At 42.2% G+C, this 57,671-nt stretch carries 42 protein-coding genes and 1 pseudogene (1 of these 43 cut by a window edge); 39 read left to right on the top strand and 4 right to left on the bottom strand.

The genetic code is table 11. The features are described from left to right. The first annotated feature begins 76 nt into the window (after positions 1-76). The 14 genes from fabZ (at position 77) to metK (ending at position 24,027) form a co-directional block, all read left to right on the top strand. Positions 77-523 (top strand): 3-hydroxyacyl-ACP dehydratase FabZ, encoded by a 447-nt coding sequence (fabZ, locus tag MKY16_RS22675; RefSeq protein WP_013312312.1) that lies wholly within the window; start codon positions 77-79, stop codon positions 521-523. Between the two features lie 98 nt (positions 524-621). After that, positions 622-2,340 (top strand): phospho-sugar mutase, encoded by a 1,719-nt coding sequence (locus MKY16_RS22670; RefSeq protein WP_318627936.1) that lies wholly within the window; start codon positions 622-624, stop codon positions 2,338-2,340. Positions 2,341-2,600: 260 nt separating this feature from the next. Next, complete coding sequence (locus MKY16_RS22665) at positions 2,601-4,616, top strand: DUF5693 family protein (protein ID WP_069010004.1); 2,016 nt, start codon at positions 2,601-2,603, stop codon at positions 4,614-4,616. Then, positions 4,592-5,728 (top strand): polysaccharide pyruvyl transferase CsaB, encoded by a 1,137-nt coding sequence (gene csaB / locus MKY16_RS22660; RefSeq protein ID WP_340957117.1) that lies wholly within the window; start codon positions 4,592-4,594, stop codon positions 5,726-5,728. The genes MKY16_RS22665 and csaB overlap by 25 nt, the downstream gene beginning before the upstream one ends. Before the next feature lie 8 nt (positions 5,729-5,736). After that, the gene (locus tag MKY16_RS22655) at positions 5,737-6,498 is read left to right on the top strand and encodes a WecB/TagA/CpsF family glycosyltransferase (RefSeq protein WP_029514607.1); all 762 of its coding nucleotides are present in this window, start codon (positions 5,737-5,739) and stop codon (positions 6,496-6,498) included. Positions 6,499-6,634: 136 nt separating this feature from the next. Then, a complete protein-coding gene (locus MKY16_RS22650) occupies positions 6,635-7,765 on the top strand; it encodes a glycosyltransferase family 4 protein (RefSeq protein ID WP_029514606.1) in 1,131 nt (376 codons plus the stop codon). A gap of 189 nt (positions 7,766-7,954) precedes the next feature. Then, a complete protein-coding gene (locus tag MKY16_RS22645) occupies positions 7,955-11,974 on the top strand; it encodes an S-layer homology domain-containing protein (protein WP_340957114.1) in 4,020 nt (1,339 codons plus the stop codon). 352 nt (positions 11,975-12,326) lie between these two features. Continuing rightward, complete coding sequence (locus MKY16_RS22640) at positions 12,327-15,464, top strand: efflux RND transporter permease subunit (protein ID WP_340957621.1); 3,138 nt, start codon at positions 12,327-12,329, stop codon at positions 15,462-15,464. Positions 15,465-15,483: 19 nt separating this feature from the next. After that, on the top strand, positions 15,484-16,830 hold the full coding sequence (locus MKY16_RS22635) for an efflux RND transporter periplasmic adaptor subunit (RefSeq protein WP_340957112.1): 1,347 nt from the start codon (positions 15,484-15,486) through the stop codon (positions 16,828-16,830). 541 nt (positions 16,831-17,371) lie between these two features. Continuing rightward, on the top strand, positions 17,372-19,795 hold the full coding sequence (locus MKY16_RS22630; RefSeq protein WP_340957109.1) for a copper amine oxidase N-terminal domain-containing protein: 2,424 nt from the start codon (positions 17,372-17,374) through the stop codon (positions 19,793-19,795). 99 nt (positions 19,796-19,894) lie between these two features. Then, entirely contained in the window at positions 19,895-21,433 is a 1,539-nt protein-coding gene (locus MKY16_RS22625) for a stalk domain-containing protein (RefSeq protein ID WP_340957106.1), read from the top strand. A gap of 45 nt (positions 21,434-21,478) precedes the next feature. Continuing rightward, a complete protein-coding gene (locus MKY16_RS22620) occupies positions 21,479-22,057 on the top strand; it encodes a hypothetical protein (RefSeq protein WP_165146201.1) in 579 nt (192 codons plus the stop codon). A 143-nt stretch (positions 22,058-22,200) separates the two neighbouring features. Further along, complete coding sequence (locus MKY16_RS22615; protein WP_340957103.1) at positions 22,201-22,491, top strand: alpha/beta-type small acid-soluble spore protein; 291 nt, start codon at positions 22,201-22,203, stop codon at positions 22,489-22,491. 333 nt (positions 22,492-22,824) lie between these two features. Beyond that, entirely contained in the window at positions 22,825-24,027 is a 1,203-nt protein-coding gene (gene metK, locus MKY16_RS22610) for a methionine adenosyltransferase (RefSeq protein WP_013312298.1), read from the top strand. A 129-nt stretch (positions 24,028-24,156) separates the two neighbouring features. Here the strand turns inward: metK and MKY16_RS22605 are convergent, their stop codons facing one another. From MKY16_RS22605 to MKY16_RS22595, 3 genes are read right to left on the bottom strand one after another with little or no spacing between them, the layout of a single operon-like run. After that, a complete protein-coding gene (locus MKY16_RS22605) occupies positions 24,157-25,059 on the bottom strand; it encodes a TetR/AcrR family transcriptional regulator (protein WP_340957100.1) in 903 nt (300 codons plus the stop codon). 56 nt (positions 25,060-25,115) lie between these two features. Continuing rightward, positions 25,116-28,232 carry an efflux RND transporter permease subunit gene (locus tag MKY16_RS22600; RefSeq protein WP_340957096.1) on the bottom strand — a complete coding sequence of 1,039 codons (3,117 nt, stop codon included), beginning with the start codon at positions 28,230-28,232 and terminating at the stop codon, positions 25,116-25,118. Further along, positions 28,229-29,638, bottom strand: a complete 1,410-nt coding sequence (locus tag MKY16_RS22595) for an efflux RND transporter periplasmic adaptor subunit (protein ID WP_340933427.1) — start codon at positions 29,636-29,638, stop codon at positions 28,229-28,231. Before MKY16_RS22595 ends, MKY16_RS22600 begins: the two co-directional genes overlap by 4 nt. 266 nt (positions 29,639-29,904) lie before the next feature. On the opposite strand from MKY16_RS22595, the gene MKY16_RS22590 reads away from it, so the two are divergent. From MKY16_RS22590 to hag, 16 genes are all read left to right on the top strand, one after another. Beyond that, the gene (locus tag MKY16_RS22590; RefSeq protein WP_340957095.1) at positions 29,905-32,622 is read left to right on the top strand and encodes a stalk domain-containing protein; all 2,718 of its coding nucleotides are present in this window, start codon (positions 29,905-29,907) and stop codon (positions 32,620-32,622) included. 47 nt (positions 32,623-32,669) lie between these two features. Beyond that, a complete protein-coding gene (locus tag MKY16_RS22585; protein WP_013312293.1) occupies positions 32,670-33,830 on the top strand; it encodes a sensor histidine kinase in 1,161 nt (386 codons plus the stop codon). Positions 33,831-33,834: 4 nt separating this feature from the next. Beyond that, complete coding sequence (locus MKY16_RS22580) at positions 33,835-34,557, top strand: response regulator (RefSeq protein WP_007432713.1); 723 nt, start codon at positions 33,835-33,837, stop codon at positions 34,555-34,557. 167 nt (positions 34,558-34,724) lie between these two features. Next, positions 34,725-35,165: a hypothetical protein gene (locus MKY16_RS22575; protein ID WP_340957094.1), complete on the top strand. Its 441-nt coding sequence runs from the start codon at positions 34,725-34,727 to the stop codon at positions 35,163-35,165. 200 nt (positions 35,166-35,365) lie between these two features. Next, positions 35,366-37,483, top strand: a complete 2,118-nt coding sequence (locus MKY16_RS22570; RefSeq protein WP_340957092.1) for a DEAD/DEAH box helicase — start codon at positions 35,366-35,368, stop codon at positions 37,481-37,483. Positions 37,484-37,570: 87 nt separating this feature from the next. Beyond that, the gene (locus tag MKY16_RS22565) at positions 37,571-38,398 is read left to right on the top strand and encodes a ComF family protein (RefSeq protein ID WP_241113434.1); all 828 of its coding nucleotides are present in this window, start codon (positions 37,571-37,573) and stop codon (positions 38,396-38,398) included. 383 nt (positions 38,399-38,781) lie between these two features. Beyond that, positions 38,782-39,231: a LysM peptidoglycan-binding domain-containing protein gene (locus tag MKY16_RS22560; protein WP_340957088.1), complete on the top strand. Its 450-nt coding sequence runs from the start codon at positions 38,782-38,784 to the stop codon at positions 39,229-39,231. A 747-nt stretch (positions 39,232-39,978) separates the two neighbouring features. Next, positions 39,979-40,389: a TIGR03826 family flagellar region protein gene (locus tag MKY16_RS22555; RefSeq protein WP_069009992.1), complete on the top strand. Its 411-nt coding sequence runs from the start codon at positions 39,979-39,981 to the stop codon at positions 40,387-40,389. 196 nt (positions 40,390-40,585) lie between these two features. Further along, positions 40,586-40,861 carry a flagellar biosynthesis anti-sigma factor FlgM gene (flgM, locus tag MKY16_RS22550; RefSeq protein ID WP_029514589.1) on the top strand — a complete coding sequence of 92 codons (276 nt, stop codon included), beginning with the start codon at positions 40,586-40,588 and terminating at the stop codon, positions 40,859-40,861. 10 nt (positions 40,862-40,871) lie between these two features. After that, entirely contained in the window at positions 40,872-41,372 is a 501-nt protein-coding gene (locus tag MKY16_RS22545) for a flagellar protein FlgN (RefSeq protein WP_029514588.1), read from the top strand. 18 nt (positions 41,373-41,390) lie between these two features. After that, positions 41,391-42,959: a flagellar hook-associated protein FlgK gene (gene flgK, locus MKY16_RS22540; protein ID WP_340957086.1), complete on the top strand. Its 1,569-nt coding sequence runs from the start codon at positions 41,391-41,393 to the stop codon at positions 42,957-42,959. 62 nt (positions 42,960-43,021) lie between these two features. Continuing rightward, entirely contained in the window at positions 43,022-43,942 is a 921-nt protein-coding gene (gene flgL, locus MKY16_RS22535) for a flagellar hook-associated protein FlgL (protein WP_340957085.1), read from the top strand. A 17-nt stretch (positions 43,943-43,959) separates the two neighbouring features. Then, the gene (locus MKY16_RS22530; protein WP_340957084.1) at positions 43,960-44,529 is read left to right on the top strand and encodes a DUF6470 family protein; all 570 of its coding nucleotides are present in this window, start codon (positions 43,960-43,962) and stop codon (positions 44,527-44,529) included. 93 nt (positions 44,530-44,622) lie between these two features. Next, on the top strand, positions 44,623-45,075 hold the full coding sequence (gene fliW, locus MKY16_RS22525; RefSeq protein WP_340957082.1) for a flagellar assembly protein FliW: 453 nt from the start codon (positions 44,623-44,625) through the stop codon (positions 45,073-45,075). Between the two features lie 2 nt (positions 45,076-45,077). Next, positions 45,078-45,317 carry a carbon storage regulator CsrA gene (gene csrA, locus MKY16_RS22520; protein WP_340957080.1) on the top strand — a complete coding sequence of 80 codons (240 nt, stop codon included), beginning with the start codon at positions 45,078-45,080 and terminating at the stop codon, positions 45,315-45,317. A 151-nt stretch (positions 45,318-45,468) separates the two neighbouring features. Continuing rightward, positions 45,469-46,296 (top strand): flagellin Hag, encoded by an 828-nt coding sequence (gene hag / locus MKY16_RS22515; RefSeq protein WP_340957078.1) that lies wholly within the window; start codon positions 45,469-45,471, stop codon positions 46,294-46,296. Between the two features lie 211 nt (positions 46,297-46,507). On the opposite strand, the pseudogene MKY16_RS22510 reads toward hag, so the two are convergent. Further along, a pseudogene (locus MKY16_RS22510) lies at positions 46,508-46,929 on the bottom strand (transposase); the annotation flags it as partial. A 270-nt stretch (positions 46,930-47,199) separates the two neighbouring features. Between MKY16_RS22510 and MKY16_RS22505 the strand changes: the two are divergent. The 9 genes in view from MKY16_RS22505 to MKY16_RS22465 are tightly spaced (at most 54 nt apart) and all read left to right on the top strand, a layout consistent with a single transcriptional unit that may run on beyond the window. Further along, on the top strand, positions 47,200-49,089 hold the full coding sequence (locus tag MKY16_RS22505) for a glycosyltransferase (protein WP_340957075.1): 1,890 nt from the start codon (positions 47,200-47,202) through the stop codon (positions 49,087-49,089). 32 nt (positions 49,090-49,121) lie between these two features. Further along, on the top strand, positions 49,122-51,950 hold the full coding sequence (locus MKY16_RS22500; protein WP_340957074.1) for a glycosyltransferase: 2,829 nt from the start codon (positions 49,122-49,124) through the stop codon (positions 51,948-51,950). Between the two features lie 54 nt (positions 51,951-52,004). After that, positions 52,005-52,778, top strand: coding sequence for a glucose-1-phosphate cytidylyltransferase (gene rfbF / locus MKY16_RS22495; RefSeq protein ID WP_340957072.1), 774 nt, complete (start codon positions 52,005-52,007; stop codon positions 52,776-52,778). Continuing rightward, positions 52,778-53,848, top strand: a complete 1,071-nt coding sequence (gene rfbG / locus MKY16_RS22490; protein ID WP_340957619.1) for a CDP-glucose 4,6-dehydratase — start codon at positions 52,778-52,780, stop codon at positions 53,846-53,848. The genes rfbF and rfbG overlap by 1 nt, the downstream gene beginning before the upstream one ends. After that, positions 53,841-55,064 carry a class I SAM-dependent methyltransferase gene (locus MKY16_RS22485; RefSeq protein ID WP_340957070.1) on the top strand — a complete coding sequence of 408 codons (1,224 nt, stop codon included), beginning with the start codon at positions 53,841-53,843 and terminating at the stop codon, positions 55,062-55,064. Before rfbG ends, MKY16_RS22485 begins: the two co-directional genes overlap by 8 nt. Positions 55,065-55,083: 19 nt before the next feature. After that, positions 55,084-55,818, top strand: a complete 735-nt coding sequence (locus MKY16_RS22480) for a cephalosporin hydroxylase family protein (protein WP_340957068.1) — start codon at positions 55,084-55,086, stop codon at positions 55,816-55,818. A 20-nt stretch (positions 55,819-55,838) separates the two neighbouring features. After that, positions 55,839-56,372: a dTDP-4-dehydrorhamnose 3,5-epimerase gene (rfbC, locus tag MKY16_RS22475; RefSeq protein WP_340957065.1), complete on the top strand. Its 534-nt coding sequence runs from the start codon at positions 55,839-55,841 to the stop codon at positions 56,370-56,372. After that, positions 56,369-57,289: an NAD-dependent epimerase/dehydratase family protein gene (locus tag MKY16_RS22470; protein ID WP_340957062.1), complete on the top strand. Its 921-nt coding sequence runs from the start codon at positions 56,369-56,371 to the stop codon at positions 57,287-57,289. The genes rfbC and MKY16_RS22470 overlap by 4 nt, the downstream gene beginning before the upstream one ends. After that, on the top strand, positions 57,243-57,671 hold the 5' end (the start) of the coding sequence (locus MKY16_RS22465; RefSeq protein WP_340957061.1) for a class I SAM-dependent methyltransferase. The gene runs 810 nt beyond the window's last position; 429 of the gene's 1,239 nt are visible here — the first part of the coding sequence; the start codon lies at positions 57,243-57,245; its stop codon lies beyond the right edge, outside the window. The genes MKY16_RS22470 and MKY16_RS22465 overlap by 47 nt, the downstream gene beginning before the upstream one ends.

Below are 57,671 nucleotides of genomic sequence, written 5' to 3'. Positions count from 1 at the left end.
GGGGTAATATTATGCTTGCAGTAACTCATGATTGATACAGAGTCAGACCTGCAAGCGGGAGGAGTTATTAAGGTAAATGGACAAATTGCAATTGGATGTTAATCAAATTCAGGAGATTATCCCACATCGAGCGCCATTTTTATTGGTGGATCGTATTATTGAGCTGGAGGAAGGGAAAAGAGCAGTAGGTATTAAAAATGTAACGATGAATGAGCCTCATTTCATTGGACATTTTCCGGGGTATCCCGTTATGCCTGGTGTGTTGATTACCGAAGCACTGGCTCAAGTTGGGGCAGTCGCATTACTGCACCTAGAGAGCAATCGTGGCAAAATCGGATTCTTGGCAGGATTGGATGGTTTCCGTTTCCGAGGACAGGTGGTTCCTGGGGATACGTTGACGCTTGAAGTGGAAATCACTCGTTCCAAAGGCGCATTTGGCAAAGGGAAAGCTACGGCTAAAGTAGGCGATACGGTAGTAGCTGAGGGCGAAATTATGTTTGCTTTATCTGACCCTCCCCAATAAATAAAGCTCTTCCGACATAAGCACGAGGTCTGAACCGAGTGCAAGTGTACATAGAAATCCTGTTTTGATAAACCAAAAATGGAGAGGGGAAATTCCGTATGACGCAGTTGAGTAAAAAAGCATTAGAAGGCATTGAGAGCTGGCTGCAAGACCCTTATATTGATGAAGAAACCAAACAGGAGTTGCGCGCATTGGAAGGCAACGAGCAGGAACTGGAGGATCGCTTTTACAAAGAGCTGGAATTTGGCACAGGCGGTCTGCGTGGAGTGATCGGAGCAGGGAGTAACCGGATGAACCGTTACGTCATTGGACGTGCGACTCAAGGGCTGGCTCGCTATATTTTAGAACAGCATGCTGGTAAAGAAGGTAAACCTTCGGTTGTCATTGCGCATGATTCGCGTCATTTTTCACCAGAATTTGCACTGGATGCAGCTTTGGTGCTGGCGGGCAATGGTATCGTGGCTAAATTGTTCCCTTCCTTGCGTCCAACGCCACAGCTTTCGTTTAGTGTACGTCATTTGGGAGCCAGTGGAGGGATCGTTGTAACAGCCAGTCACAATCCTCCTGAGTATAATGGATACAAGGTATACAACGATGAAGGGGGTCAGCTTGTTCCTGATCAGGCTGAACAGGTAATTAGTTATATCCGTGAGGTTCCTTCTTTTGCTGACATTCGCAGTCTGACACGTGAGGAAGCAGAGGCACAGGGATTGTTGGTTTGGCTTGGAGAAGAGGAAGATGAAGCGTTTGTAGATACGGTAGCCAGTGTGAGTGTGAACCGTGAGCTGATTGCAGCCGGACCAGGCAAAAACTTCAAAGTTGTGTTTACGCCTCTCCATGGCACTGGAAATGTACCGGTTCGTCGTGTACTGGAGAAAATCGGTTTTGAACAGGTGCATATTGTGCCTGAGCAAGAGCTGCCAGATGCTGAATTTTCGACTGTTAAGTCGCCAAACCCAGAAGAACGCGATGCGTTTAAACTGGCAATTGCGCTGGGTGAGAAAATTGGTGCAGATCTGTTGATCGGAACAGACCCTGATGCTGACCGTATGGGTGCAGTTGTGAAAAACCGTGATGGCGAATATGTAGTATTGTCCGGTAATCAGTCTGGTGCGATCATGGTTTACTACTTGTTGAATCAGCTGAAAGAAACAGGCAAGCTTCCGAATAATGGGGCTGTTATCAAAACCATCGTAACCAGCGAAATGGGTGCAGTCATTGCTGAACATTTTGGAGCAACCGTGTTTAACACGCTAACTGGCTTCAAGTATATTGGCGAGAAAATGAACCAGTTTGACCAAACTGGCGAGTACACCTACTTGTTTGGCTATGAAGAGAGCTATGGTTATTTGGCAGGTAATTATGCTCGCGATAAGGATGCTGTCTTGGCGGCTATGCTGATCGCTGAAGCTGCTGCTTATTACAGCACACAAGGTAAGACGCTCTATGATGTTTTACAAGAGCTGTACGAGCAGTTTGGCTACTTCCTTGAGAAGCTGGAGTCTCGTACTCTTAAGGGTAAGGATGGAGTGGCACAGATTCAGGGCAAAATGACCGATTGGCGTAGCAACGCGCCTCAAGAGATTGCAGGCGTGAAGGTAGATAAGGTACTGGACTACTCACAAGGTCTGGACGGTCTTCCACAGGAAAATGTACTCAAATTCTTACTGGAGGACGGTTCGTGGTTTTGCCTGCGCCCTTCGGGAACAGAGCCGAAAATCAAAGTATACTTTGCGGTACGCGGTTCCTCGCTATCAGACGCGGAGCAAAGAATCAGCCACCTGGTCGATGCTGTTATGTCTCGCGTAGACGCTTGAGAAAAATCCCTTTATAATAGAATAGGTTAAGGTAATTGGATAAGATATAGTAATCGGTGACCTCTCACGGCAAAGGGCAGTACGCCGTGGAGGTCATTTCTGTATTGCAGAATAACCTGGAAGAGGCTTTGGGGAAAATAGGCTTATTCCGGCAGCGGAGGATTTTGCAAAATTCAATGAGTGACCTACCAAAAGGCTGAGTACGACAAGGTGGGCAGCATTGAATTTTGCAAAATCCCGAATATTAAGGAGGTTCTTTGGTGTATCAGAAATGGCAGTATTGGAATACGGCTTCTCGAAAATGGTTATGGATTTTGGTGGCTGTCGGCTTGCTGGCTTCCATTCCAGTCATCGCCGATCGTGTGAAGACAGAATCCTCGAGTAAAAAAGTAGAGATTGTATTCGATTATCGGGATTTGACGGAGGCAGCCTCGTATCAGGCTCATCCGCAGGACTATCTGAATGAGCAGCTTGACCGCTTACAGCAGGCGGGTGTGAACAGCATGGCGATGTATGAAAGTACGTTGGATGATTTTCGTAAAGCGGGCCGTGTCGTAACCTATACGACTCAGAACGTTGCCGATATGGAAAAACGGCTTTCACCTGCAAATGAGAATTTTACGTATATTGTTTTTGCTGACAAAGAAAATGCGGAGGCATTAAAGCCGTTAATTTTACGTACGTTTACAAGCCTGGACATCAATGTAAAACCTTGGACTTATCAGGGACAGGAAGGGTTAGTTGTGGAAACATCTCCAGAGGATGCGTACCTCAAGCCCATGCAGCCTGACCCGATTGCGATGAAGCAGCTTCGGAGCAAAGGATTTTTTATTGTTCCACGGATGAGCGACAGTCTTCCTTATAACCAGGAGTTGACAGAAGAGATGCTTGCTTCTTTTCAGCAGAATGGTGTAAAACGCATTTTGTTTGAAGGTGATTCAGTCAAAGGCTTCACCGATAACGAGAAAGAGCATAGCTTAGCGGCATTTGCTAAATTGCTGAACAAATACGATATTGGCCTAGCTGCTATCGAAAACTTAAAAAAACCGCAAGCAGGCTTCAATAAGCTCGCTTACGATATCCACTATAACGTTGTGCGTTTATACTCATTGAGCGATAAAGATGCAACGCTCGATGTGGAAACGTTGGCCGATCGTTTTGCGCTGGCTACCAAGGATCGTAATATTCGCATGTTGTATCTGAATACCGCGCCTAGCCGTAGTATTGCTGAAGCCAAGGTGAAGGATTCGGTAGATAACCTGATCCACAGCTTGGACAAGCCGGGTAACGCTGTACAACGGATGGAGAAAAAGGGGTTTGAACTCGGACAGGCTGAACCATTCCAAGTAGTCGATTCGTCCATTCAGCGCTATCTGAAAATGATTGTCGTACTAGGTGCACTGGCATTCTTCTCCATTATGGTGTCCTATTTCGTCCCGGCATTGACTTTGCTGGCATTTGCACTCGGTTTGGTAGGTTCAGCAGGACTTTATGTTTTGAACTCCAGCTTGATGGAGCAAGGTCTAGCCCTACTCGCGGCGATTAGCGGACCAACGGTTGCAATGATCATTGCTGTGCACACGATTAGAATTAAACGTGAACAGGGGGCTGAACTTTCTGCAGGTCAGCGTTTGGTTCAAACGCTTATACTGTACGTACGGACAGCGATTTTGTCGCTGGCTGCAGTACCATTTGTTATTGCTCTGTTGAATAGTATTGCTTACAGCCTTGTGCTGAACCAATTCAGAGGTGTAAGCTTGCTTCACATTCTGCCGATCTTCTTGGCAGCGATATATATTTTCTTTTATCGTGGCGTTTCGATACGAGAGGAAATTTCCAAGCTGCTACGTACGCCGATTACTGTATTGTGGGTGATCGCACTGGCTGTTATCGCAGCCGCAGGTTATTACTATTTGACTCGTACTGGAAATGCGGGCACAGTGTCGAACACGGAGCTGGCATTCCGGAACTTCCTTGAAAATGCGTTTGGTGTACGTCCACGCAATAAGGAATTTTTGATGGCTCACCCACTGTTTATTGCAGGAGCGTTCCTGAGTTTGAAATATCGCAAAGCAATCTATTTGCTGATTATAGCTGCTATTGGTCAAGCCTCTATGGTGGATACCTTTGCTCACATTCACTCTCCAGCGGCACTGTCGCTTAGTCGCGGGCTGTTAGGATTGGGCTTCGGTCTGGTGCTGGGAATCATCGCAATTGTCGTGTGGCAAGTGCTGGAAGGGTGTTGGAAGAAATGGTCACCACAGCTCAAACGATAATCATCTCGGGTTATTACGGCTTTCACAATAGTGGGGATGAGGCGGTGCTCAAGTCGATTTTGACAGCTTTAGAGGAGGAGAGCCGTCAGGCGGGTATCACGGTCAAGCCTGTTGTTCTATCTTCTGACCCTGCTTGGACACAGAAAATGTACGGAGTAGAAGCTGTACCGCGGATGAGTTTGGGGGAAGTTCGTAGAGCGATTAAAAACAGCGATGGGCTAATAAGTGGCGGCGGGAGTCTGCTCCAGGATGCAACAAGCCCTAAAAGTATTCCGTATTATCTGGCGATTCTGAAACTGGCCCAATGGGCTGGAAAGCCGACGTTTGTATATGCTCAGGGCATTGGTCCAGTACAACGGAAGATATTTTATCCTATGATCCGTTCTGTGTTTCAGCGCTGTGAATATGTTTCTGTAAGAGATGAGCAGTCTGCCGCACTACTGGATACTATGAAACTAAAGAACCCGGTTGTCGAAGTTGTTCCTGATCCGGTAATGGGGCTTCCATTACCCCGAGGTTCCGAGCTGCATAAAGCAGCAACTGAGACTGATCAGGATCAATCCCCGATCGTTGGCGTATCTGTACGTTACTGGGATAAGGAACGCCGCGATTTGAAGGCTATCGCGGAGGGCTTAAAAAAATTAGCTGCTGAGCGCCGTGTACACTTACGTTTTTTACCTTTTCATCTGCCTGATGACGAGCAGGCTTCAAGGATGGTAATGGATTTGTTGGGGGATATTAGGGGGACGGGAAGCCTTGTAAGCATGTGTGATCAAGTCACCGATCCTCAACAGATGCTTTTGGAAGTGAGTCGTTGCAGTTTGATGATCGGGATGCGATTACACAGCTTGATCTATGCAGCATCCCATCAGGTGCCTCCGTTGGGGATATCCTATGATCCTAAAATTGATCATTTCCTCAGCCGTGTCGGTAGCCAGCCTGTAGGCACTACAGAGGCACTGGATGGACAAAAACTGGCTAATGAGTCTATGCGGTTGCTGGATCAGCGAAGTCAATGGATCGAGAGCCAGGGAGCGGCCATTGCTTTGTTAAAAAGTGAGGCTCGCTTACCGGCGCAGCATATCGTTAATTACTTGTGTCGCAAAGGATGATGGATACAGTGACAGTTGATAAGGTTACGAATGTGCCTACCGTCCCGATTTTCGGTGTTCCGGTATCAAGGCTTAATATGAAAGATACATTAAATGTATTAATTCAAGCAGTGGAGTCTCGCCGGCCCCATCAAGTGATCACTGCCAATCCGATAATGGTAATGGCAGCATTGGAAGATCCAGTGTACATGAACGTTATGAAACAGGCGGAGCTGATTGTCCCGGATGGGACCGGCGTAGTGTGGGCTGCAAACTATGTAGGACATCCTGTACCTGAGCGTGTAGCGGGCTTTGACTTGTTACATGAATTACTTGCAGCTGGCGAAAACTATCATTGGAAGGTTTATTTACTGGGATCAACATCTGAGGTGATTCAAGCCACCGCAAAGCGGGTACATGAGCTTTATCCCGCAATTACGGTTTGTGGCAAGCGTGATGGTTTTTTTGGACCAAAAGAGGATGAAGCCGTAATTGCAGCTATTCGTGAAGCAAATCCTGATTTATTGTTTGTAGCACGTGGAGCGGACACACAGGAACCCTGGATTGGTAAATATAAGGAAAAGTTGGGTGTACCGGTGATGATGGGGGTTGGCGGCAGCTTCGATGTTATATCAGGCAGAACCAAACGCGCACCTAAATTGTTTCAAAAGCTACGGGCTGAATGGTTATATAGACTCCTCAAAGAGCCAAGCCGTTACAAAAGAATGCTTGCGCTGCCGAAATTCGCCGCGAAAGTGATGCGCGAAAAAGAAAACGTCACAAAAGTGTGATAAATAGCTTGAACTGCCTCCAAAACCCGCTAATTTGCCAGAATATGAAGCTTGGTATTTATTTTTGATCAGAGTATAATTCAATGCGGTTACATCTGAAAAGGGATTGCTTTAAAATTGGGGGTCGAATGATCAAATGTTATTGATCTATATTATTGGGTTCATCATGGCACTGGGACTTGCGCTGTTACTGACACCGCTCGTCAAGAAATTCGCTGTGAAGGTTGGAGCCGTCGATGTACCGAATGCCCGAAAAGTACATACCCGAATTATGCCGCGTCTTGGCGGACTGGGGATTTTCTTGGCATTTCTGTTGTCCTTATTGGCGGTGTTACCTTTTGTGCCTGACGGAATGCTGTCCTCTCGGGATATTAACTTTATCGCAGCCTTTCTGATTGGCGGTACGCTGATTACACTGATTGGTGCTCTCGATGATCGTTTCGATCTCAATGCAAAATTGAAATTTTTGGCTCAAATTGCCGTTGCGTGTATGGTCGTGTTTGCTTTTGATATTCGTGTAGATTTTGTAAATGTACCTTTTCAGGATGCATACTCATCTTTGGAAAGCTGGATTTCCATTCCACTTACGATTTTTTGGATCGTAGGTGTAACGAATGCCATCAATTTGATTGACGGTCTGGATGGACTGGCTGCAGGTGTCTCAGGCATTGCGATTGGAACTATTTTTGTGATGTCGATATTGATGGGTAATTACATGGTAGCTATGCTTTGTCTTGTGCTGCTGGGCAGTATTATCGGATTCCTATTTTTTAACTTTCATCCTGCAAAAATATTTATGGGTGATACAGGGTCATTATTTTTAGGTTTCTGTCTGGCCATGCTATCCATGCTTGGTTTCAAGCAAATTGCTATCGTATCTTTTATTACGCCATTGATTATTATCGGTGTACCATTGTCAGATACATTCTTTGCTATCATTCGTCGCAAGTTGCAGAAAAAACCGATTTTCTCTCCGGATAAAGGTCATTTGCATCACTGCCTACGCGAACTAGGTTTCAGTCACAGACAGACGGTGTTGATTATCTACGGTATTGCTGCATTTTTCGGTGTATTGGCCGTGATTCAATCGTCTGCTGCGCTTAATGAAGCGAACTGGGTTACCTTTGTCGTGATTTGTATTATGATGTTCTTCCTACAGATCGGTGCAGAGGTTATTGGTCTTGTTGGCAAAACCAAACGCCCAGTTATTAACACACTGATTCGGTTGTTGGCTAAGCCAGATTCCCAGACGCGTTCGAAATTATAATTTTAATTTAAAAGTAAGCCTTCAAGCTTGGCGGTATACCGCGGGTTTGAAGGCTTTTTGATGTTTGCTGTAAAAAAACTCCCTCCTTTTTTGAGAATTTACTAATTTTTTGTATGTTTACTACCGATAAAAAAAGTATTGAATGATTACGTACCCCAAGGTGCGACAGAATCAAAGGAGGACAATGATTTGAAACGATTGCTATCCATGTTGCTGACGGTTGGTCTCATCATTGGCTTGGTGCCGGCGGCCCTGGTAGGTACGGCTCATGCTGCGACAGGAACTTATTTCATTTTTCCAAATGAGAAGTATGATGCGGATTCGGCCAGATCGGTGAACACCGACCGTATTACAGTTAACGGTACGATTAACGGAGTGAACGGAAGCACGATATCATATAGTGTATTCCAGCTCTCTAAAAATGGAACGACCCTTAATGTGGTGAATAAAAATGAGAGTCAAAAAGGCGGAATTACGGTCAGTGGCTCTACACTTCAAATTACAGACATCAAACTGTTTCCTGGTTTGAACCGAATTACATTCCAAAGTAGCCAAAACTCGGCTGAGATGAAGGATTCTATTTACGTAGAGTACCAGGATGGACCCAAGGTTTATGATCTGTCTGCTACGCTGAATGGTGAAACAGAACAATTAGTAGAGAACCAGACAGCTGTGTTAACAGACGCTCGCAATAGCGGTACGGATGATGTTAAAGTAGTCATTCAAGGTACGGCGCCTAATGCCGACAGTGTAACGCTTACGTCTGCAAAAAGCAGTAATACGTATACAGTTAACTCTTATACCGCATATAAATTAACAGGTAGTGTGGTACTCAGTCCAGGTAAAAATATAGTGAATATTAAAGTGAATAACGGAACTCAGGCTCTTACAGTTACACGTGAAATTACGATTTATACGGGAAAACCGGAATTCTCTGATTTGACCTTGAACAAGGATGGGAATGTTTCTGCCGATCTGACCACTTCGCCTGACTTTACCGTATCGTCTACAAGTGGTGTGGTTTTAAAAGGTAATGTTTTGGTGCCAGGCGGTCCAACCGATCCAGGAGTTGCCACAATCAATGCGCGTTTTACCGATGTGAGTAACAATGGTAGCGCTGTGGGTAGTGCGACTGGAGTTGATGCCACAATTGATACTGCAAATGTGGTTACATCAAATGGTTATAAAGTATATCCATTTCAGGTGACTGTACCTTCAGAAGCTGTTATTGATCATTTGACCAGGGCATCTCTGGGGATAACCTATACGGATAGTAGTACACCTCCAGCTCCATCGGCTGTCCAATTTACATTGCGCAGCAGCACTCAACCGTATATTGATGATATTAACTATCTTCCTGATTTTAATAATCAATTGTTGAGCAGAATTAAGGGAAGCGGGTCTGATCAAGCAGCTGCTATAGATGAAGCTCTGAAATTAACTGGAAGCTCTATGAAGAACAAGACTACAGATGCTCCATCTGTTCCTGTTGGTATGGAGTTCATCGTTGTTAACGGTGCACCTTCTTCAATTAGTGAACTTTCTGGTGTGTCAGTTCATACTGTAGGATCACCTCAAGATGTGATTCGGACAATCAATGGTAAGTCAACACAAGTGAAGAAAATCGTTGCTTATGTAGACACTTTGCCTAAAGAAGGACAAAACGTACTGAATTTCTACCTGAATGGCGACTCGACCAAATTAATTAAAGCAACGGTGAATCTGTTGCAGGGTCCGTTCATGAAATACGATACGATTTATGATGGGCAACAAATTCCGTTAAATACATCCAGCTCAAACTTGAATACCTATAAATTGACTCAACTGGGCTACTTTAAAGGTAAATTGCTTGATGTGAGCAACGCAGCGGATATTCATTACACTGGAAGTAACCGAAATGTATTCCTGTATGTTAATAATGTATTGGTTGATCTGGATGGTTCAGGAGCGAACTTCAAGCTTGCTGCTTCCTCGGAGACAGCCGCAGCCAATGCCTTGGCGAACGGGAATAATGAAATCAAGTTTGTATACAAGCCAGGTATTGAGTATAGCAATACGGTAAAAGTAAACTTTACACAGACGAATATTCCAGTAATTCCTGTTCCCAATACACAAGGAATCATCCCTTTTACACCAGTTAGCGGCTTGAGCAGTACGCCGAAATATAGCGAAATTGCTCCGAAATCAAAAGATGCTAATTTCACCAAAGTGGATGATACTAACTACAATACATCTCTGAAAAATATCAATGTATTTGGTACTTTCAGTATTGCTGATTTGGGTAAAGCAGATCAGGTAAATGGTTCATTAAGTGATATTGCTAATAAAGATCAATATATTTTGGAGATTAAGGGATCGGATGACAGTGAAGTCAACTGGACACTGAGTAACGAGTTTTTCTCAGCAGAAGATGCTAAGACAACATACAATTCCGGTTCTACTACAGATAAATTTACAAATAAAGATTTGAAAGACCTGCTTGTGTACTATCATCCGGACAAAAAATATTTTAGCTTTGTGTTGAAAAACCAAACCATTTCGCAAGATGGAACACCAGTAGCTTATAACATTACCTTGTACAATAGCGGTAAGAGCGGACCATTTGCTACTTTCCGACTGCAAGTATCCGGCCAATCCACATCTTTTGATATTTTGCGTCCGCTCCCTGAAAAGAGAATCGTGAACCAAAACTTTGTGCAAGTTGTCGTGAATGCAGGTAATGCAGACAGTGTTATGGTAGGTAAAGAAACAGCAGTTCAAGAGGGATTCGACTCTGATTATGATGGTACCATTGATTATCCATCAACTTACAAAGCCATCGTTACAGGTCTAAAAGCCAACAAAGATAATAAAATTGACGTAGTGGTTACAGTAGGCAAAGAAAAACTGAAACAGACCATTACTGTTAAATATGTGCCTACAAATATTCCTGGCGAGCAGTACATGGAAGCGATGAAAACATCGCACAAAGTGTTTGATGGTAACCTTACACTTGCTTTTGCAAAGGGAACGAGTCTGATTCGTCGGGATTACGATCAACCACAGCAATTCAAAAACCAGGTTTTTTCTGGCCATACTTTATACTTTGCGATAGCAAATAACGAAGATGGTGTGGTAGACCGTCATGAATTCGAAACTGAAAAAGCATTATCCGATATGAAGAGCTTGATTGCAGATGGAAGCAGATACTTTAACAGAGATTTCCCAACTCGTTTTAACATGTCGAGTCCAGTATTCTGGATTGACCCAGGTACAGCAGATGATATCAAAACGGATGCTTACGATCCGGTAACTTATGGTGCCGATCCTTATCAATTGGCTAACAAGTCGCAAAATGACAGTAGCAAGATCAAAAACTTCTACTGGCGCGACCCATCTAACGAGTTAGTACCATCCAAGCGCGCTACATTGACGCTGACGTATGATAGCAGTATTGCTCAGGATGCAGGGAAACAAATGACAGTGTTCTATTTCGATTCTGATCTTAAAGATTGGCAGAACATTGGTGGTGTGGTGGATCCGAAAAAACATACCATTAAGGTACCGTTTGATCGTTTCGGCTACTATGTAGTTGCTAAGGTTGGAGAAACGTATAGTGATGTCATTAAGCACAAATACGCTAGAGATTACATCGAAGCTATCTTGGCCAAAGGTGTCATGAACCCAATGGATCCAATTAATAGCTTTGGACCTGACAGCTACATTAAAAGAGGCGAATTCACGTCTATGATTGTCAAAGGTCTGCAAATTCCGCTTAATTTCAGTGGAGCGAAGCATTTCGACGACGTGTCTATTCCAAATACAATATCAGCAGATGCGCTCTATGATTATCGTTATATTGAAACAGCTGCACGCGCTGGTATTGTCAAAGGTTCGCAACCAAGAATCTTTATGCCGGAAGATGTAATCACACGCCAAGATGCAGCAGTCATTATCGCTAAGGCATTGAATTTGAAGCTTGAAACAGATCATGACAAGATCATGAAGAATCTGTCTAAGACCTTTAAAGATGCGGACAAAATTGATTACTATGCACAGGCATCTGTGTTGGCTATTGCCAAGAAAGGCTTTATTACGGGTTCACCTGTTGATGCAAGCGATCTGAAAAAAGGATATATGTTTAATCCTACTTCCCTGACCTTGCGTGGAGATGCAGCCATTATTGTAGCTAAAGTTATGGCTGATAAAAAGCTGCTTCCTAAAATCTAATTAACAAAACACCTGAAATTATTAAACATCCCTCCATGCGAAATGGAAATTCCCTTTCATATACATGAGAGGGATGTTTTTTATAAATCAGCTATTTGACTGGAATTAAGGGCCTATGCCATAATATCAATGAGGTAAGAACTTTGGATTAGCCTTACAACGTTTTTTATTTTGGATTTAGCTTAAACGTCTGTAATTAATTTCTTTTTTTTAAGCTTTTATCTCAAAATGTGTTTATTATTTTTTTATATGTTTTTTTTGCGCATTTATCTGAAACTTTACGCTTATTTCATCGTAGTAGTGGATGTGTGTGCTTAAATATTACATAGAGAAGTGAGTGGGGAGTGATGAGATGTCTCAGTTTTCAATACGCCGTCCTGTAACAGTATTTATGTTAATTATTGCTTTGTTAATCGGGGGCGGTATTTTTGCGTTAAGACTTCCTGTAGAGCAAATGCCGGATATGAAGTTGCCATTCGCTGCAGTGGTGACTAGTATTCCAAATGCAACGCCTACAGAAGTTGAGGAATTGGTTACTAAACCTATTGAGAAAAGTCTGGCTTCTATTGAGAACGTGGATAAAGTCATGTCCGAGTCTTCAGAAGGAACATCTATGGTCATGATTCAATTTAACTGGGGAGTAGATATCAATCAAGCAACCCTCGACATGCGAGATAAAGTTGATGGGGTTAAAGGGTCTCTTCCCAAGGCGGCTAATTCGCCGCGTGTCCTTAAGGTGGATCTCAACGCAACGCCGGTTATTACGCTCTCTCTTACAGGAGACCAGGATATTAACAAGTTGAAGCCTATTGCTGAAGATATTATTGAGCCGCGGCTTGAAAGAATTGCGGGAGTAGCTGCAGCCAACATGTCAGGTGGGCAGGCTCGGCTTGTGAAGATTACCGTAGATCAAGCCAAACTTCAAAGCTATGGCATTACGTTAGATCAAATCAGCCAAGCGCTATCGTCTAATAACGTAGCGGGTTCTGCTGGTTCGGTGTACCGAGGCAATACAGAAATCCAACTTCGGGTTCAAGGTGAATACAAAGCTGTTTCAGAAATGGGTGAAACGCCAATTCCAGTAGGGAAGGGAAGCATTAAGCTAAAGGACATCGCGAAAGTTGAAGATTCCTTGGATGATGTTACAACCATTTCTACCTATAACGGAAAGCCAAGTATCAATATTTCTGTTACTAAAGCTACAGGAGGGAATACCCTTTCAATCGCCGATTCTGTAAAGGATAGTTTAGATTCGATACGGAAGGAATTGCCTCCGGGAACTCAATTGGAGATGGTAACAGATGCATCCAAACCCATTAGTGACTCCGTACACTCATTAGTAGAGCATGCTATATTGGGAGTTATTATCGCAGCTATTGTGTTGCTGTTATTTTTGAATAGTATACGTTCTACCATTATTGCTACTATCGTTATTCCAATTTCCTTCGTAGCTACGTTTATGATGATGTATTTCACCGGACAAACCATTAATATTATTTCACTGAGCGGTTTGCTTCTGGGGTTAGGATCCTTTGTCGATTTTGCGGTTGTTATTATTGAGAATATTTTTAGACAGCGACATGAAGGGAAAAGCATGCTACAAGGGGCTATTGATGGCTCCAAGCAGGTGGGTAATGCCGTTATGGCATCTGCACTTGCGCAGATCGTAGTATTTTTACCAGTTGTTTTTGTTGACGGAATTGCGGGAGTTCTATTTAAACCGTTGGCGTTAACCGTTATTTTCTCTCACATTGCAGCCTTGCTTGTATCCCTTATGATTGTGCCGATGCTGGGCTCACGTTGGCTACCTACCGTGCCAGATGAATCCATTTATTCTTCAGGTACTTATAAGGGTGTTAACCCTATTGTGTGGTTTAATATTGGCTTCGAGAAATTTAAGAGTGGGTATCGCCGTATACTGAAGTGGGGAATTAACCATAGAAAATCTGTGTTAATTATTACTTTATTAATGTTTGTGGCAGCTGGGGCTCTAGTTCCTTTCGTTAAAGCTGAATTTATCCCAGCATCCGATACTGGGGAATTCACAATTAACGTGAAACTTCCTAATGGAACGGTCTTGGAAGAAACGGAAAAGGTTGTTCAAGATATAGAAAAAGAAATTTTGAAAGTTCCGGATCTAGATAAAATGACAGTGACTGTTGGTTCTGGTGGCAATTCTGGTTATTCAGGGGCAGCTCCAACTAATTCGGCGGATCTAAGCGTAACGCTGAAGGATGGACATCAGCCAACAGATGGTGTAGTTGAGGGCCTTCGTAAGAAATTTGATAGCATTCCGGATGCAGAGATTACAATGGCGTCTACAACAGGCCTTTCAAGCGGAGCGGCTGTTAATATTAACTTAAAAGGTGACGATATTGACGTCCTGAGAGAACTTTCAGACAATCTCGTTGCGGACGTAAAAAACATACCGGGTACGGTCAATGTGAAAAGTACCTTGAGTGCTGTTCGCGAAGAATATGAGATTACCGTTAATCGGGAGCTTGCGAGTCGATACGGCTTATCAGCAACTCAAATTTTATCAGCAGTGAATACTTCTTTTAATGGATCAGTCGCCACAAGCTATCGTACAGGTGAAGATCAGATTGATGTGAAGATATCGTTGCCAGAGCAAAACCGCCATGATTTGTCAAATCTTAAAGCCTTACGGATTACCACTTCGCAAGGTATTGATGTACCTTTGTCTTCCGTAGTAAGTATTGATAAACGGACTGTACCCGATACTGTTACTCGTGAAGACCAAACGCGTCAAGTGCAGATTACAGCTGATATTGATGGAACAGGGGATATTCTTACTATTAATCAAAAAATAGATGCTCTTTTGAAGAGTACTCACTTCCCAGAAGGCTACAGTGCAGACACGGGTGGTGGACAAAATGAACAAATGCTGGAGTCTTTTATAAACTTAGGGATAGCTATTTTGCTATCTGTCGTGCTCATTTATATGGTTATGGCAGGACAGTTCGAATCGTTGCTCACACCGTTTGTTATTATGTTTTCCGTTCCACCTACGGTAATTGGTGTGCTTATCGGTTTAGCTGTAACCGGGGCGAGCCTCAGCGTTTCAGCTTTGACGGGTTACATCATGCTCGTCGGTTTGGTCGTCAACAATGCCATAGTTATGATTGACTTTATAATTCAGCTCCGAAAAGAAGGCCAAGATCGGGATGAAGCTATTATTCATGGAGCGTCTGAGCGGTTGCGTCCGATTTTGATGACCACGCTGGCTACTGTACTAGCTTTGCTCCCAATGGCATTCGCTACAGGAGAGGGTAACGAAACACAAGCACCGATGGCAGTTGTTGTTGTATTCGGGTTATCCTTCGCAGCTGTTATTACATTGATTCTTATTCCGGTAGTCTACGTCATCATGGATAATATGATACAAAAACGTAAGAATCGGAAATTAAAAAGACAAGCGAAGAGAGAATTGAAAAAAGAAGCGAAACTACAAAAAAGTGTTCATATATAAGGTGAGGTGGAGAAACATAATGAATAAAAAAAGTGCTCTGATTGCTACAACTTTGCTTTTATCAGTTGCATTAGCGGGTTGCGGTGGGGGAGAGGCCCCTGCCGCAACGACTACGGCGCAGCAAGCCATTCCAGTTCAAGTAGCAAAAGTGGCTAAAGGTAGTATTAACGATTCAACAGGTATTATTGGAAGCTTTGCTCCCAAAGAGACAGCTCAGGTGTCTCCGAAAATTAGTGGTAAAATTCAAAGTATTAACCTTACAGTGGGCCAAAAAGTAAATAAAGGCGACACATTGTTTACTATAGACCAAAAGGACTTGCAGGACTCGATTAAGCAATCCCAGGAGTCTTACCAGGTTGCCCTGGCCAATTTAAAACAAGCAGAGTCAGGTGCAGCGCAATCGGTACAGCAGGCAGAATCCAGCGTGGATCAAGCCAAAAGTGCGCTTGTCCAGCAAGACAACACCATCACCCAAGCTCAGACCAGTCTGGTCGATGCTCAGAGTTCCGTGCGTGATGCTCAAAATACGCTCAACCGCAACCAACAGTTGTTTAGTGCGGGCGCTCTATCACAATCTGAGTTAGAGCAGTCTCAAATAGCGCATAGAAGGGCTTTAACTGCAGTGGAGAATGCGCAGATCACACTTCACAATGCACAAACGTCCAAGCAAAGTGCGCAAACAACATATAGCAATGCTCAAAAATCATTACGACTTGCCCAACAGAAAACAGGCATTGACGTAGCTCGTGCTTCTGTCAATCAAGCTAAGTCCAGTTTAGACACAGCGCGTAGCCAACTGGTGGATACTGTGGTCAAAGCTCCGATTTCCGGTACGATATCGGTAGTAACAGGAACCCAAGGGCAAATGGTTAGTGCACAATCCGCGGTTGCTACAATAGCGAATACCAATCCTATTATTGCTAAAGTTAACGTTTCTGAATCTGAGCTTCTCAAGATGCAGGTGGGTTCATCTGTGACTGTAGGCGTGGACTCGTTAAATAAGCGAATTGAGGCCAAAGTATCGGCTGTCAATCCGGTAATGGATAATGATCTGAAGGCATACCCTGTTGAGGTATCAGTTCCTAATGGTTCTGGCGAATTAAAATCAGGGATGGTTGTAACTGTATACATGAAATCAGAAGCTCCTAAAAACATTTTGGTATCGCAGGATGCCATTACGGAGCAGGCAGGGAAAAAGTATGCTTATGTAGTGGAAGGAACAGTGGCTAAGCGGGTAGAGGTGCAGACAGGCCAGGAAAGTGCCAAACAGGTTGAGGTAACCAAGGGGCTTGCTGAAGGACAAAATGTTGTCGTTAAGGGCGTTAGTCTGCTTACGGATGGCGCGAAGATTAATGTAGTGAAGTAATTTGTCACGGCTATATTTACGGTAAATCACTGTTACTCCGTCATTTCTACTACTTAAAGTGTATTAGAGTATTAGATTTCAAGGGAATCTATAGACTTTATGTACTTTATATATTCTATGGATAATTCTTACCGAATATACTCCATTATAGACTGACTCAAATGTACGAAAATAACCCTTGTACATTTAAGGTTGAGGAGGTAAAAGTTGTAGGATGACGGAGGAACAGGATCAAGAGTATAATTATGACTGTGGAAAGCGGAATACATAATTCAAAAAAATAAAAATTTTTTTGAAACGGACGCAACTTTTTGAACCCATGCTACGTCTAATTGGGTGAGTATGAAACAAAGGGGTACAAAAGCGTAAAGACAAAATTCGCTAAAAAAAATCTTTACTGCATTGTTATCACATTGTATAATACTGGAGTACGTCATAAATGGACGCTTTCTTTCAACTAGATTCCAAGCTTCTGTGATATTGTCACAGATATCATTTTATAAGGGTTCTCATAAAGCTCGGAAAGGAGGTGTAACGACTGATGAGTGACAAGATCCGACAAAAAGACAAAAATAATATTTCTGGTTATATTCAAGGAGGAGAAAAAAAGGTTATGACAAAGTTTAATAAAAAAATGATTAACGTGCTGGCAACAGCAACATTGATTGCTGGTGTAGCAGCTCCAATCGCAGCATTGACTGCACCAACTGCAATCCATGCAGCTTCTAGCTACCAAACAATTAATACTCCATCTCTTAATTCTTCCGCAGAAAAAAACGCACAACTGGGTAGAGTGAAAGTGAACATTGGTAAAGCTGCTGTGACTAATGGTTCTTCTTTTACTGTAAGATTGCCTAAAGGTATTAAGTTTAACGGTTCGGCAGTTACTGGAAATAAGCTTGAAAATTATGCCGGCGTTATTGGTGTATCTGGACACAATGATAGTTCTGCACAAAAGAACTATGGTAGTGTAGCATCTGCTACTTATAACGGTACAACATATGGTATGGGTGTATTTGTTGAAATGGATGACAATGGTTTGAAAAATAACTCTGGAGATATTGAAAATCCAGTGACTGTAACGCCATTGAATGATAGTACTGTTAGAGTACAAGTTAATTTTGATAATACTAATGATGATCTTGGAATCTACCTGAATTTCCTGAACATGAATGTTACAGGACCAAGCACTGGTCCGGTCAAAGTCGCTATTGATGCAGACAGCAATAGCGGTATCACTAGTGGTGAAGTAACAATTGCTAATGTAGTATCTTCCGGCCAGGTTTCCTTGTCGGCTGCTGATACTGTATCTAGCCAAGAACGTTTCACTGCAACTCTGAAAGTTAAAGAACAAACGGCTGGTGCTTTGGAAACTAACACAATTAAACTGAAATTGCCTAGTGGTTTTAAATGGGATGCTAAGCCTGTAGAAGCTGCTACCATTTTGTATGGTGATAAAGATGTGAAAGTGAACTATGATCCTGATGGTGATACATTGGAGTTGTCTCTGTCTGCTAAGACATCGAAAGAAACTTCTTTCCAATTGCCTGTTGGATTCTATGTTGATGATGAAACAAGCGCTAAAGAAGGCGATGTTGTAGCAAGTATCTCCGGAAATGCATCTACTGATGTTAGTACTCTTGTAGTAGGTAACTATGGAGAAATTGGTGGAGGAGTTACTGTTGCTACTCCAACAACAATTCTTGCTGGTCACGACGAACAAAAAATTGGTGACATCGTAATTAAGGAAAAAGTTGCTGATTCTTTTGTTGAAAAGCGTACTGTGACATTGCGCTTGCCTGAAGGTGCTCGTTGGCAGTCGACTTTTGATGACAAAGATCCAGGTTCAAGTTTCTCAGGATCTATGGAGAATACTAATGGTCTGGGTAACGCAGAAGTATCTTACACTGATTCCGATAAACGTACTTTGAAACTGACTTTCAATAATCCTAACAGCACAACTGACGCTGGTAGTTTGAAACTTAAAAATGTTGAAGTAGCTACGCAACCAGGTTTCTCTGGCGATCTGAACGTTGAAGTTGCTGGTAGCCAAGGTTTGAGCGGTACTGTTAAAGTTGCAACTGTGAAACAAGCAGTTACTTTGGCTGCTGCTTCCAAACCTACCTTGACAATCGGTCTGGGCGATCAACAAGTTGGCGATATCACAATCACTGAAGCTGCTAAAGAAGCTTTTGTTAAGAAAGATGGTAGCCGTGAAGTAATCTTGGAATTGCCAGTAGGCGTACGTTTTGCTTCTACTCCAGAAGTGAAAGTAACAGCTGGTGATGTTAAAGTGAAGAGCGTATCTACTGATACTTACGGCGATAGCAACAAAGGCCGTCTGAGCTTCTACATCGACAGCGAAAGTGCTACTCCAAGTACAATCACAATTTCGGCTCCTAAGCTGACTGTTGACCGTACTGTAGCTCAAGGCGACATTGTTGCTAAGTTGAAAGGTAGTGCTGTAGCTTACACTGCTTACAGAGGTAGCGAAAACACTCAAAACTGGAAAGACAACAACACTGCAGCTGCTGAAGTAGCAATCGCAACTGTTGGAACTCCAGCTCCAGGTGCTACTAAAACTAAAGCTGTCTTCACATTGGGAAGTACTTCCTACACTGTGAACGGCGAAACTAAAACAGCAGAAGTAGCTGCTTATGCTGAAAACGGACGCACTTACTTGCCAGTACGTTATGCAGCTGAAGCTCTGGGTGTATCCCCACAAAACATCCTGTTTGACAAAGCAACTTCCACAGTTACCCTGATCAAAGGTAGCACTGTTGCTCAAATCAAACTGAACACAAACCTGTTGACTGTTAACGGTTCTGTGATTCGTATGGACGTTAAAGCTGTAACTAACAAAAACCGTACTGTACTGCCAATCGCTTGGGTGAGCAGAGCGCTGGATGCATCCATCACTTATGATGCAACTGCAAAAACAGTTACTGTTGAAAACAAAAACTAATTTAAGAGCAACTCTTTTGAGTTAACTGAATTAGATGAGAAGAGGGTTCCTTTTGGAGCCCTTTTCTTTTATTAGTCTTATTGACAAAGGAGAGAAATTATGAAACGTTTTGGAGTGGCAGTACTGTCCACATTGGTTCTTTCTTCTGCGTTCGCCAGTCTTGCAGGAGCTCAACCAGGTGGTATAAAGGTTATTATTAACGGTGTAACTCAGCAATATACCCAGTCCCCGGTTGTTAGTCAAAATACAACCTTGGTGCCTCTGCGTGGAGTTTTCGAAAGCTTGGGTGCGAAAGTCGATTGGGACAGCAAAGCTAAAAAAGTGACAGCCTCTAAAAATGACGATACGTTAACTTTAAATGTTGGTTCTAAACTTGCTTACAAAAATAGTAATCCTGTACAGCTTGATGCAGCAACTCAAATTCAAAAGGGTCAAGTACTCGTTCCTTTACGTTTTGTGAGCCAATCATTAGGCGCCAAAGTAAATTGGGATCAGGCTACACGAACAGTGACCATTTCCAATCAAGCTAATGGTAGTACTACTGACGACCAAACCAATAGTTTGTCCAGTAAGCCTCTCGCAACTCCTGTGACCCAAGTTACTTATGATACCTACTATAATGATTCTTTGACCTATAATGATGCAGTTAAACTGGCCATTGCTGATAGCACATCGATCAAAACAGTAGAAAATAGTATTGATCAAGCTGGGAAAATCATGAAAGAAGCGGGTAAGAATATCGACTTTGTTCCTGCTGAGGCAGGCGTTGAAGCTTCTGATAAAGCTTTTAAGGGTTATGCTCAAACCAACCTTAATTATGAGGCGGCAAAGAAGAATTTGGACATGACAAAGGAAGGCATTCAATATAACGTGAAGGATCTTTATAATAAGCTTCTTCAAAAACAAAATGCCGTTAAGTTGGCTGTTTTGAATATTGAAGATGCAGAGCGCAAGTTGAAAGTTGCACAAATTAAAAGAGATAACCAAATGTCCAGTGACTATGAGGTTACCCAAGCAACGAATCTGGTAACTCAAAACAAGGCAGCTTTAGACAAGGCTCAAAAAGACTTGGATAGTGCTTTTTTAGCCTTGAACCAACTTATTGGCTACAAGCCCGAACAACGTTATGAATTGAAGGATAAGCCTGTCTATTCTGAATTTAAAAGTAATGTAGAGACTACAGTAAGCCAAGTACTTACTAGTAGCACTGCCATTTGGTTAAGCGAGCAAAAAGTGGATTTGGCTGAATTAAACTTGAAGCTTTACAACTTTAGCACTCCTGGAAACACGCCTTATGAAGCTGAGCAGCTCAATGTGGAGAAAGCTCAACTTGCTACAGAAGGTACAAAGAGACAACTCGAAGAGGCTGTAAGAAATGCCTATAATACTATTAAAGGTTTAGAGAGCCAATACTCACAACTTCAAGCTGGTTTGGTTAGTGCACGCAGTGCAGCGGATATGGCAAAAAAACAATTTGATGTGGGATTAGCTACGGAGCTTCAGGTGTTTGACGCAAATCTGAAGGTGACGAGTACAGAACAGCAAGCGGAAGATCTGGTTATAAGTATTGATACATTGAAGATGGCTTATGAAAAACCTTGGGTTTTACAAGGTTCCGCTGGAGCAAGCGCGCAATAATTAAAACTTAACTATACTTGCTATAACCTGCTGTAGGAGGACTTCATGAAATCACGCTATAAAGTATCGTTGGCTGCAGCTTTACTTGGGGGAGGAATTGTAGCAGGCTCCTTAATGAACAATTCAGTTAACGGAGCCTCCAGTTCTGGACAACCTGGTACAGCTGATGATCCAGTCGTAACCAAAAGCTATGTTGACCAAAAAATTGCCCAGGCAATCAAAGGTGGAGTGCCCGCAAGTAACACGAGTAGTAAAACGACTAGTTCGCCTACTCCAGCGACAAACGCTACCTCTAACACAACGGCGTCAGGAACTTCTAGTGCAGGAAAAACTTCCACACCAGAGCAGACAGAGGTTTTAAAGGTTGTTGATGTAAAGCCTGGTCAAAAACTGATTGCCAAAGCAGGCTCGGAATTTATTTTACGTAATGGTTATGCTGTTGTGTATAGTATGGATGCCAGTGGGGCTATTGATATTACTTCTGGAACGGAAATTGTTCATAATCAGGCTGTCGAAAAAAATCATTTATTATCGTTTCCTAGAGAAGGAAGAGGTATTCAAGTAAAAGAAGGTCAGAAGTTTGGTCTGGTCGTTATGGTACGAGGCGGTTATTCTGTTCAGTAAACTGTTTTGTATTTAAGCTGCTTTCGGCGGCTCTTTTTCTTAAATACTGTTTGGGATAGCAAATTGTTCTTGGCTAAGTTGAACCTAATCGCTGCACACTAACCCCATGAAAGACAATACATTTAGTGGAGGGTGTATACGAGATGGCGTCAAGAGGTCAAAGACGATTAATTCCCGAAAGTCGTGCAAGGTTAGATGATTTGAAGTATGAAATCGCTGCTGAGTTTGGGCTACCTGTTTATAATCCCCAATATACACATATACAACCTAAGGCTGACAGTGAATTTGCTGCAGAATTGGGGGAGTTTGCGGGGGGCGGGAATGTAGAATGGCGTGATTTAACTTCAAGACAGAACGGTTCGGTTGGTGGTGAAATTACTAAGCGACTGATACAATCTGCTGAACGTAGCTTATCTGAATATGGTACATTGTAAGTTGCAATAATTTCTACAGTTTTTGAACATATAGTAGCGTAAATCTGGGGTAATTTACATGTAAATCAAAAATGGTTTGCAGGTAGACTTACCCTAATTTCGAATGTTGTCATTGGGTGACACGAATTGACACCTTGTTTTAAATAGGATATCATGGCATTTGAGGCTTGTACGCAACCTTTTCCTACCGGAGAAGGTTCATTTTTTATTAATCAGGTGTAACAAGATACCTCCCGCCATTTGATGGCTTGAAGGTATCTGAATAATGCCATTACCATGTCAGGATTTTTTTATTAAATCCTCATGTATTTTAATTGTGGGAGGTTGAAATTCATGTCTGTAAAAGGCCGTCATTTGTTCACGTCCGAGTCTGTAACAGAAGGCCATCCGGATAAAATCTGTGATCAGATATCCGATGCTGTATTGGATGCCTTTCTGGCTAATGACCCTAATGCACGGGTAGCATGTGAAGTATCGGTAGCTACTGGTCTCGTTCTCGTCATTGGGGAAATCAGTTCCAAATCGGAATACGTGGATATTCCATCCATTGTACGTAATACGATTAAGGAAATTGGCTATACACGTGCGAAATACGGTTTCGACTATAATACTTGCGCTGTATTGACTTCTTTGAATGAACAGTCGCCGGACATCGCTCAAGGGGTTAATGCTGCCTTGGAAAGCCGTGATCCTGCTGAAGTAGATAAAGAAACGGAAAACATTGGGGCTGGAGATCAAGGATTGATGTTTGGTTTTGCTACGAACGAGACACCTGAGTTGATGCCTTTGCCTATCGCTATGTCTCACCGTATTGCACGGCGCTTGTCTGAAGTGCGTAAGGATGGGACACTGAATTACCTTCGTCCAGACGGTAAAACCCAAGTAACGGTAGAGTATGAAAATGGTAAACCTGTTCGTATTGATGCTATTGTAGTTTCTACGCAGCATGCGGAGGATACTACTTTGGAGCAAATTCAAGCAGACATCAAAGAAAAGGTTATTTTGCCAGTTGTTCCTGCCGAATTACTGGATGAGCAAACTAAGTATTACATTAATCCGACAGGACGCTTTGTTATCGGTGGTCCTCAAGGAGATGCAGGTCTGACAGGCCGTAAAATTATTGTGGATACGTATGGTGGGTATGCGCGTCACGGCGGGGGAGCATTCTCCGGTAAAGATCCGACCAAAGTGGACCGTTCCGCTGCTTACGCTGCTCGTTATGTAGCGAAAAACCTCGTAGCAGCTGGATTGGCAGACAAAGTAGAAATTCAGCTTGCTTATGCCATCGGTGTAGCTACGCCTGTTTCGATTAACGTCGATACATACGGTACGGGTAAAGTAAGCGATGAAAAGCTGGTTGAATTGATCCGAAATAACTTTGACCTGCGCCCAACAGGCATTATTCGCATGTTGGATCTGCGTCGTCCAATTTATAAGCAAACTGCTGCTTACGGTCACTTTGGCCGTACAGATTTGGATGTACCATGGGAGAGCGTAGATAAAGCTGAAATTCTAAAAGAACAAGCGGGACTGTAATTCCTTGTATTTTATCAAAATAAAAGCAATAACCCAAAAAGACTGTTTCATGCTTTGCATGAACAGTCTTTTTTTGATGTGTTTCGCTGTTAAGTATGAATTTGCACTGAAGTACCGAATACGGAGTGACTACTCGGATATCGGTGCATGGTCCAATAAATTTTTAAGTAAACGACAAACCTTCTGCAGTTCCTTGTACTGCTCCAAATACGCAAAAAGGGCTTTTAGGAGACCTTTCTGAGGGGTCGATTTTAGAGCCTCTTCCTTTAAATGAGCGAAGATTTGCTGACACTCCTGTTTCTCCTCTGAACTCCACGAAGACAGCAGTATACTTTCTTCCAAAGAGTGGAGCAGGCTGTTAATTTGACGGCCTTGATCAAAGGGATTACTTAGAGCACTTTCGGGTAACCAGCCTTGCTTGCTCCAGAACAAATGTGGAGCTGAATCAGCATTGTTCAGACTGGTTGCCAAGGAACTGGATAAGAAAATAATAAACTGTGTTAGATGCTCAATCGTTTCATCATTCATCCGATCGGCAAAGAAGCGAATATATTCAAACACAATGCTTTTAAGTACAAAGGTCATGTCCCAAGCATGATCTTCAATGCTCGGTCCAAAAATATCAATCAGGCAGTCGCGAACCCATTTGTACAATTTGTATTCATGATTCTCGAATGCGTAATTGAGTTGTTCATTCTGAAAAATAAGCATGGAAGGCTCAGGAAGATCCATCATGAGATACACTTTGTTTTCAACGAGATTTTTCAAGTAAAGTACAATAAAACCGTGCAGTTTATCGTGCTTAGAAAGATTAGGTTTACTGTAGAGAGCCCGGATGTCTTGTTCAATGTTATTTTCTAGAATGATACACATTTCTAGAGGGAGTTCTTCTTTTCCTTGAAAATATTTATAAAAGGATGCCTTCGCCATCCCACTTTCTTTGGCGATTTCTTCAACAGATGTTGAATAATAGCCTTTTCTAGAGAACAGCCGAATGGCCGCCTGTAAAATATCATTTTTTTTACTTTCCATACATACTTCCCCCTAGGGACCGACTAACTCGACAGCATGCGAATTCACTTCGTACATCATAAAGGTTGGTCACGTGTGATAACTGTGTGCTGCTGTCTTTTGAGTTGACGGCGCATCTTGTACTTGGCCATAATCATATACAAGGATGGCACGACAAACAAGGTTAACAAGGTCGAGAATAACAAACCGAAAATGACGGTAAACGCCAGTGGCTTAAAGAGCAGGCTTCCCAATAGTGCCAACGGAATCATACCTACAATGGCGGCCAAGGATGTCAATAAAATTGGTCTGAAGCGAGCGGCGGCCGCCTGTATTACGGCTTCCTTCAATTCCATTCCTTCATGTCGTGCATCCTCGATAAATTCAATTAACACAATCCCATTCCGCACAACAATGCCCGCGAGTGCAATGATTCCCATGATGCTCATAAAACCGATAGGCATATCGGTTAAGAAAATACCAATAATCCCGCCGGCTGCTGCCAGGTACACGGTCGTCATAATAATAATAGGAATGGAGAGAGAATAAAATTGCATAGTAATCAAGAGTAAAATGAGCAAGACTACAACGATAGCCAGCTGTCCTAAGTCCTTGAATATGGTCGATTGGTCAGAGGTTTCCCCACCAACCTCCCATTTGTAGCCTTCTGGGAACTTCATTTGCGCCAGCTTACTTTCAACATCAACCATCGCTTCGCTTGCAGTTCGTCCGTTCAAATCGGCTTCCACCGTAATCGTCCGCTCCATATTGTAATGCTTGATTTGCTGAATAGCAAATGACGGCTTAATCTGGACAAGCTGGTTTAATGGAATTTGCTTACCAGCTGCATTAACTACACTTAATTGTTGGAAAAGCTTACTTGGCTCCTCGTCGCTGTGATTCAAATACATTTTAATATCCACCAGACTGTTTCCAGTATCAAATTGGCTGACTTGGGCTCCTTCTTTTAATAGAAGCAGGGTGCGAGTCAAATCTGTGTAACTTACCAGGTATTGATCCATCGCTTGTTTGTTGACCTCAAGCTCCAGTGCATATCGTTCAATTCCTATATCATCCACGATGCCTGTTGTGCCCTCTACTGTCGCGATCTGCTCCTTTGCCTTTTGGGCAAGAGTTTGCAGTTCATTCAGATCCTGACCTGAGATACGAATAGAAACGGGCTTACCCACTGGAATCCCGAGACGAGGAACATACATCGTAACTGTAACTCCAGGGTAGGATTTCTTAACATGTTGTTCCCAAGCATCAACTGTCGTATTGAGATCGAATACGTTTTCTTTGCCGACGACAGCAATCTGCCCCACCGTTTCGTTATAACTAATATTTCCACCCGAACTATTAATGTCACTAAACAGTTGTGGGGCAGTCCCTCCAGCGCTGTAGACGACCTTGGAAGTTTCAGGTTGCTTTTTCACCCAGCCTGCAAGGTCTTTAACGACCTGGTCGGTTTCCGCAATTGAAGTGCCTACAGGCATTTTTACATTTAGTGCAACATGAGGATCTTCCGACTCAGGAAAAAGTTCAACTGAGGTAAAGGGAACTAATCCATAGGCGGCTGTTCCAAGCATGAGTCCGACCATGGCTGTCAACAAGGGACGCTGAATGACCTTAGGCATCAGTTTTTGTGAATAGAGCTTGTTTAAAGAATGAATCTGCTGGCCGAGCAAGCCTGCTGGTTTAGATTTACCCTGAGGGTGACGAGCCTGTCTGCGCTTCTCATACCATTCTCGAAAAATAGGGATGATGGTGAGCGACATGATCATAGAGGCAAGCATGGTCAGGGAGACAATAGCAGGAATAGGTTTAATAAAGGCACCTACATTTCCAGGAAGAAACAACAATGGCGCGAAAGCTGAGATGGTAGCCAGAGTTGCAACCAAAATAGAAAGCATGACCTCTTTGGTACCTTTTACAGCTGCGACTGAGGGTGATTCTCCTAATTCCGTAAGTCTACGCTCAATATTATCATTTACAACTACGGCATCATCCACGAGTATGCCGAGTACGATGATCAGACCGACAACGGAAATCTGATTTAGAGTGATGCCGAACATAGGCAAAAAGATAATGGCAATCGAAACCGAAATAGGAATGGCCAGTGCAACAAATGCAGAGGTGAGCAAATTCAGCCCCAACATACAAACGAGAATAACGGCCACAATCGCAAGAATCGTTTCACGCTTTAAGTCGTCAAAGATATGGCTTACCTGATCCTTTTGTGCAAAAAGAGTTTGAAAGTGAACACCTGCGGGAAGTGTTTTTTCCAGTTCTTTGAGCTTGGTATTGACCTTTTCGCTCATAGAAGGGATGTCTGTGCCTGTTTCTGCTCCAATACTTAACGTAATGGCCGGTTTACCCTCTACATAGGCAAAGTATTCTGTATTAGGATGGGCCAGCTCCGTTGTGCCGATATCTCTCAAATAAACAGGATTACCCTCTTTGGTGCGTGTCAAAAGGACCTGATTCAATTCATCAGCTTTTTCGGTCTCGCGAACAATAAGTTGATAGGTACGTCCGTTGTATTCAATATTACCAGTAGGGACCCGATCAATTTGAGCCTGAACCGCTTGAGCCACTTGTCCCCACGAAAGCTGGTATTGCTGAAGTTTCTGATTGTCAATATGGACACGTACTTCTTGATCAGGGAGACCATTGAATTTGACGCTAGATACGCCAGAAATGGTATTGAGCTGATCTTTCCAAGTCGTTGTTAAATCATTTAGTTTATACAGAGGTGCGGAAGAGTCAGCCGTCAGGGCATAGGAGCCGATAAAAGAGCTGGTTAGTTTGTCATTTACAACAGGCACTTCAGCGCCTTGAGGAAGATCAGCTTGTGCATCTTGCACTTTTTTACGCATATCATCCCAAACCGTTTGAGGATCAACTCCGTTTTTGGATTCAATTAAAATAGAGGAGAATCCGTTACCAGAAGTCGAACTAATCGTTTTAACACCTTCAACTTCCTTAATGCGTTTCTCCAGCTCTTTAGTTACGGTTTGTTCTACTTTTTGTGGTGAAGCACCAGGGTAGACTGTTGTTACCATAGCATTCTGTATGGTGACATCCGGCATTTCCTGCTGTGGTAACTGGAAAAAACCGAAGATTCCGACCAAAATCAGCATGACAAAAAACAGCAATGTAATTTTTCGTTTTTTTACGATGTACTCAATCATGGGCGTCCGCCTTCCTCCGACTGAATCGCATTTCCATCAAACAGGTTTTCTGCCCCTTTAACGATAATACGTTCGCCTTCACGAAGTCCCGATACGATTTGCAACTGATTATCTACAACCTGATTACCAAGCTCCACAGGGGTTTTAACAGCTTTTCCTTGAATGTCTTTGAAAATAAAAGGCTTGCTTCCCGTGTTAATGACTGCTTCGGCAGGAACGAGAATCCCATTCTTGTCGGTCACCTGTTGAGCAGCTTTAATGACCTGACCGGGTAACCAGTCTCGCTGTGGATTGTTTATAACAATCTCTACGTTAACCCTTCCTGTGTCGGTGCTGGTTGAAGGATAGACGTTAGACACCGTACCTTGACGGGTCTCTTCATAGAGCGCCACTTCTACTTGTTGACCCTTTTTCCAATCCTTAATTTCACTGTCTGGTACAGGAAGTAGTACTTTGAGGCGGTCGATGGAGCCTATGCGATAGACGGCTTGCCCTGACGCGACCAAATCACCTGTATTCACGATTTTTTCTAAGATTACACCGTTCACAGGAGAGATTAGACGTGTGCGTGAAAGTGCAAGTTCTGCCTGCCCCTTGGCAACAAGGGCTTTTTCGTAGTTGGCATGGGCTTGTTTTTGGGAAGCCACAGCCTGTTCACTGGCCGCTAGGGCTTTGCTTTTACCTGCAAGCGCATCTTGAAAGGAAGCTTGGGCGGATTGATGATCTTCGGCTGTGGCCCCTTCCAGCAAAAGGGACAGGGATTCCTTGGCTTGTTCCAAGTCTTTCAGGGCTGCGGTAGCATTCAGGTGAGCATTTTCATTATCTGATGCGGTAGCAGCGCCTGCCTCAAACAGCTTCTGTGTGCGCTCGCTATCCGTCTTGGCCTTGTTATAAGCGCTTTGTGCCTTATCTACAGTAGCTTGCGCTTGTTGTTTCTCTTGAGCACGTGCGCCTTTATTGACCTTGTTAACATTCGCGCGAGCTCCTGTAATGCCGGCATCGGCGGATTGAATCGCGGAGGTAGCAGCCTGTAAATTAGCCTGTGCGTTATCTATACCGGCCAAGGCCTCTTGAATAGAGGCTGTCGCCTGTGCAACCTGCAGTCTATAGTCAGCGTCATCTAGACGGGCAATGGTTGTACCTTTCTGTACAGCCGTCCCGGTAGTGATTTCTGCGCTAGCGACGATACCTCCGTTCTGAAAAGCCAGTGTACGTTCTTCATAGGCTTGAAGAGTGCCTGACAAGTTGTAGGCAGTATGAAGTGGCGTTGATTTGACGATTGCGGTCCGCACAACGGTTGGCTGTACAGATGAACCTAGAGCGGCATCTTTTTTTTCTGTAGAACATCCGGTCATTGCGATGCACAGGGATAAAGTAGATATGATGATGGCCCGTTGTTTATTCATGATTATCAATCCTTCCGATAGGGTCATAATTAGAGAAGTGAACTAATCAGTATTATTTGAACTAACAAGTTCAAATGTATTATAGTGCGCCGATATTGCATTCGTCAATTCATCGTTTTAGATTTTATGAATTAGTTGACGGGACTTTCGTAACTTTTGCCTATATAATAAGTCTATTAACATAAGAGGATTTTTTTGTTTATTGATAGAGTACATGCGCGGAACAAAACCGTTTAAATACATTGAAGATGGGAGCTATTATCCAAATGTTTTTAAGTAATAAGAAACAGAGTGAAGTGAAAGTTAATGGCAGAGGAATCGCTAAAAGATGGGCCGTGTTAACACTGGCAGGGGTATTATGGGTCGGTCCGGTTGCTGGAACTGGGGCTCTAATCCCCTTGAATGGCTGGATGTCTGCTCCAATCGCAAGTGCAGCCTCTGGTTCAACTGTAAAATTGGGAGAAGAGATTATTACTTCGGGTGCAACATTATTGAAATATCGTTTTAAAGGGTCCAAAGGAACAGCACTGGCTGATATCATTCGAGTAGACTTGCAAAACCCGTACGTTAAGCTGGATGTCATGACGGGGAAGAATGGACAGTTTACGACCCGGCAGAGCACAGGCGGCATGGCAAAAGAGACTGGAGCGGTTGCTGGTGTAAACGGGGATTATTTTAATACCTCAAGCGAGGGAGCTCCGATCGGTGGACAAGTATCCAAGGGTGTGTTGATGTCTACTCCATCTGATTTAACGGGCATGTATGCCTTTGCTGTAACCAAAGATGGTTCTCCGATGGTGGAGCAGTTTACTTTTGAAGGAACAGTAAAAGCTGGAGACGGGTCGTCTTTCTCTTTGGCGGGGATGAACAAGGCTTCGTATTCGCCTGAGACGAGCGGGGGCAGTTATAGTCACTCTAATGCTATGTATATTTATACATCTGCTTGGAAAGCAATTGAGCGGCCCAAAAACAGTTCGACAACGCCTACCGAGGTATTGGTACAAAATGGTGTGGTTACGCAAGTCTCCGACAATGCTACATTGAATATGACCGTTCCGCAGGATGGCTATATTTTACGTACTCACGGTAAAGCGGCTGATTATGCCAAAGCGCATCTGACCGTGGGACAGACCGTAGAAACGAGCTATCGCCTTCGTGTTAAATCGACAGGGAGTGAAGTAGATCCTTCCAACCTTCAGATGATGATTGGTGGACATACCATATTAGTAAATGACGGTCAGAAAACCTCTTTTTCCCGGAGCACAACAAGCATAGGCGGGACGCGTGCGCGTACAGCTTTGGGATATTCCCGTGACAAGCGTTACGCTTATGTCATTGCCGTTGAGAAGAATGGGAACAGCGTTGGTGTATCTCTGAGCGAGCTGCAAACGCTGATGAAAGATATTGGCGTCTGGAAGGGTATGAACCTCGATGGGGGCGGTTCTACCACCATGGTGACTCGTGATTTGGGAGATACGACAGCGGGACTTACGTTCAATACGGAATATGGTACAGAGCAACGTAGTATCGTAAATGGAGTGGGGGTATATACCAATGCTCCTAAAGGAACGCTCAAAGGTTTCACCATCAAGGGCAATAAAACGCTGCTGATTGGTCAGACCGGAAGCTATTCCTTCAAAGGCTATGACAACTACTACAATCCATTCGATACCTCAAAAGTACAAGTGACGTGGAAGTCCAGCAACCCGGCTGTTGTGTCAGTGAGCGGCGGCGTTGTGAAGGGAGCAAAACCGGGAACGGCTACTTTAACGGCATCCAGTGGCTCAGCCAGCGCTACAACTAAGGTCACCGTGCTTGGAGCAGATGAAATTTCATCACTCACCGCAGGAAGTGGAACTGGCTCGCTTACCGCTGGAGCTAAAATCGCTGTACCGGTAACGGCAAAGACGAAAGATGGACAGAGTGTCAGCATTACGTCAGATGCGCTCAAATGGGAGTTCATTGGCTTTAAGGGAAGCGTTAAGGACAATCAACTTACAGTAAATACGGTGGATGCAGGCGTGAAAACGGGCTATGCCATCGGTCGCTATGATGGTTTCAGCGCTGTCGTCTTCTTGTCTGCTGGCGGAGCAAGTACGAACAAATGGGAGAACTTCGAAAATGTTTCGTATCCGATTGATTTTACTTCGAATATGGAAGGTGTTACCGGCACAGTGGCTGTTGTACAAGGAGATGGCGACCATGCCAATTCCAAAGTGCTGGAACTGAACTACGATATGACAAATGGCAGTGGTAAAATGTATGCTTACGCCCAATTGAACGGCACGTCCGGGAAAAAGCTTGAACAGGCGGCTACTTCCATCTCAATTGATGCCAGAGGGGATAAGAGTCTGAACTGGCTGCGTGCGGAGCTAGAGGATGCCCAAGGCAAAACAGCATATATTGATCTCGCTAAAGTGATCGACTGGAACGGTTGGAAAACCATTAATGCAGATATGAGCGGTTTGAATATTTCGTATCCAGCGAAGCTGAAACGTCTTTATGTGGTCAATGTGGCGGAAGGTCAGGACGAGCGTGCTAAAACAGGCAATGTTGCTTTTGATAATATTTCTTTTAATACACCGGGAACGGTCGGCACAGAAGGACTTAAAAAGGGAACAGCTCAAATGACGATCGGACAAAAATCAATGACAGTAAACGGAACACCTACAACAATTGATGCAGCTCCGATGACTCGCGATGGTTCAACGTATGTTCCGATTAAGTATGTGCTGGACGCATTTGGCGGACAAGCCAAATGGAATGCGGGCGATCAACGGATCACCGTTATGCGCGGTGGTGCGCTGATGGATTTGACCGTAGGGAAAAAAGAAGTTGTTCTGAACGGGAAACGTCAAAGTACTGATGTTGCACCCGTTGTGCTAGGGGGTAGGACTTTAGTCCCGTTGAGACTCGTGTCTGAGCAGTTAGGAATGACTGTAAAATGGGAACAAGAAACGAAGACCATCACCCTTCAATCATGATATGGTATGATATATACTTGAAATGCTAGGATTGGAGTAGAACATTTGTGGACTTTCAAGCCGATATCATAGACCGAGTCATTAAAAATGCCATCCAGGTGATGGAGAACAGCAAATATCAGATGTTCGAAATATTGGACACGGCCCGGACCGAGCTGGTCACATTAAATCAGGAGCTCCAGAGCGTCTTGAAGGAAACAGCAGAAACGATCGAAAAGGTGGACCAGCTGGAAATGAACTATCGGCGGTCCCGCATTCGGTTGACTGAGGTCAGCCGTGACTTCGTTCGCTATTCGGAAGAGGATATCAAGCAGGCTTATGAGAAGGCAACACAGCTTCAACTCGATGTGATGATTTTCCGCGAGAAGGAAATGTATCTCAAAGCCAGAAGAGATGATCTTCAAAAGCGGGCCAAAAGTGTTGAGGCTTCTGTCGAGCGCGCCGAAACCATCGGTTCGCAGATGGGAGTCGTGCTGGAATATTTGTCGGGCGAATTGGGACAAGTGACGCGGATCATCGAATCGGCTAAAAACCGGCAGTTTATTGGTCTGAAAATTATTTTGGCTCAGGAAGAGGAGCGCAAACGCATATCCCGTGAAATTCACGATGGACCTGCGCAGCTCCTTGCGCATCTAGTGCTTAGGACGGAAATTGTGGAAAGAATGATCGCCAAGCAGGAATTTAAGATGGTTCAGGACGAAATAGTAGACTTAAAGAAACAGGTTCGCTCCAGTCTTGAGGAAATGCGAAAGGTCATTTTCAATTTGCGTCCTATGGCCCTGGATGACCTGGGACTTATTCCGACGCTCCGGAAATATGTGCAGGATTTTGAAGAAAAAACGAAGATTAGATCGCTTTTTGAAACAAGGGGCAAGGAACACCGTCTCTCTTCCGCGATGGAAGCAGCCATTTACCGTCTGATCCAGGAAGCTTTGACCAATGCTGCCAAGCATGCTTATCCTACCTATGTGCTTGTTGAGATTACCTATCAGGCGCAGCTTGTAAAAATCGTGGTGCAGGATAATGGTTTGGGCTTTAAGCCAGAGCTTTTTCAGCAAAAAAGCAAAGATCATGGGCATTTTGGTCTGATTGGTATGCGGGAAAGGGTTGAACTGCTCGAGGGGAGAATGGAGATCGAATCAGCTGAGAATCAAGGCACCAAGATAGTGATTCATATCCCAACCAACGTGGAAAAGGGAAAGGAGTAACAACATGGAAAATCAGGAAATTAGCAATGCACCCATTAAAGTTCTCTTAGCGGACGATCATCAGTTGTTCCGTGAAGGACTTAAACGTATTTTGAATATGGAGGACGACATTGAGGTCATCGGAGAATGTGGCGATGGTATTCAAGTGTTGGAATTCTGTAACGTAGAGAAACCGGATATTGTTCTAATGGACATTAATATGCCAATCGAAAATGGTGTAGAGGCAACTGAAAAACTGCGTGAGATGTTCCCGGATGTCAAAGTTATCATTTTATCCATTCATGATGATGAAAGCTATGTATTTGAGACGTTGCGCAAGGGAGCCAATGGTTATCTGTTAAAGGATATGGAGGCCGAGTCCCTCATTAATGCTATTCGTTCGGTTCATGAAGGCTATGCGTTTATCCATCCGAAGGTAACAGGTAAGCTCATTCAGCAACTCCGCCGGATGACCTACTTGAATGAAACAGGGGCTATGGCTGAAGGTCATACGAAGGAAGCCGGCGTGAAGTTTGTCGCAGGTGAAAATAATCCATTGACCCGTCGTGAAGCTGAAGTATTGCGTCTGATGGCTGAAGGTAAGAGCAACAAGATGATCGGTGAATATTTATTCATTAGTGAGAAAACGGTCAAAAACCATGTCAGCAGTATTTTGCAAAAAATGGAGGTTGATGACCGTACACAAGCAGTTATTAACTCAATCAAATATGGATGGGTTACGCTGTAAAGTGTAGTTTTTCCATGCATTAGACGATGCAGCTGCTAATAGATATGAATGCTGTACCGTCTTTCACTCCGGGCGATATCCGCTCATACAGAAACCCAGTACATAACCGTGACACCTCTTCCTGTTATACGGCATATATTGTCGCTATAGGAGGAGGTGGAACCCTCGTGACGGCTCACTTGGTTTGGATATTGCTTATATACGGCGTGGGGGCCGCTGTCGTGCATCTTATGTATATACGACAGGCGGTTCAGGCTTATCACAATGGCGAAGATTCATGCGCGATATCTCCAGGTCATCGCGCGATTCGCTATATTGTGATTACGTCCAATGACGGAGATCGTGTGGAATGGGTGATGCGTTCGTTGAACATACTTGCCTGGCTGCACCGGAGGCCGCTACATGTGACGGTACTGGATGATGAATCTATGGACGATACGCTACCGATTCTGACACGGCTAGTGCGCTATAGTCATATGGATGTTTCAGTCATTTCGAGTCGTTTTTCACCGGGGAACCCGGTTTTACCGAAGTCAGGCGGTGAAAAGCAAGTTGTTATTGATCTTAGAACAGTCAAGTCGTTGGTGGACGCCCCGCTTGTTCCTTAGCGACAGGGGATTGTGGACATCGTGGTCAAAATCGGATATAAATGTTCATAAACAGTTGCATAGGCAAGACAACAGGGATATCGTTGAGATCTACTTGATGTGAAGCACACTTCAGGCTATTAGCCACAGAAGTGTGCTTTTTTGCTGTTCTCTGGGGTGATAAGAACCCAAAAAGTCATGAATGGGAGGAGAAGGGGAAGGTGAAAATTGCAGTATATGCAGTGAGGTATAAGGGGAATTGGAATCTCCGATTAACTGTGGATATTCGAGTAGATATGACATGGTGGATGAATCCAGATGAGGGGCAGGGGAATGTTGTCGAAAGGTGGGTGTTATTAGGAGATGAGCTCCCCTTGTCCTGGGGAACAAAGCTGTGTGAAACATTTAAGGAATTAGTAGGTATGGAGCGATGGGGGAAACGGCAGTGGTGGGCTTATATTATCGCACAGCTAAAAAGTGAACTGGCTCTTGAACCTTTTGACGGAGAACGAATTTTATCTGGAGGAGTAGAGAATATATGCATTTGGGATCATGTACAAGGTTGGACTTCTCGCACAGAAAGTGGGGATGAGAGACGAGAAACAAAGGGAGGTTTACGTTCTATTCAAAAAAGGGACCTCGTCACGGGAATGGATGGATTGGAGAGGGAGTGTTTAACACGACAAGCGAATGAGCTGGCTAATTTGTTGTCAGGACGCCAGTTACTCGTTCCAGAAGTCGAAGCGCTACTGGCAGAGGCAGCGCCAGGTTTGGAGCGTACTTGGCGATCCGCTGCACAACTTGCATATCTGCAAGGCCGACTCAGCTTTGCTACTGGCCTCGATCCAGCACCTCGCACGCGCTGGTCTGCCGCGCGTACGCATGAACTCCGCTGCAACCGTTGTGGCAGCGGGATAGTGCACCGCACGAGCTGCGCATCGTGCGGCCGTAAGGCGTGCGCCTACTGCGAGACATGTCTCTCACTTGGACGCAGCCGTGAATGCTCGCTGCTGCTGCGCGGTGCAGCGAAACCCGCGCTGCCGTGCACAGCAGGCATAGCCCCGGCGACGGAACTCGACCGCTGGGGGCTAAGCCCAGCGCAGCGTGCCGCCGCCGAAGCGGCGCTGCGCTTTTTAGCCACACCGCACGGCGGAGTGCGGGGACATTTTCGCCCGGAAGGCCGTGGGCTCCGGGCGTTGTTCCGGCGCGACTTTGTTGCGTGCCGGGGATCAGATGCTGCCACTTCGCAGGGCAGCAACCTTGCCCGTAGCAGACAGTCTTCGCCGAAACCTGGCGAAGGTGCGAGGCACAACGCTGCTGATCAGCAGGTGCCTGGTACTAAGGTAGAGCGTTTTTTGCTCTGGGCCGTAACGGGCGCAGGCAAGACGGAAATGATGTTTCCGCTATTGCAATATGTGCTAGACCACGGAGGAACGGCACTTGTGGCAACACCACGCCGTGACGTGGTACTGGAGTTAGCCCCTCGTTTGGCCATTGCTTTTCCCGATGTGAGCATGGTGACGCTCTATGGGGGAAGCGCAGAACGCTGGCAAAGGGGACAGCTGACACTGGCAACGACACATCAGCTATTGCGTTATCGTCAAGCTTTTGATTTGGTTGTGATTGATGAGATTGACGCGTTTCCTTATCACAATGATCCTATGCTTGCCTTTGCTGCACGAGCAGTATGTAAGCCGAAGGGGAAGTTTATCTATCTGTCAGCTACACCACCGCAATCCTTGCAGAAAGAGGCTGCACGAGGTCTGCTGCCACACGCCAAGGTTCCCGTTCGTTTTCATCGTCATCCTCTACCTGTCCCATTTCGTTTGGGGGCTGCTTCAGTGCAACAATGGCTGCAAAAAGGTCGGCTTCCCGCATCCTTTATTCAACGCCTACGCGTATCCATACAACGTGGGGCACAGGTTTTCCTGTTTGTGACACGAATCTCACATATTCAGGGACTTGTGAAGCTGCTGATTAAACTATTACCTGATGTACCTATTGCAGGCACCTCCTCACAGGATGAAGAAAGAACCGCTAAAGTGCGCTTATTTCGAGCTACTGAAATACGTGTTCTGGTTACAACGACTATTTTGGAGCGAGGGGTAACTGTTCCACGGAGTGATGTGTACGTATTAGACGCGGATAGTAGTCTTTTCGATGAAGCCTCTCTTGTCCAAATGGCTGGTCGCGCGGGCAGGTCCAAGGATGACCCATGTGGAGTTGTTATTTTTACATCCCCCCAATGGACACGAGGTCAAAAAAGAGCAATTAGACAGATTAAACGTATGAATGAACTGGCTCGGAAAAGAGGATACCTGAAGGAGGCGAAGCACTAAATGCATTAAATAAAAAAAAGTTTTTTTGGAAATGTGAAACCTGAAACAATGTCGGTACGTAAGCTACCAAGAAAGGTGCATTCTGATATGGGGATGATTCCAACAACCCGTCTATTTTTGAATTGGTTATTCCATCGCCAGTCCCAAACATGTATGGCTTGCGGCACTCTCACAGGTCGTTTTTCCGAATTCCCCGGGATTTGTACTTCTTGTTCACTTCAAATTCCTTGGGTTTACGATATTCGTTGTGTTTATTGTGGACGTCCAACGTCTTGCCCGGATTGCATAAGGCTTCACCGATTAGTACGTTACTATGTGTGCAATCGGAGTGCAACCAGCTATACACCAATGATGAGAGAATGGATTGGGCAGTTCAAATATCGCGGGAATGAAAAGTATGGTTCCCTGCTGGGTGAGATCATGAATCGAGCCTATCAGGCGATGAGGTATGAGTTTGCAGGTCTTAAACATTCTCGTTTCAAGCGATCTTTGTGGAGTGTGGATGTAGTGACCTGTGTTCCGGTAAGTGAGAAGAGGCTGTCAGAGCGAGGTTTCAATCAGGCTCGGATCTTGGCAGAAGAGATTGCTAAGCGGAATAAGCTCCCCTTCCTATCTTTACTTGCTCGTCCACAAGATACAGGCAAACAAAGCTTTAAATCAAAAAAGGAACGCATGAACACAATGAATAATGCGTTTTCTGTTCACCCCAATATGACAAATTTGCTGAAGTCTTTTATTTTAAAAGCTAAATCTCAATGTGTTACGGAAAATAAGCTTTCCGTTACCGTTTTGCTTGTTGATGATATTTATACAACGGGGAGCACATTGCAGGCGTGTGCACGTGTTTTGAGAGAAAAGGCATTAGAGCAAGGAATACATTTGACTATTTTTTGCCTGACCTTAGCAAGATCATAAGTCTAAATATCTGGTATTCCCCATAAATTTCGCTTGAAACTATGAAAAAAAGGTTATAATTCTCTTGAAAGAAGGGTTAAATGATAGAGCAAAAAGTCTTTTAAGCCGTACAATCAGCAGGATTTGACAACAAGCTAGAGAGAGGTATATAATAAAAAATATAGAGACAAACAAAAAGTAAGGAAGTGAGGGATGAAAACAGAATATTTCAATTTAGAGGTTGATTTTTTTGGAAAAGAGGAGTACAATTTCTATCTGTTGATAGCTAACATGATTGGTTATAAGTGATTAGCTAATGACTAAAGAGCGGACATTGGGAGTGTCTCGCTCAGTAGTAAAGCAGTTAATTAAAATTTAAAGTTAAAAAGAGGAGAGAATAAATCATGAAAAACGTAATGAAAAAAGTAACAGTATCTAGCATGTTGGCAGTTAGTTTAGGTGCAGTATCTTTGTTGAGTCCACTTGCAACAGGTCAAGTAATGGCAAAATCCGGCTCAGATTACAACAAGGATCAAATTGAAGAACAACTGATCATTCAACAACAAGAAGCAGCACAAAAAGCATTTGAAGCAAAACTTTTTGGAACTGAAACTACTGAAGATTCAGCAGCTACAACACCAGTTCAACCAGCTACTGAGAACAACAATCAAGCAACAACCACAAAACCAGCAACAACTAAAAAAACAATCTCTGTAAATGTTCAAGAAGGCGACACATTGGCTTCTATTGCTGAAAAATACGGTGTAACTGTTGAGGAATTGGTTAAAATTAACAACTTGGTTAAAGTAGGTCAAGAACTACAAGTACCGCAAACAAACACAAACACAAAATAATTATCATTATAAACGTATAATGAAGTATGTTTTTTAAACCAAGCGTTTGACTATAGTATACGGGAAGGCCTCTATTAAAACAATGCTTTTTTGAACAATTATTTGTGAAATAGCTTGTTTTTTTGGGTTGCAAATTTCCACTGGTGTATCTAGCTTGATTTCAGGTAGGTTATAAGTTGAGATGATGTTAGGTCCATGAGATTTATGAATACCCACACTCCATGTGCGGAGCATTCGTATGGGCGCCGTTCCCCCGGATTTACAGGGCTATCTTGATGTCATTCGGGGCACAGGTGAACATGAATTCTTCTGAGGATTGTTTCGCCCGGTTTTTCCCTCATCTTGATAATTAATTTCTACATTTACTCATATTCATATAGCTATTTTAATTTTATAATGAAGCGCTATTCCCGAAAACAACTGGAATGGCGCTTATTTTATTTTCTATCTAAAGTACGGAGCAATGTTTGACGATAAATAGACACAGACACTAGACTGAGTTATTAGCTTTCATGGGCTTTCTTTATTTTTATGTCATTGCATATTGATGCATATAGATGTAGAGAAACTTTTGCTGATGGGTCATTCTCTCTTATACTTTTAATATGATAACTTATAAGATGTGCAATTGTGTAAAATCTGAAAATCTCCTTTTGAAATATTTGCTAGACGAGGCTCTTCATTATAAGGTAATGTAAGGATAAAAGTATTTTAAAGATCGGAAATTGGAAAGGGGCGCTACAGAGGATGAATTTGGATAACTGTCCTCGATGTGGAAAGCTGTTTATTATGAACGTCAGGGGAATCTGCCAGAACTGTATTAAAGAAATTGAAATTGAATACGAACGCTGTGTCAAACATATACGTGAGAATAAGGGCATTCATATGCATGAGCTTTCGGAGGCTACTGAGGTATCCGTAAAGCAAATCACGACATTTATACGCGAGGGACGTATTTCCATTGCTAATGCACCCAATATGACGTATCCTTGCGAGGTATGTGGGATACCGATTCGTGCAGGACATATGTGCGATTCTTGTCGAACACGTCTGACTAAAGACCTGCATCAGGCTGTACGCGAAAGTAGTAATCAGGATCAAAGTAATAATATGGGCTCAGGTACCTACAGCGCGATTGATAAACTTCGTGGAAAGTAGTACAGGGGAATTAAAAACACATTCAGCTATTCAAAAAGTTTCAAATACCGCCGATAATCTTTATAGAGCTTATCGGTTTTTTTATTTTTAGCAACCATGCACAAAATAAAGAAGTGAGGCATAATACGAACCATGCTCGACGCTATGTCGTCTGATACATTCTGACCATATCAAATAACTAAGGAAGGTGGAAGTTATGAAAATTAACGAGACCAACCGCATCGGAGCTATTAATCCATATCAGCGAAATATTGAAACAGGACGTCAAGAGGAGCTTAAGAAGTCCCGCCGCAAGGACGAGGTTTCGATTTCTCCGGAAGCGATGGAAATGCTGAACCGCAGCAGTGATGCAGATCGTGTTAAGAAAATTCAGGAGCTTAAGCAACAAGTAGCTTCGGGAACCTATCGTGTAGATGCCGATAAAATTGCAGATAAGCTGTTACCTTACTTCAAGCAGTCTTCCGAAAGCTAGGTGAAGGAATATGCCTTTAGAGCGTTTGATTGATGTGCTGGAGCAGCTAGATCAAAAGCATCTTATCTTATTAGAATTAGCTAAAAGTAAGAAAAAAATTGTTATGGAAAATGATATGGATAGCCTGGTTCAGCATTTGAATCAGGAATCCAGACTCCTTAAACAGGTGGAACAGCTAGAGGAAGCTCGTATGGAGTTTTCGTTTGAGCTTCTTCGTGAACGTGGTATTAAGTCTCAGCTTAACTTGACTATAACCGAGCTGGCACGCCTTGTTTTTGATCCTGAAGATAAGAACAAACTCCTCAGTGTCCAGAGCCGCTTATCCCACACTCTCTCAGAATTAAAGGAAATTAATGCAATCAATCAAAAGCTCATCGAGCAATCGTTGGTGTTTATTGATTACTCGTTAGATCTACTTGTAGGTCGTCCTAATCAGGAGATGACTTATATGCATCCAGATCAGAAAAGTAATCAACCTGCACGACCTGGATTGTTCGACACTAAGGCTTGATCCGAGGAGGAAAATAGAGTGCCATCCACATTTCATTCCATAGAAACAGCTAAAAGAAGCCTTTTTACACAAACGGCAGCTTTAAATACAACAGGACACAATATAGCTAATGCCAACACAGAAGGCTATACACGGCAAACGGTTAAGATGAGAGCTTCTATACCTATGGAGGCATATGGTATTAACCGTTCTAATGTGCCTGGTCAGTTGGGAACAGGTGTTGAATTTGATGCTATTGAACGCATTCGTGAGAAGTTCTTGGACAGTCAGTACCGCGGAGAAAATACTGAGCTGGGTAGTTGGACAATTAGAAGTAACACACTTGATAAGCTACAACAGATTATGAATGAGCCGTCTGATACAGGGATTCGCAAGGTTTTGGATAACTTTTATAAATCTTGGTCTGATTTAAGTAAAGACCCAGAAAGTGTAACCGCACGAACTATTGTTAAAGAAAATGCGCTTGCGTTGACTGATGCAATGAATCATATGAGTAAACAGTTAAGCAATCTATCTGCGGATTTAACCTCAAATGTGGAGGCTAAGTCTAGCGAGCTACAAAGTTATGTGAACTCCATAGCGGACCTGAATCAATCAATTACTAAAATTGAAGGCTTGGGAGATAACGCTAATGATCTACGTGACCAGCGTGATTTGATCGTCGATAAAATTTCGAAGATCGTTAATGTAACGGTAACTGATACTGATCAAGGCTACAACGTTAATATGGGTGGTCAAGCATTAGTAACTGGGTTTGCACCGACTACTGGTATTAACGGCGCTTTTTTACAAGCTGCTTTTGCTTCCAATGATTTGCAAGGAGGCGAAATACATGGAATGATCATTTCCAGAGATCAATTTGTAGCAGATTATACTGCACAAATGGATAACCTTGCTAATACATTGGCCAACGGTGATATTTCTGTAACGCTACCTAAAGGCTCAGTATTGCCAGAAGGTACTGTCCTGAATGGAGTGACTTACACAGGGACCAGCCGAACACTTCAATCGGATTTAACAGTTACAGTTAAAGGTCTTAATGGTTTGCATCAATTGGGTTATACCCAAGAAGATAAAGATGCTAACGGTAATATGGTTGCAGGTAAACCTTTTTTTGTAGCTTCAGATAATGGCGGGACGATAACGGCAGGCAACATTACGTTAAATACTGCTATAGTAGATAATCCTAACGCCATTGCAGCATCCCTTCGTGTAACAGGCACTGCTCCTACTGAGGAATTGGTTAAAGGCAATAATACATTGGCATCCCTCATGTCCAATTTGAAATTAAATAATTTCACTTCTGTTTCTACAGGGAACAAGGCTACTATTGATAGCTTTTTCAGTTCTATGATTGGTCAGTTGGGTATAGAGGCTCAAGAGGCAACAAGACAGACACAAAACTCAACAGCCCTCGTATCTCAGGTTGAAACTATGCGCCAGTCTGTGAGTGGTGTTTCACTGGATGAAGAAATGTCCAATATGATTAAGTTTCAGCATGCCTACAGCGCCGCTGCTCGGTTTATGACCACATTCGATCAATTATTGGATAAATTAATTAACTCCACAGGTGTAGTGGGAAGATAAGGATGATTAAATATCTTGTGTTTTTATATACAGGTGGTATTTAGTTACGGAGGGGTGTAATTATGCGAGTTACTAACAATATGCTGAGCTCACAGCTTCTGCTGAATTTGAATCGAAATTCTGAGCGTATGAATAATACGCAAAACCAGATGGCGACTGGACGTAAACTGAACAAGCCCTCTGATGATCCTGTAGGGATTACGTATTCCTTAAGGTACCGATCTGAATTGTCTTCAAATGAACAATACCAGCGGAATGTGGACAGCGCAGTGTCTTGGCTTGATTTTAATGATACGGTCATGGATCAGGCAGGCCAAATCATGCAAAGAGTACGTGAACTTACAGTACAGGCCTCTACGGGAACTAATCCACAATCTGCGCTGGACAGCATCAATAAAGAAATTGGTCAGCTTAAGGAACAAATGATTGATGTTGTGAACAGCCAATTGAATGGAAAATATATATTCAATGGTCAGACCTATGACAAGAAGCCTTATGATCTCCCTTTGAATGCTGATAATACGCATGATACGTCTGGAGCAGCATCAATTGCTACGGATACAGGAAATGTTAACTTTATAGTGGGTGAAAATGTAGCTTTGCCCATTAACGTTACAGGTAATGAAGTCGTAGGGATAAGCACGGATGCCGATAATTTATTTACTATTTTTAATCAGCTATCTGCAGCTTTGGCAACTGGTGATATTAAAGCGAGTGGGGATCAATTAGCTAATATTGATTCACGTGTGGAGAAAATGCTGAAAGTCCGGTCGGAAATGGGAGCTAAATCCAACCGTGTGGAGCTAATGCAAAGCCGTTTGAGCGATCTGAAAGTAAACTTAACGGATTTGCAATCAAAAACGGAAGATGCGGATTACGCTGAGCTTTTAATGAATTCCAAGATCCAAGAGAATATTTACAATGCTTCTTTGTCAGCTGGAGCTAAAATAATATCCGCATCATTAGTTGATTTCTTAAGATAGTCTAAGGAGGGGGAGAAATGGCCATCATTCCGACGCTTCAGATCCGGCAAACTCCGGCTATCCTGCATATTGATGCAGACCCAGGGCAGTATTCGATTCGACAGCCCTCGGCAGATATGGAATTAACGACACGACGTGCTCAACTGGAAATTCACCAGTATAAGCCACAGCTGACCATAGATCAAAGTGCAGCCTTCTCTGCCTATAACGGTGGCAATTACCTTGAGATGAATAATCGAATTTATTCTGGGATGCCACAGATATTTTTACAAGCTCTTGCGCATAAAGTGGAGCAAGGCAACCGAATGGCGGATATTCACATTCCTGGGAATACTGTAGCTAATGTTTTTGGAGAGGATACTGAAACGCATGTGCTTCCCGAATTTAGGGGTCCAGCGTCTATGGATAATGTCGATATTCGTGTTGAAACGCGGGCATCTGATATTACATATACACCTGCTGTATCGGAAATGCATATTACCGTTAATCGTCCAGAGATTGAGTATACCCGGGGAAAACTGGAGATTTATATGCAGCAGTATTCATCGGTGGCCTATATTCCACCTGAAATTGATATTGCGATGTAAAATAGGTAAGGTTATAGAGGTTATTCAAGCCGTCTATAGCCTTTTTTTTTATAATAAAATGTATATATCTGATTAAACATTGGAGGAATAGCAGTGATTATATCCACATCTATTTGGGGTGACATTGAAGTTAATGAAAAAGAAGTATATCGTTTTGAAAAAGGAATTCCGGGATTTGAGGAGACGACTGAATTTGTGTTGCTTGATCAGGATGAGGCACCCTTTTACTATCTCCAGTCCCTTCAGCAGAAAGAACTATCTTTTGTCTTAGTGGACCCTTTTATTTTTTATCCTGAATATGAGTTCGAACTACCTCATAGTGAAACGGAAGAACTGGAGATTGAATCTAATTTAGTCGTTCGCAGCATATTAACATTACATGAGCAGGTAGAAAACTCAACGATCAATCTATTGGCACCTTTGGTATTCAATCCCTATAATAGGCAAGCCAAGCAGGTTGTTTTGCACCATTCTTCGTATCAGACCAAGCATTCACTGCAACCTATTAAGGAAGACGAAACCATCCGTTCAAAGGAAGGTGAATAATCATGCTGGTACTTTCGCGTAAGAAAGGCGAGTCTATTATCATTCAGGATCACATTGAGGTCACGGTGCTCGGAGTAGAGGGGGACACCGTCCGTATAGGGATCTCAGCGCCCAAACAAATGGATATTTTTCGCAAGGAGATCTATTTATCCATTCAAGAGTCCAATCGTGAATCTGCTGCCCATACGCAGTCAAATTTGGATGCTTTGCGTAAGATGATAAATAAAAATAGCGAAAAATAAAAAAAATCCTCAAATGCTATTAAAAGATCGACGAGAATGTCGATATATATAGTACAAGCTATTGCGGAGGGGCGGCCGACTTCAACGGATAGCTGTAACAACAATAAACCACATGGATGTGGGACATTTACCTTCAGGGAGGAATTTTAAAATGATTATCAATCACAATATTGCTGCAATGAACACTCACCGTCAACTGGCTGTCAACACAGGCAACACTAACAAAGCTATCGAGAAACTCTCTTCCGGTCTGCGTATCAACCGTGCTGGTGACGATGCTGCTGGTTTGGCAATTTCCGAAAAAATGCGCGGTCAAATCCGCGGTTTGGATATGGCTTCCAAAAATGCTCAAGATGGTATCTCCTTGATCCAAACAGCTGAGGGTGCATTGAACGAAACTCACAGCATCCTTCAACGTATGCGTGAATTGTCTGTTCAATCCGCTAACGATACTAACACTACTATAGACCGGGGCGCTCTTCAAAAAGAAGTTGATGAACTCTCCAAAGAGATCACAAGAATCTCCAGCACTACTGAGTTCAATACTAAGAAATTGTTGGATGGTTCTGCTACTGGTGTAGTATTCCACATTGGTGCTAACACAGGTCAAAACATTAGCTTGTCCATTGGTTCTATGGATGCCAGTACTCTGGGTGTTGCACAATCTGCTACAAGCGGTATCGATATCTCTACTCAAACTGCAGCCGACGCAGCTATCTCCACAATCAACGCTGCAATCGAAACAGTTTCTGGTGAGCGTGCTAAACTGGGTGCGAACCAAAACCGTCTGGAGCACACAATCAACAACCTGAATACTTCTTCCGAAAACCTGTCTGCAGCTGAATCCCGTATTCGCGACGTAGATATGGCAAAAGAAATGATGAACCAAACGAAGAACAACATTCTTGCACAAGCTGCTCAAGCTATGTTGGCTCAGGCTAACCAACAGCCTCAAGGTGTTCTGCAATTACTTCGTTAATTTTTACTGGTGTCAAAAAGTAATCCCGATTATGGGATTACTCAGATTGTCGAGAAACCCTGTCTTTTTGAGACGTGGGTTTCTTTTTTTACAGCATAATGGTCTGATATCTGGGAAAAGCGCGGTGTTACTACCCCTGTTTTTCCAGGCGATTCAGGTGGGGCGCTATCTTTTTCATTTCTGCACGGCTGCTGTTATGAGGACCTTTTTCCTGATGTTCAGAAGCCCGCGCAAACGGCTGCCTCGAATCTTCCAGCAAGACGCGCCCGCTCACCACTCGGTGAGAGATCGCCAGCAGGACAATTTCATCGAAGATATCTTGAAAGATCGTGGTATCTTTAAAGCGGGTGCGACAATTCCAACTTATGGTGGTGTGGTCTGGAACAAGCCTAGCCCCAAGAACCAGGATAGGCCAGATTCATCTGAATGTCCCGCTCAAGCTGCCGTTCTAGCGAATGCCGTAGAAATAACCGAGGAAGTTCTTTTAAAAAACACCGTAGGATCAATGGCAGAGCACCCGTTGTCCGCACAATACAAGGGGCTTACCTTCTTATGGATAAAGGAGAAATCAATATACCTATCAACTTTGCGAAGTAAATGATCTTGCGGTACCAGTTCTTCCAGAGAAACCAATTCAAAGGGTTGTTATTTGTTTCGATTAGATCGTAATATACCAACACTGTCCGTTCTGTAGAATAGTTACCTTTATTATACAACATTAACGCGGAGTCGTATTACATAATTCAACATAAAATAGGCTGTCTACTTTCTCGACAGCCTGAGGAGTCCCAATTATGGGATTCCTTTTTTTGTTAGCAAAAACTCCTTTTTCAAAGCTAATCAATACTTAAGGTACAGCCGATAAAAGTTGTATAAGGCACTTACTACAAAAGGAGTTTTACCATGAACAAAACTATTTCTTTGTGCATGATCGTCAAAAATGAAGAGAAAGTATTAGATAGATGTTTAAGTAGTGTTGTAAACAAAGTCGATGAAATCATTATATTAGATACTGGCTCAACAGATTCAACGATGGAAATGGCAAGGAAATATACAGAGAAAGTATATTCCTATCAGTGGGACGATGATTTCGCAGCAGCCCGTAATCATTCATTAGAATATGCTGAATCTGATTATATTCTTGTTCTGGATGCAGATGAGTACTTGGAGTCGGATGCGGACTTAAAAAAAGTTGTCGAGTCAGGTAAGGATTATTACTTAACAAGAATCAGAAATTTGCTATCTTTTGGTTGGGCGCATACACATACTGCAATTCGATTGTTTGTAAATAAACCACAGTTAAAATATAAAAATCGTCTACACGAGCATCTAGATACTATGAACGAGAATTATGAGTATTCAACTGAAATGGCGGAGTTTGTTATTCTCCATACTGGTTATATGAATGAAACTGTGGCGGAAAAAGATAAGCTATCCAGAAATCTGCCTATTATGTTAAAAGAAGTCGCTGAAAATCCAAATGGCTACAATTTGTTTAACACAGGAAACGTATACTACTCCCTGGGTAACTATAAAAAGGCGATAGAGTTCTATCAAAGATCATACCCACTCAGTAAAAATAAATCTTATACTCCAGAACTTTTAACTAAAATAGCAACATGCCTGAGTTATTTAGGCAACTATGAGGAAGGTTTGAGAGTTTTAGAAGATGCAGTTGAGATATTCCCAAATACAGTGGACTTGCGTTATGCACAAGGTAAAATTTATTTCGAAGCTGGTTATTTTAAAGATGCAGAACTCGCATTTCGTAAATGCTTAATCATGGGTGACAAGGGGATAACAGTTACAGAGGGAGCAGGGGGGTATGGGGCTCACTATTATTTGTCCCTGCTGTATTACAAAAAAGGTGAAATGGCAAAGAGTTACGATGAGATCATACAAGTGATTCAACATAAGAAGCTTTTTGTCCCAGGACTAAATCATTATTTTGATGTCATACTGAAAAGTAATATTCCTTTCAACGATGTGAAATTTAATATAAATGATATATACAATGTATCGAATGTTGAAGAGTTACGATGGCTTATGGAATCTATGTACTCATTACGTCACCCCCTACTTAATGAGTATCTAATTACTTATAATTTGACTGTTGAAGATAAAATCAAAGCGGTTGCCCTCCTCTTTGATAAAAAATATGAGGAGTCTAAACAATACTGGGGTAAAGTTCCTCTTGATCAAGAAAATGCATTGGACGTGGTTCTTCTTGCAATTATCCTTCAGGACGAAGGATTGTATAATTCTGCTCAAATGATCTTAAATTTAAGTGTTAATGAAAGAAAAATGTTCAAGAGTATACTTTTTGGTGGAGGTCTAACCAAACTGTCAATGACTACTAATTTGGAGGAGATGATACTAAAGGTAATCTCTCATCTGATAGTTTTACAGGAGTTTGAGATATTTGAGAGTATTTCCTTGGTGTTAATAACAAGCGAAAGTGACAGAATAAAACAAAAATTAGGTGAGGTTTTGACATCTTACGGTTTTCATGAGGTGGCAATTGATATTCTTGTGAAGTGTTTTGAAAAGAAACCTAATAGTTCTTCTTTAGTTAGTCTGCTAGGAGATATTTGCTTGAAATCGGGTTATTTGCAAGATGCCCAACTACTTTATAACAAGTTGCTGGAGATAAAGCCTGATTACTCATCATATGAAAGGTGCTATGACCTGTATGAAGTCAGTGAGAATGTACAGGGTATGCGTGTGATAAAGGAAGAGATAAAGCGTAAATTCCCTCTAGCTACTTGGGTCAAGGGGTTTTCAATGGTATAAGGCAAGTATTAAGATCCGATGGAGATGAATTTATGTCGAATAATAAAGAGATGGAGCAACAAAAAAAAATATTTAAAGAGAATATAGAATTATTAATAAACAACGGAGAAATCGAACAATCAAAAGATCTTATACGTCAATTTGAAACCCTCGCCCCTTATGATGCTGATATATGGAGCATGAAAGCCATTATTCTATTTATAGAGGGGAAATATGACGAAGCGGAGGATTTACTATGGAAGGGTGTAGATTTAGATAATAAAAACAAAGATATTTTATACAACCTAGGTTATCTTTACGAGGTTAGGGGGGAGTTTCGTACAGCAATTAATCTTTATTGGATGGTCATGAAAATAACTGATGATTTCCAACAGATTAGTAGTATAAAAAGTACCATAAAGAAGTTGAAAATGATGGATGACACAACGGAAAAGAAATTCATCGTTTTAGGCTCTCAAGAGTGGAGTGAGGTTATGAACAGGCCCCAGTTGATTGCTCAATCCCTATCGAGATTAGCATTTCAAGTGGAGTATATTCAACCGCTTATTGATGTCTCTATAGAGAGACCAACCTTGGAAACCAGTGAAATGATGAAATACAGTCAACATAATATGCGTCGATTGGGTTTTTTGAATGTTCATATTCCTATTTCCGTCTATCATAATGGCGGATTTCTCTCAGATAACTATCTGGATATGATTCAAGGTTTAATTGATCTATCCGATGAGGAAATAGTAATTATTTGTTGTTTGCCAGCACACGCAGCAGTTTTAAATAAACTTACGGGCAGCTTCAAAATTATTTATGATTGTCCTGATGAAGAAGAGTTGGAAACTCTATATATAAAGGAAAAGAATAATATTGAAGATCATGCGGTTCTCTTGGAGAAATCCAATATTATAACGACCAACGATGCTGGATCATACTTGGTTAATAGACTTGGGATTTATAAAAATGTTTATTTAATTGAAAATGGCGACAACTCTGAGAACGATCGTGAAAATAATATATTCTCAGGTAAATCCCTTAGTCTGAATTCATGGAGTTCTAAAAGTAAAGAGTTATTGTTGATGATTAATGGGCGTGCAGATAACCTTGAAATTGGAATAATTCGAGAGAGATATGAAGGGCTATTGAAGAATAAGCTAAACCCTACCCTATCATCTTTATACGCGCTTACATTTGCTGGGACAGAGACAGACAAGTTTTACGGATTAGCCAAACGTGCTTACGATGAACTGCAGACGGCTTCTACTCTCAAAAACTATATTTTTGCTTCAGTAGAAGCAAATCGCATTAATGAATGTGCAGAAACGATTATAAATGATTCTAAACTTACAGAAATTGATAAAGTAGAAATAGAGTTTTTGATCCGGAATGATCGGGGTAACCTTCTTAAGAGCAGGCTACTTCATATTGCAAAGTGGTTTAGGGAACTTAGAAATATGATAAGTGAGTTGGAAAAAGGGGACTTATTCGAGTATAACTATATTCTCGGTAATTACTATTATGAGAATGGGTACTACAATCAATCTATTTTGATATACGATAAACTTTTGAATCATAATAACAATATTTTAAACAGCAGTCCGACACTTTATCATAATATGGCGAACTCCTTAATAGAAGAAGGACGAATTATAGAGAGTAGAAAGTACGCCAAAAAGGTTACAATGTTCCGAGAACATCTAAAATTTAGTATTGTTATTCCAACCAGAAATAATCACATGACTTTAGAATATACCCTCAAAACCTGTCTTGATCAGGAATTTGACAATTATGAAATCGTGGTAAGCGACAACAGTAGTAATGACTCAACTTGTAATTTGGTTGCCAGTATCAATAATGATAAAATTAAATATTTTCGGACCGAACAAGAGTTAGCAATGACAGAAAATTTTAATTTTGCTATCTCAAAGGCAAAAGGAGAGTACATTATTGTACTGGGTTCAGATGATGGTTTACTACTTCATGCACTTAGTACCTTAGATATTCTTTTAGACACCCTGGATACGAAAATATTGAAGTGGGACTACGTCTTCTATGGCTGGCCTGATGTAAAACTTGATGGTGTTGAAAATTATTTTAATATTCCTAAGACTATAACAGGAAGCATTAATCGAACGGTAATTAAGAGCAAAGATATAATTAACAATGTTGTGGATTTTAATATCCCGTATAATTCCTTACCTATGCTGTACTGCAACGCGGTGGTTCATCGCGATTTGATTGATAAACTGAAAACAATCACGGGGACAGTATTTGCAGGAACTATTCCAGATGTCTATTCAGGATTCGCTTTGGCATGTATACAGGAGCATTTCATTGCAATAGACGTCCCTATGAGCATAGGAGGCGCTTCTGGTAAAAGTAATGGAATTGCAGCGCTACATGGGAATAAAGATAAAGAATCCGAGGATATTCAGAAGGATTTTAATAAGCTAAACAATAAACTGGGAACTAGCCGCTTTAAAATTGTGCCTGATATACCTAACGTATTAGCTCCTATTGCTGAATCCTTTCTAAACGTAAAACAGTTATTAGGGGACTTTAGTGCAGATTATAATTTGAATAGACAAAAGATGATACAAATTTGTGTTGAAAGTCTTGATGTTACCGATGAGGATTTTCAAAAATATCTACAAATCATTTACTCCAGCTTAGAAGATGATCAGGAACTTAAAGAATGGTTCGTAAAGAATTATATTGAGAAATCTGGTTTTGGAATATCGGGTAAAACGCCAAGGAAGTTTCAAAAAGGGTTCACATACAATGGAGGGCTAAACTTAGACCTGAGTGATTTTAATGTTACGGATGTATACGGGGCGGCAAATATATTTAGGAAGATTACCGGCTGGTAAACATTGTCCTGCAAATCAATTTTATTTTCTCAACAAGATAGGATGTGGACTAGGATGAAGGCGGTTATTCTAGCAGGAGGATATGGAACCAGAATCAGTGAGGAGACTCATTTGAAGCCAAAACCTATGATTGAGATTGGCGGCCACCCGATCCTTTGGCATATTATGAAAATCTATTCCTATTACGGAATCAATGATTTTGTCATTTGTCTTGGCTACAAAGGATATCTGATTAAGGAGTATTTCGCCAATTACTATTTGCACATGTCTGATGTCACTTTTGACATGAGAGGTAACAACATGGAGATTCACAATAATAATAGTGACCCATGGAGAGTAACATTAATAGATACCGGACTTGAAACAATGACGGGTGGACGCCTTAAAAGGATACAAAAATATATAGGGAATGAAACCTTTTGTTTTACTTACGGAGATGGGGTCTCTAATGTCAATATTACTGAACTTATTAATTTCCACCGTAGATCAGGAACACAAGCTACTCTAACCGGTGTACAACCCCCAGGACGATTTGGAGCATTAGATATACTGCAAAATAGAATAACTAGTTTCGAGGAAAAACCACAAGGTGACGGAAGCTGGATAAATGGAGGATACTTTGTCTTGGAACCAGAAGTATTCAGTCTGATTAAGGATGATAGCGTGATTTGGGAGGCAGGACCGTTAGAGGAACTCGCCCAAGGTAATCAGTTATCGGCATTTAAACATCATGGTTTCTGGCAACCTATGGATACATTAAGAGACAAGGTAAAGCTTGAGGAGATGTGGGAAAAGAAAGAAGCTCCGTGGAAAGTGTGGGATTCGTAATGCCATTTTGGAAGGGTAAAAAAGTTTTGATAACCGGGCATACTGGATTTAAAGGAAGTTGGATTTCGATCTGGTTGCAAAAACTGGGGGCAGAAGTAATGGGATTCTCAATGGAACCCCCGACTTCTCCCAATCTATTTAGTCAGGCTGAAGTAGGAAGTGGCATGCAAACAACATACGGAGATATTCGGGATTTTAACCAATTGAAGCAACTTATATGTTCGTTTGAACCGGAAATTATTTTTCATATGGCGGCTCAGTCTCTAGTGCGAAAATCGTATCTCGATCCTTTGGAGACATTCTCAACCAATATTATAGGAACTGCCAATTTGTTTGAGGCTGCTCGCTCAGTAGACAGTCTCCGAGTTATCATTAACGTTACGAGCGATAAATGCTATGACAATAAAGAGTGGATATGGGGTTATAGGGAGAACGAACCACTCGGTGGCAGTGATCCCTATAGTGCAAGTAAAGGTTGTGCGGAATTAATTACAACCTCGTATCGAAGCTCCTTTTTTAGCGACGGACCTTCGGTGGCTAGCGTACGTGCTGGTAATGTAATAGGGGGAGGAGATTGGGCAGAAGACCGTTTGGTGCCTGATATCATCCGCTCAATTGTAAGTAATAAAATAATCTTTATCCGGAATCCGCATTCAGTTAGACCCTGGCAACATGTTTTAGAACCGCTGTACGGGTACTTACTATTGGCAGAAAGAATGTGGTTTGATGGTAAAGAGTATGGTGATTCATGGAACATCGGTCCTGGGGACCAAGAAGCTGTATCAGTAGAAACATTGCTTCGATTGTTTGAAAATGCATGGGGTGAATCTTTAAATATCCAATATGATGATAAAGGTAACCATCCACATGAAGCCAATTATCTAAGATTGGACTGCTCAAAAGCAAAGTTGAAGCTAGGATGGTCTTCTCTCTTATCTGTTGATACAAGCATAGATTGGGTTGTGGATTGGACTCGAGCTTACATTCAAGGTGAGGATATGCGTCGAGTAACATTAAATCAAATATCGTATTTTGAAGAGATCATAAAGGAGCATAGCCATCATGAATAGCTGTCGTTTTTGTGGTGAAGAACTCAACACTGTTTTTTTGGATCTGGGAGTTTCTCCAATGGCAAATTCGTATGTTAAATCAACAGATCAAATGGAGCATGTTTACCCGCTGAGAACGTATGTTTGTGAACACTGTTTTTTGGTTCAAGTGCACGAATTTGAAACCCCTGAACATATATTCAGTGATTATGCCTATTTTAGTAGTTTCTCAGATAGCTGGCTAAGTCACTGCCAAGATTATGTTGAAAATATAATAGATAGATTTCATTATACTAGTGATACAAAAGTAATCGAAATTGCTAGCAACGATGGCTATTTACTTCAATATTTTAAAGAAAAAGGAATTTCTGTTCTTGGAATTGAACCAGCCGTGAATGTTGCAAAAGTTGCTATTGAAAAGGGCATCGAAACTTCAATGAATTTTTTCGGAAAATCTATAGCTGAGTCTTTGAGGCAGGAAGGTAAGATGGCAGATTTACTTCTTGGGAATAACGTACTTGCGCATGTCCCTGACTTAAATGATTTTGTTGCCGGAATGAAAATTTTACTAAAGTCCAACGGTACTATTACGATGGAGTTCCCTCATTTGCTTCAGCTCATAGAGAATAATCAATTCGATACGATATATCATGAACACTATTCTTATTTTTCTTTTACTACGGTCCTAAAACTGTTCGCTAACCATGAACTTTCGATCTATGATGTTGAGCACTTAGAGACTCATGGTGGTTCTATTCGAATTTATGCAAGTCATGTAGAGAACAAAGAAACTTCTATACAATCATCTGTACATGAATTACTTGAAAAAGAATTGCAGTTTGGGATTACTGATATTGAGATGTATAAAAAGTTCCAATTAAGAGTGGTCCAATTAAAAAGGAAGATCACAAATTTCCTTATTCAATTAAAAACCAATGAAAAGGTTGTTGTTGGGTATGGTGCTCCGGCTAAAGGCAACACCTTAATAAATTATTGTGGCATTGATTGTGATTATTTGGATTATACAGTAGATCGAAGTCCTTACAAGCAGGGGACTTTTCTTCCGGGTTCTAGAATTCCTGTTAGTTCTCCTGAGCTACTTAAATTAACAAAGCCTGACTATGTATTTATTCTCCCATGGAATTTGAAGGACGAAATCATGAAGCAAACATCCTTCATTCGTGAATGGGGAGGTAAATGGATTGTACCAATACCTGAGATAAACGTTGTTGAATAAATAAAAGGGATGTGTGGATATGGATAGAGGAAATTTTGAGTTGGAAAAGAGAGAAAATGTTAAACGGCAAGCAGCAGATACAAATTTGAAAAGAACGGCACATGATTTTATTCTCCAACAAGCCCAATATAACTATACTTACAATTTTACATGGTTGGGGATGCCGATCATTCAATTTCCTCAGGACATCATCGCCCTGCAAGAAATGATTTGGAGTGTGAAGCCTGATGTAATTATTGAAACAGGTATAGCACGTGGGGGATCAATTATTTTTCATTCCTCATTACAAAAGTTAATTGGCAACGATGGCATAGTGATAGGTATAGATATTGATATAAGACCTCATAATCGCGATGCAATAGAGAATCACCCATTTTCGGATAATGTTTTTCTGATTGAAGGCGATTCAACTAGTGTTGAAGTCATCAAGGAAGTCCATGAGGTCATCTCAGAACGCAAATCTGTCCTTGTCATATTGGATTCTAATCATACCCATGAGCATGTTTTGAGAGAGCTAGAGGTGTATTCTCCTTTTGTTACAAAAGAGAGCTATCTGGTTGTATTAGATACCATTGTAGAGGATATGCCAGATCATTTTTTTGGAAACCGCCCTTGGAAAAAAGGAAATAGTCCCAAAAGTGCAGTTAGACAATTTTTACAAGAGAATAAGCGTTTTACTGTAGATGCGAGTATAGAAAATAAACTTTTAATTACAGTTGCTCCTGGCGGTTATTTGAAATGTATATCTGACTAATAAACAGGGGGAATGCAAGGATGAGGTTTATAGAAACGGAGTTATCGGGGGCTTTTTTAATAGAACCGGAGCTTTTAATTGATTCGAGGGGACACTTTGCTAGAACATGGTGTCAAGAAGAGTTTAAATCACACGGTTTGGAATGTGAATTTGTCCAAGCTAATGTTTCTTATAATCGCCGAAAAGGGACACTGCGAGGATTGCATTATCAAGCATCTCCATATGAAGAAATAAAATTGGTCCGTTGCACAAAGGGATCTATATATGATGTCATCGTTGATTTAAGATCAGATTCCCCCACGTTTAAACAGTGGTTCGGCATAGAACTATCCGAGAAGAATTACAAGATGCTCTACATTCCAAAAGGTCTGGCGCATGGATTCCAAACTTTGTCTGATGATACCGAGGTTTTTTACCAAATGGGTCAAGTTTACAATGAAGAATACGCAAGAGGTGTAAGGTGGAATGATTCGGAGCTTGATATAACCTGGCCTCAAATAGATGAGAGAATTATATCAAAAAAGGATTTAGGATATGGAAGTATTAATAAATGAGTCGGATAATTGTAACTGGTGCTAATGGTTTTATAGGGAGTCATGTTATAGATGAACTGGAGCTAAGAGGGTGGGAGATATATGCAATTACCTCAAATGTTAACAATAAAATTAACACATCGAAAATTACTTGGTTGGAAGCAAATTTACTCGATAATGACCAGCTTGAGGAAATATTCTCTTTAGTCAATTTCCCTACACACCTACTGCATTTAGCATGGGATACTACACCAGGTCAATACTGGAATTCTTCTGCAAACCTTAAATGGGTAAAGGCGAGTCTGTCTCTATTTGATATGTTCCGTTCTGTTGGCGGAAAAAGAATTGTAGCAGCAGGCTCCTGTGCGGAGTACGACTTGAGTTATGGAGTATGCAAAGAGTATGATACCCCCTTAGATTATAATACTGTATATGGATCAACTAAAAATTCATTAAATCATATGTTGATGTCATATTCAAAACATTACGAAATCTCAAGTTCATGGGCCCGGATTTTTTATGTGTATGGTCCTCGTGAACATAAGCTACGATTAGTTCCTTCTATAATCTCAGCTATGTTAGGGGGATTGAAAGCAAATTGCTCTCACGGACAGCAAATTCGTGATTATTTGTATGTTAAAGATGTAGCACGAGCGGTGGTGAAGCTCTTAGACAGTGAAGTAAGTGGCCCTGTTAACATTGGTTCAGGCGCGCCAATACGCCTATCGGAGATTATCTATAAAATTGCTGATATTATTGGTCATAAGGAATTAGTCCATCTAGGAGCTATCCCAACTTCAGTGGATGAACCTAAAATTGTTTTAGCGGATATAACGAAGCTGAAAGGAAGTACGGATTGGAATCCTTTATTTACTTTAGAAGAAGGATTACATGAAACTGTCCAGTGGTGGCAATTTAATCTTAATGGGGGCAAGTAAGGTGGATAATATTAGCTGTCCAATATGTAAATCAACAAATATAGCAGCAGTTTTAACTCGTAAAAACATCCCTGTATATCAAAATTTGTTGATTAATACCTCGGAAGATGCGAAACAGATTCCAAAAGGCGATTTAGAGATCGTCAGGTGTATAGATTGTGGTTTTGTTTATAATTGCATCTTTGATGCAAACAAAGTTATTTATAATAGTGCTTATGAGAATACACAGTCATACTCTTCTTATTTTGATGATTATTTAAATGATCTAGTGAATACGCTTGTTACTAAAAAAGGCGTATGTAACATGAATATAGTAGAAATTGGTTGCGGAAAAGGTTTTTTTCTAAAAAAATTAGTTGAGGCCGGCGATAATTATGGATAT

This window comes from Paenibacillus sp. FSL L8-0641 (assembly GCF_038006265.1).
GTDB classification, from domain to species: Bacteria; Bacillota; Bacilli; order Paenibacillales; family Paenibacillaceae; genus Paenibacillus; species Paenibacillus polymyxa_D.
Note: the sequence above shows the minus strand (reverse complement) of the source record. Positions and strands in the feature narration are given on the sequence as shown.

Coding starts and splice junctions, on each gene's coding strand:
- MKY16_RS22470 (WP_340957062.1), top strand. CDS start 56,369: ATGAGTCGGATAATTGTAACTGGTGCTAATGGTTTTATAGGGAGTCAT.
- MKY16_RS22560 (WP_340957088.1), top strand. CDS start 38,782: ATGAAAAACGTAATGAAAAAAGTAACAGTATCTAGCATGTTGGCAGTT.
- rfbC (WP_340957065.1), top strand. CDS start 55,839: ATGAGGTTTATAGAAACGGAGTTATCGGGGGCTTTTTTAATAGAACCG.
- MKY16_RS22580 (WP_007432713.1), top strand. CDS start 33,835: ATGGAAAATCAGGAAATTAGCAATGCACCCATTAAAGTTCTCTTAGCG.
- rfbG (WP_340957619.1), top strand. CDS start 52,778: ATGCCATTTTGGAAGGGTAAAAAAGTTTTGATAACCGGGCATACTGGA.
- csaB (WP_340957117.1), top strand. CDS start 4,592: ATGGTCACCACAGCTCAAACGATAATCATCTCGGGTTATTACGGCTTT.
- MKY16_RS22545 (WP_029514588.1), top strand. CDS start 40,872: ATGCCTTTAGAGCGTTTGATTGATGTGCTGGAGCAGCTAGATCAAAAG.
- MKY16_RS22670 (WP_318627936.1), top strand. CDS start 622: ATGACGCAGTTGAGTAAAAAAGCATTAGAAGGCATTGAGAGCTGGCTG.
- MKY16_RS22600 (WP_340957096.1), bottom strand. CDS start 28,232: ATGATTGAGTACATCGTAAAAAAACGAAAAATTACATTGCTGTTTTTT.
- MKY16_RS22485 (WP_340957070.1), top strand. CDS start 53,841: ATGAATAGCTGTCGTTTTTGTGGTGAAGAACTCAACACTGTTTTTTTG.
- MKY16_RS22565 (WP_241113434.1), top strand. CDS start 37,571: ATGGGGATGATTCCAACAACCCGTCTATTTTTGAATTGGTTATTCCAT.
- MKY16_RS22505 (WP_340957075.1), top strand. CDS start 47,200: ATGAACAAAACTATTTCTTTGTGCATGATCGTCAAAAATGAAGAGAAA.
- rfbF (WP_340957072.1), top strand. CDS start 52,005: ATGAAGGCGGTTATTCTAGCAGGAGGATATGGAACCAGAATCAGTGAG.
- hag (WP_340957078.1), top strand. CDS start 45,469: ATGATTATCAATCACAATATTGCTGCAATGAACACTCACCGTCAACTG.
- metK (WP_013312298.1), top strand. CDS start 22,825: ATGTCTGTAAAAGGCCGTCATTTGTTCACGTCCGAGTCTGTAACAGAA.
- MKY16_RS22555 (WP_069009992.1), top strand. CDS start 39,979: ATGAATTTGGATAACTGTCCTCGATGTGGAAAGCTGTTTATTATGAAC.
- MKY16_RS22590 (WP_340957095.1), top strand. CDS start 29,905: ATGTTTTTAAGTAATAAGAAACAGAGTGAAGTGAAAGTTAATGGCAGA.
- MKY16_RS22635 (WP_340957112.1), top strand. CDS start 15,484: ATGAATAAAAAAAGTGCTCTGATTGCTACAACTTTGCTTTTATCAGTT.
- MKY16_RS22480 (WP_340957068.1), top strand. CDS start 55,084: ATGGATAGAGGAAATTTTGAGTTGGAAAAGAGAGAAAATGTTAAACGG.
- MKY16_RS22625 (WP_340957106.1), top strand. CDS start 19,895: ATGAAACGTTTTGGAGTGGCAGTACTGTCCACATTGGTTCTTTCTTCT.
- MKY16_RS22605 (WP_340957100.1), bottom strand. CDS start 25,059: ATGGAAAGTAAAAAAAATGATATTTTACAGGCGGCCATTCGGCTGTTC.
- flgL (WP_340957085.1), top strand. CDS start 43,022: ATGCGAGTTACTAACAATATGCTGAGCTCACAGCTTCTGCTGAATTTG.
- MKY16_RS22650 (WP_029514606.1), top strand. CDS start 6,635: ATGTTATTGATCTATATTATTGGGTTCATCATGGCACTGGGACTTGCG.
- flgM (WP_029514589.1), top strand. CDS start 40,586: ATGAAAATTAACGAGACCAACCGCATCGGAGCTATTAATCCATATCAG.
- MKY16_RS22595 (WP_340933427.1), bottom strand. CDS start 29,638: ATGAATAAACAACGGGCCATCATCATATCTACTTTATCCCTGTGCATC.
- MKY16_RS22620 (WP_165146201.1), top strand. CDS start 21,479: ATGAAATCACGCTATAAAGTATCGTTGGCTGCAGCTTTACTTGGGGGA.
- MKY16_RS22630 (WP_340957109.1), top strand. CDS start 17,372: ATGAGTGACAAGATCCGACAAAAAGACAAAAATAATATTTCTGGTTAT.
- MKY16_RS22500 (WP_340957074.1), top strand. CDS start 49,122: ATGTCGAATAATAAAGAGATGGAGCAACAAAAAAAAATATTTAAAGAG.
- MKY16_RS22615 (WP_340957103.1), top strand. CDS start 22,201: ATGGCGTCAAGAGGTCAAAGACGATTAATTCCCGAAAGTCGTGCAAGG.
- csrA (WP_340957080.1), top strand. CDS start 45,078: ATGCTGGTACTTTCGCGTAAGAAAGGCGAGTCTATTATCATTCAGGAT.
- fabZ (WP_013312312.1), top strand. CDS start 77: ATGGACAAATTGCAATTGGATGTTAATCAAATTCAGGAGATTATCCCA.
- MKY16_RS22530 (WP_340957084.1), top strand. CDS start 43,960: ATGGCCATCATTCCGACGCTTCAGATCCGGCAAACTCCGGCTATCCTG.
- MKY16_RS22640 (WP_340957621.1), top strand. CDS start 12,327: ATGTCTCAGTTTTCAATACGCCGTCCTGTAACAGTATTTATGTTAATT.